Below are 57,671 nucleotides of genomic sequence, written 5' to 3'. Positions count from 1 at the left end.
CTGCTCGTCGGCGTCGATGGAGAACACCCAGTCGCCGCGGCACAGGTCGACGGCGCGGTTCTTCTGCACGCCGAAGCCAGGCCAGTCGGGCGTCTGCACCACCCGGGCGCCGAGCGACTGCGCAAGCGCCACGGTGCCATCGGTGCTGCCGTTGTCCACCACCACCACTTCGTCGGCAAAATCCACCGATGCCAGGCAGGCCGGCAGGCGGGCGGCCTCGTTGTAGGTGATCAGTGCAATCGACAGGCGCATTCGGGCGGTCCTCTCAATCGAGGATAATTTCGGGCTAACCTCGGATTATGAAGCCTCGCCCCATGCCCTTTTTCCCCGCGCCAGGCCGTACCGCAGCCCGCCACGTCACCGCCCCATGACCGGGATCGACTTCAAGGCGCTGCGCTGGCTGCTCCCCTACTTCGCGGCGACGCCCGGCCTGTGGATCGCGGCGGCGCTGGCCACCGTGGTGTCCTCGCTCACCGACCCGATGCTGCCGGCGCTGATGAAGCAGTTGCTCGACCGCGGCTTCGACACCAGCGGTTTCGCCATCTGGACCGTGCCCGCCGCCGTGCTAACCCTGTTCGCAGTGCGCGGCACGGCCGGCTTCCTGGCCGACCTGGCGCTGGCGCGCATCACCCAGGACGGCCTGCTGGCCATGCGCCGCGACATGTTCGCGCGCCTGCTCGATGCACGTTTCGGCCTGTTTCAGGAGCAGAACGCGACCACGCTGTCGAACACCGTGGTCTACGAGGTGCAGAACGGCGCCACCATGCTCACCAACGCGCTGATCGCGCTGTTGAAGGATGCGCTCACCGCCATGGCGCTGCTCGGCTACCTGATCTACCTGAACTGGAAGCTCACGCTCATCGTGTTCGTGATCGTGCCCGGCGTGGCCTTCATCATGCGCACGCTGTCCAAGCGCCTGTACCGCCTCGCGCGCAGCACGCAGACTTCCGTCAACGACCTGGCCTACGTGGTCGAGGAAAACGTGCTGGCCGTGCGCGTGGTGCGGCTGCACGGCGCGCAGGAGTCGCAGATGCAGCGCTTCACCGGCCTGAGCAGCATCCTGCGCCGGCTGTCGCTGAAGTCGGCCGCGGCCTCCGCCGCCATCACGCCGCTGACCCACATGCTGGCCGCGGCCGCGCTGTCGGCGGTGATCTGCATCGCGCTGTGGCAGAGCCAGGGCGCGGGCGGGCTCACGGTGGGCGGCTTTGCGGCCTTCATCTCGGCGCTGCTGATGCTGATCGCGCCGATCAAGAAGCTCTCCGAAGCGGCGAGCCCGATCGCGCGCGGCCTGGCCGCCGTGCAACGCGGCATCGACCTCATCGAAGGCACGCCGGCCGAAACCCAGGGCCGCCATGATCCGGGCCGCGCCAAGGGTCTGATCGAACTGAACGACGTGAGTGTGGTCTACGCCGAAGACAACGCGCCCGCGCTCGACCACCTGAGCCTCACCATCGAACCGGGCCAGATCGTGGCCCTGGTCGGCCCGTCGGGCTCGGGCAAGACCACGCTGGCCAACCTGCTGCCGCGCTTCGTGTTGCCGACCTCGGGCTCGGTGCGCATGGACGGCCACGACATCACCGACTGGAGCCTTCCCGCGTTGCGCCGGCAGTTCGCCCTGGTGAGCCAGGACGTGGTGATGTTCAACGACACGCTGGCCCACAACATCGCCATGGGCAGCCAACTCGACGACCAGCGTCTGGCCGCCTGCGTGGAAGCGGCCAACCTGCAGGACCTGGTGGCCAGCCTGCCGCAGGGCCTGGCCACCGTCACCGGCCACAACGCCACGGCCTTGTCCGGTGGCCAGCGCCAGCGCCTGGCCATCGCGCGTGCGCTGTACAAGGATGCGCCGGTGCTGATCCTCGACGAGGCCACCTCCGCCCTCGACACCGCGTCCGAGCGGCTGGTGCAGCAGGCGCTGCAGCGGCTCATGGCCGGGCGCACCACCCTCATCATCGCCCACCGGCTGTCGACCATCGAACATGCCGACCGCGTGGTGGTGCTGGACCACGGCCGCGTGGCCGAAAGCGGCGGCCATCGCGAACTGCTGGACCGTGGCGGCCTGTACGCGAAGCTGCACGCACTGCAGTTCGGAGGCACGTGAAGGTGCTGGCGGGTTGGCAGCAGGCGCCGCACGCGACGCGGTTGGCGCACGCCGGGCCGAAGCCCTGGCGCAGCTGGACGCCGATGGACTGGGCGCTTTCGCTCGCCCTGGCGCTGTTCGGCTTCTTCGCCACGGCTTCGGTGGCCGGGGTCTACATGGCGCAGGGCCTGATGCTGCTGCTGGCCGTGCCGCTCGCGCCGCGGATCGGCCGCCTCGCACCGTGGAAAAGTCCACCAATGGCCGCCGGGCTGCTGCTGCTGGCCTACATCATCCTGCACAGCCTGTGGTTTTCCGGCTTCACACCAGCCAGCTGGCACATGGTGAACAGCTACCAGGAGCTGATCCTGGCGCCGTTGCTGTTTGCGCTGCTGCAGCTCGCGCCCGACCGCCGGGTGTTCTCGCGCGCGCTGATCGCCGGCGCGGTGGTGTTCGCCTGCATCCACTGGGTGGGCTTCTGGCTGCCCCAGCCCAGGCTGGGTTCGTTCCTGGAGTCGCGGCGCATCTCGGCCGGTTTCGGTTTTGCGCTGTGCGCCTTCATGCTGTTGGTGCAGGCACGCACCCACGCACGGCCCTGGGCCCTGCGCGCGCTGGCTGCGTTTTTCGCGGTGACACTGCTGTTCGCGGCCGCCGGGCGCACCGGCTACCTGGTGCTGGTGCTGCTGGTCGGCGTGGCCGCCTGGCAGCACAGCCCACCGCGCTGGCGCTGGGTCGCGGGCCTTTTGCTGCCCATCGTCGTGCTCGGGCTGGCCTGGTCTTCCAGCGTGGTCCAGAAACGGGTGCATGAAACCGTCGAGAATGCCCAGCCCACCGGCCAGGTGAACACCACCTCCACCGGTATCCGCGTGCACATGCTGCAGATCGCGGAGCAGCTGGCGCATGCGCATCCGCTGCTCGGCGTGGGCTTTGCGAACTACGGCGAAGCCCACAGCGCGGTGGTCAGGCAGATGTATGCGAACGATCCCGAGGGCTACGCCCGGCTGCCGCAGACCTGGCGCTTCACCAGCAATCCGCACAGCGAATACCTCATGCAGTTGCTGGGCGGCGGCGTGCCGGCGTTGCTGCTTTTCGTCGGATGGCTCGGCATGACACTGAGGGAAGCCTGGCACACCAGAAACACCGTCAGCCATATGCTGTGCGGCTTCTGCCTGGCCTTCGCGCTGGGGTGCGTGTTCAATTCCCTGCTGCTCGACTTCGTCGAAGGCCATCTCTACATGGCACTGCTGGCCTGGCTGCTGGCCCGGCATGCATCGACACGCCCCATATGAAGCGCATCCTGGTCATCACCACGCGGCAGATCGGCGACGTGCTGCTGACCACGCCGCTGATCCGCGCGGCGCGGCAGCATTGGCCCCAGGCGCGCATCGAGGTGCTGGGCTTCCAGGGCACGCTGGGCATGCTGCGCGGCAATCCGCATGTGGACGCGCTCGTCGAAACACCGCCCCGCCTGGGGGCCAAGGGGTTCTGGCGCCTGCTGCGACAGCTCTGGCGCAGCTACGACCTGGCCCTGGTTGCGCAGTCCAGCGACCGCGCCCACCTCATGGGCTGGGTGGCCGCGCCCTTGCGCAGCGGCATCGTGCCGGGCGGGAGCAGCAGCGCATGGTGGAAAAAAGCGTTGCTGAGCCATGTGGTGGAAAGCCCGGGCGACCAGAGCGACATCCACGTCACGGCCGAAAAACTCGCGCTGATGGCGCCATGGTCCACCGAGGCCTACCCGGTGCCCGAGGTGGTTGCACCGCGACCGGCAGCGTTGCCAGCGGCGATTGCGGCGCAGCTGCAGGCCGGCGCGGTGGTGGTGCATGCGCCGTCGATGTGGACCTACAAGCAATGGCCGCTCGCCCACTTCGCCGTGCTGGTCGAAGCGCTGCTCGCGCAGGGCCGCCAGGTCGTGCTCACGGGCAGCGGCAGCGCGCGCGACCAGGAATGCGTGGCGGCATTGCGCGGGCTGGCATCGGCGCCGCAACTGCTGGATGTGTCGGGCCAGCTCGATTTCGCGCAGCTCACCGCCCTGTTCGCCCAGGCCGCGCTGTACATCGGACCGGACACCTCCATCTCCCATCTCGCCGCCGCGGCCGGGCTGCCGGTGATCGCCATCTTCGGCCCCACCAATCCGCAGCGCTGGGCACCGTGGCCGGCGCGCGCCACAACACAGGCGCTGTTCGCCCGCTCGGCCCTGGTCCAACAGGCCGGCAACGTGACCCTGCTGCAGGGCCGGCAGGCCTGCGTGCCCTGCTCCCATGCGGGTTGCGAAGACCATGTCGACAGCCGCAGCGACTGCCTGCACGACATCACGCCGGAGCGGGTGCTGGCGCAGGTGGAGCGACTGTCAAGGCCGGGCGCGGCGTCTCCGGCGTCTCCGGGGTTCAGGCCGGCTTGATCACGCCGCACAGCACGCGGGTGCCCGAATTGCCTGCGGGATCGGTCATGTAGTCGTCGGCATCGGCATGCACGACGAGGCTGCGGCCCATCACCGACTGCGGGCCGGCAGCGATCGTCACGTTGGGGTTGACGTAGCGGATGGCGCCCTTGCCCGAGGCGTCGACCACGATGTTGGGCAGGTCCCCGCCGTGGTTGTGGCTCAGCGCCTGACCGGGCTGGCCGTGCTTCTTCGAAGCGCCCGGATCGAAATGCCCGCCCGCGCCGCCGAAAGCCACCGTGCGGCCGGTCGCCGCGTCCATGGCCGAGGTGCACTCGCCATTGGTGTGGATGTGGAAGCCGTGGGTGCCCGGCGTCAGGCCGCTCACGTTGATCACGATCTCGGTGCCGGTGGGCAGCGAGAACAGCTGCGCATCACCGCCGGGCATGCCATTGGCATTGGCGAACTGCACCGTGGCGGCGGGCTCGGCAGCACCGCCGGCATTGCCGCGCAGGCGGCTCATCATCGGGCTGGAACAGGCGGCGGCCAGCGCGCCGACGGCGAGGACGCCGCCAAGCTTGAGGAAGATGTGCCGCGCGGGGCGGGCAGGTGATGCGGTGTTTTTCATAGGGTCTCGCGCCGTACGGCGCGCCAAGTTGGTAACCCCCCCAACTTATGCGTGTGTCGCCGGGACGTCAACCATCCCTTGCCCATTGCCGCGTCGGACGAGGATGACAAAAAAACATCGGGCCGCGGCCGTTGTGCTCGCGCGCCGGTATCCTCAATCGTGCACGAAGAAGACATGGCCGCGAAACTCGGCACCGAGCCACCAGTTGCGCCCGGCGCTGCCAAAACGTTTGTTCACGGCGCCAGCCTGGCTCTGCAGCGGCTGGTCCACGTTGCCGGCGGCGTCGCGCAGCGCGACATGCCCGTCCGCCTCCGGCACCACCACGGTGATGTGGCCGGGACGGCCAGGCGTCTCGCGGTCTGCACACACGATGCCGACGCCGCCACCGTTGGCGGCCGCTTGAAGCGCCGTCGCATCGGGCACACGGCGCCAGCCGAACATGGCGCCGAAATCGAGCAGCCATTGGTACAGATCATCCGCACGCATTTCCCGCACGGTGTCGCCGTAGGCGGCCTGCACCGCCTGGCCGGCTGCCAGCCTGGCGATGGCGGCACCCGTCCACCAGACGCGTGGCAGGTAGACCGCGGCCAGATAACAGTAGTCGGCGGCATAGACATTGCAAAAGGTGAGGCCGTCGCGCCGCGCATACCGCGCGCTGGCCTCCACATCCAGCCAGTCCGCCAATCTGGCAAGCTGCTGTAGTTGCGTTGCGGCTGGAGCGCTGGGGTTCCGGGTCGGCCGTCCCGGCTCTCCGATCGGAGATGCCAATGCGCCGGTGGACTGGCGCCTGGCGGCGGGATTGTTCTCCTTCCAGTGCACGGCGGGGATGGCCGGCACGGATGCGGGCACCGTCCTCGCGCTCGCCACCTCGAGAAAACTGGAGCGAACGTGGCCGATGTAAGTGGCCTCGCCAAGCACCACCCGCACGCGAGACCAACCTGGCGCCGATTCGCCAAGCACACGCAACGCGGTGCCGTGCGGTAGCGCCACGATCGGCGTGTTGCCTTCGGCCGACGGCACGAAACGCAGATTCAGCGCCGTCGCGGCGACATGCATCACGCGGCCCTCCTCCGCGCGGACCTCGAACCCGATGGGCTGGAACTGACCGAAGACCGGTTGCGCGGTGCAACGCTGCCAGCCATCTGCGATGTCGCACAGCGTCTGGTGGGTCACGAACTGCTTGATGTCCCAATCCGTGAACGTCTTCGATTCCGCCCAGCCCGTTGCCTCAGCCAACCAGGCCAGGTCGACCAGCCCGGCCTGCCGCAGCAACCGGCAGGTCAACCCGGAGCCGTAGACGCCGACCCGAAAATGCGAACTGCCACCGGAGGCCGCGTCCAGCGCCGCATGCACGCCCTTGAAATAGGGCAACACGACATCCCTGATCTGCTTGGCGCTGAAGTCGGTGTCCACGGCGAAGTAGATTGCGCTGCCGCTGGGTTGCCCCACCTGGCCAGCGCTGGCGAACGCACTGGCGCCATCCAGCCGGCCACGCGCCAGACCGAAGTCTTCCTCCTGTCGCGCCCGGTCCTGGTAGACGACCGCGATCTGCAAACCGGCCCGCGCCAGTTCCGCCGCTTCCTTGGGACGCAGCTGTTTCTGCGGTTGCGTCGTCGTGCGCGAGTAGTACCGGATCACGAACTGCTTTCCGGCGGCGACCAGACAGCCCGCGGAGCTCTCGCAAAGGCGGTTGGTGGAGATTCCTTCGAGCATATCGCCTCCTCATGCTGCGTGGTGTCCGGACCAGGCGAAGGACTCGCCCGGCCGTACACCATTCACTCTAGGCATGTGGAGGGTCGACGACAAGCGGGCCGAGGGCACAATTTCCTGGTCAGATTTCCCTGGACACGCCGCTGCGCAACGCCCTCACCCCGATATTCCGGGCACGCAAGACCGGAACTACAGCAGCACGATGTCGTACTGTTCCTGCGCCATCGCGGCCTCGCTCTGCAGCGAGATCGGCTTGCCGATGAAGTCGCTGAGGCCGGCCAGGTGCTGGCTTTCCTCGTCGAGGAACAGCTCGATCACCTTCGGCGAGGCCACCACGCGGAACTCGCGCGGGTTGAACTGGCGGGCTTCACGCAGGATCTCGCGCAGGATGTCGTAGGTCACGCTGCGCGCCGTCTTCACCGTGCCCTTGCCCGCGCACACCGGGCACGGTTCGCACAGCATGTGGGCCAGCGATTCGCGCGTGCGCTTGCGCGTCATTTCCACCAGGCCGAGCGCGGAGAAACCGCCGGCCGTGGTCTTCACCCGGTCGCGCGCGAGCTGCTTGCGGAATTCGGCCAGCACCATCTCGCGGTGGTCTTCACGCACCATGTCGATGAAGTCGACGATGACGATGCCGCCCAGGTTGCGCAGCCGCAATTGCCGCGCGATCGCCTGCGTGGCCTCGAGGTTGGTCTTGAAGATGGTGTCATCGAAATTGCGCGCGCCGACGAAGCCGCCGGTGTTCACGTCTACCGTGGTCAGGGCCTCGGTCTGGTCCACGATGAGGTAGCCGCCGGACTTGAGCTCCACGCGCTTGCCCAGCGCCTTCGCCACTTCCTCGTCGATGGCGAACAGGTCGAAGATCGGCCGCTCGCCCTTGTAGTGCTGCAGCTTGCCGACCGCGGCGGGCATGAATTCGCGGCCGAACACCTGCAGCGCCTCGAACTGCTCGCGCGAGTCGAGTCGGATGGTCTGGGTCTGCTCGCCCACCAGGTCGCGCAGCACGCGGCGCAGCAGGTCCAGGTCCTGGTGCAGCAAGGAGGTGGCCGGCAGCCGGGTGGCCGCGCTCTTGATGCGCGCCCAGGTCTTGCGCAGGTAGGCGATGTCTTCGGCGAGCTCGGTGTCGGTCGCGTCCTCGCCGTTGGTGCGCAGGATGAAGCCGCCGCCACCGCCCGTCGATGCCTCGCCGACCAGGGCCTGCAGCCGGCGGCGCAAATCGTCACGCTGGCTCGGCGGGATCTTCTGCGACACGCCGATGTGGTCGTCCTGCGGCAGGAACACCAGCAGCCGGCCGGCGATGCTGATCTGCGTGGACAGCCGCGCGCCCTTGGTGCCGATCGGGTCCTTGATCACCTGCACCATCAGCGACTGGCCTTCGAACACCTGTTTCTCGATGGGCACCTGCGGCGCGGCCGGCCGCGCGGCGCCGCTGGCATCCACCTCGGCATGCTTATGCCCCGCGAACGGCGCCATCAGGTCGGCGACGTGCAGGAAGGCCGCGCGCTCGAGGCCGATGTCGATGAAGGTGGACTGCATGCCCGGCAGCACGCGCACCACCTTGCCGAGATAGACGTTGCCGACCAGGCCGCGCTCGAGCGTGCGTTCGATGTGCAGCTCCTGGACCGATCCGTGCTCCACCACCGCCACGCGGGTTTCCTGGGGCGACCAGTTGATGAGAATGTCTTGCTGCATGGCTGTTGTTGTTGCTCGTGGCCCCGGATGATGCCAGAGTCACCACCATCGCGTGGCCGGGAATCGCCCCTATTTCGCCGCCCCACCGGCCAGCCGCATCGCCCGCGGCGCCCCGAGCGCCAGCAGCGCGGCGAAGCCGACCACCACGTACAGCGCGGCCGTGAGCGAACTCGCATGGGCGATGAAGCCGATCAGCGGCGGCCCGCACATGAAGCCCAGATAACCCATCGAAGCCACCGAGGCGATGCCCTGGGCCGCACTCACGCCCGGCACCTGGGCCGCGGCGCTGAACAGCACTGGCACCACATTGGCCAGGCCCACGCCGACCAGCGCGAATCCGGCCAGCGCCACCCAGGCATCGCCGGCCAGCAGCACCATGGCCATCGAGGCCGCCGCCAGCAGCGCGCTGGCGCGCAGCAGCCAGGCGCCGGAGAAACGCGCACGCATCCAGTCGCCGCCGAAACGCGTGAGCGCCATCGCCGCGGAAAAGCTCGCATAGGCGAGCGCGGCCACGTTCTGCGGGCTGCCGATCTCCTTGAACAGGTACAGCACGCTCCAGTCGTACACCGCGCCTTCGACGATGAAGCCCAGTGCCGCCATGGCGCCGAGCAGCAGCAGCACACCGCGCGGGACCATGAACTTCTCGCGCGCCACGCCGGCCTCGGGCCGCACATGCGGCAGCATCCGGGTGCAGGCCCAGGCAACGGCCAGCGCACCACCGGCGGCCACCGCCAGCACATGGGTCATCGGTGCCACGCCGGCATGCAGCAAGGCGCTGCCCAGGGCCGCGCCGGCCATGCCGCCCAGGCTGAACATGCCATGAAAGCCACTCATCAACGGCCGCGCCTCGCGCCGTTCGAGTTCGGAAGCCTCGGCGTTCATCGCCACGTCGAGCAGGCTGCTGCCGCAGCCGAAGACCAGCAGCAACACCAGCAGTCCGGCAAAGGACGGCATCACCAGCAGCAGCGCGATGGCGCCAGCCGATGCCAGCCCGCCCCACAGCGAGACCGGCCGCGCGCCGAAGCGCCCGATCAGCCCGCCCGCCTGCGACAGGCCCAGCAAGGCGCCGATGCCCGCGGCCAGCATGGCCACACCGAGCGCAGCCTCGTCCACGGCATAGACCTGCTTGACGGTGGGAATGTGCACACCCCAGGTGGCGAACAAGAACCCGGCGCAGAAGAACAAGGTGCGCGCGGCCCATCGCGTGATGGATTTGGTGGGGACTGCGCTGGAGGAGGCCGCGGCGGCCGCTTGGGAGGCGTGGGACATAAGGCAGGAAAGAATGGGTCACAGCGCCCGGTAAAGCCGGGGCGACTGGATGGCGCGCCGTGCACGGGCACGGGCACGGACAGCCCACTCTACCACCGCCAGAAAGCGCTCCTCCCGAGGTGAGCGGACCGGGCTAGGCGCACAGGCGCACGCGGCTCTGCCACGGTCGAGTCGCAAACCTGCAACAAAAATTGAACACAAATTTGTCTACTGTGAACTAGTTCCGGCCTACTGCACCGCAGGCGCCACCCGTCGGGCCTTCCTGAATTCCATCATTAGCATCCACCTGCCCCCTGTTTCTCCCGGTGCCTTGCACCATTCCTCAGAAAACCACCCATGTCCGTTTTGATGCGTGCCGTCCACCCCGGCTCGGCCATTCTGCTGGCGGCCTTGTTGACCTGCACCGTGGCACGTGCCCAGCCCGAGGACGCATTGCTCGCGCAGGCCAGGCTGCTGATGCAACAGCGCCAGCCTCGGCTGGCCTTCGAACTGCTCGCCCCGGAGGAAACCCGCCGTGCGGACGACGCGACATTCGACTACCTGATGGGCATCGCCGCGCTGGACGCGGGGCTGTTCACCCGCGCCATCTTCGCGCTGGAACGCGCCGTGGCCCTGCAGCCCGAAAACAACCTCGCACGCGCCGAATTGGCGCGCGCCCACCTGGCCGCGGGCGAACCGGCCGTCGCCCGCGAGGAGTTGATCCAGGCGCGCCGCGGGCGCATGCCGCCCGAAGCCGCGGCCGCCATCGACCGCGTGCTCGGATCGCTGGACCAGGGCATCCCGAAAGACGCGGCGCGCAGCAGCCCATGGCGCGGCTACCTCGAGGCTTCCGCCGGCCACGACAGCAACGTCAACAGTGCCACGGCGGCCGGACAGTTCGCCTTGCCCGCGTTCGGCGGCATCGTCTTCAACCTGGCTTCCGAAAGCCGGCAGCGCGGCGATGTCTTCGGTGCCGTCGCGGCAGGCGTCGGCTTGCGGCTGCCCCTGGCTTCAGGCTGGGAACTCGATGCCGCGCTGAACGCCCGCGGCGTGCACAACGAAAAGGCGCACGATGTCGACAACCGTCAGATCGACGGTAGCCTGGGCCTCGCCTACACCGCAGGCGCCCACACCGTCTCGGCTGCGGTACAGGCGAACACCTACGACATCGCCGATCATCGCTACCGCCGGGCCTCCGGTGCCACCGCCCAGTGGCAACACACGCTGGACGCGGTGTCGCAGCTGAGCGTGTTCAGCCAATGGAGCCGTCTGGCCTACGCCGCCGACGCCAGCCGCGACGCCGACCGCGGCGTTCTCGGCTTCGGTTATGCGCGTGCCTTCGAAGGTGGTGAACGGGTGGCGTATGCCAGCCTGTATCGGGCCCGCGAGAAGACGCGCCACGACGGTGTCGACAACTATGGCCACCGTGCCACTGGCGTGCGGCTGGGCGCCGAAGCCCGTGTCTCGGACGGTGCCACGGCTTTCGCCGCCGTGCAGTTCGAAACCCGCGCCTACGGCGGCAGCGAACCGTTCTTCGACACCAGTCGGCGCGACCGTCAGCTCGATCTCACGGCCGGGGTGCATTTCGTGCCGGCGCCGCACTGGCGCATCACACCGCAGTGGAGCCGCGTCCGGGCCGCCTCGAACGTGGTGCTGTACGACTACCGTCGCACGCTGTGGCAGATCGCCCTGCGCCGCGAATTCAATTAGAGCCATGACCTCATCCCCATTGATCGGAATCCCGATGCGACGAACCTCATCTCCGACACCAACGTCCCCCATGTTGCGGCTCACGGCCCTGGGTGCGCTGGTGGCGCTGTGCGCGGGTGGCGCCGCGGCCCAGACGCAGCCCGTCCCCTCCGCCACCGTCACCTTCGTCTCGGGCGAGGCCGTGATCGTTTCGGCGAGTGGCGAACGCCGCGCTGCAATGCGTGGGCAGTCCCTTTCCTCTGGCGACACCATCGAAACCGGCAAGGGACGCATGCAGTTGCACATGGTCGACGGCGGGATGATGTCGCTGCAGCCGGACACCACCCTGCGCCTGGACGACTACCACTTGCCCAAGGCAGGAGGCTCCGACGAAAAGGCGTACATGAGCCTGCTCAAGGGCGGGCTGCGCACCGTCAGTGGCCTCATCGGCAAGGCACGTCCCGACAACTACCGGCTCCAGACGCCCAGCGGCATGATCGGCATCCGGGGCACGGAATACACCGCCGTGCTGCGCGAAGGCTTGACGGTCGGGGTGATCGGCGGACGGGTCGCCGTGTGCAACGACACCGGCTGCCGGGACGTCTCGCGCGGCGAGTCGGCCTTCACCGCGGCCATGTCCGCCCGGCCGGTGATCTCGAAACTGGTCTCCACCCTGGTGCCTGCCACGGCGCAGGACAGCCCAGCCGACCAAGCCACCGCTGTCGCCGCGGCGGCCGGTGCTGCCGCGCCGTCTGCGATGCCGCCCGCGTCTGCACGCACATCCGGTGAGGAAGTACGCGGATACCTGCAAGCGCTGCTCACGCCGAGGACGATGGACCCTGCGGCGCCGACTACCGGCGATGAGGCGACCCAGACCACCCAGACCCAGACGACCGCGCCAGGCAGCTTTGCGCCGCCGGTGGCGACGCCCGCCCCCATCTCGGCACCTGCACCCGCGCCAGCCCCGATCACCGGTACCTCGCCTGCCCCCTCACCCGCCATCGACCCGGTCACCGGCGCTCCAGCGCCTGCGCCATCCCCAGTACCGGTTTCGGTTCCCGGCCCAGCGCCATCACCCGCCCCGATCGTCGAGCAAGCCCTGTCGTCCGGTTCAGGAAACGTGGTCATCGTGTCCACCAACAAGGAGGGCGTGACCCAGGGTGAGGCCGTGGCCGGCTACCGGCAATTCAGCGGTAGCGGACTGACCGAAGCGCGCGAGCGCGACGGCTCAGGCAAGAAGCTGCTCGAAAAGCCGATCCTGGCCGAAGCCCATTCCGATGGCAGCATCGCCTGGGGACGCTGGACTGACGGCAAACGCAACACCGATGGCGGCGGCGATGCCAATGGCGACCTCCGCGCCATGCACTACTTCACCTTCTCCGGCACGCCGATGCTGCCGGTGCTGCGCTCGTTCACCTCGTTCGGCTCGACCGCGACCACCGTCATGTCCGCCAGCGGCCAATTGAGCGCGCTGGGGGCGGAGAACGCGGCCGGCGGCAGCCTGCAGGTCACCTTTCCCAGCATCGCCGGCGGATTCGCGACCTATCAACTCAGCGTCCCGGTTGCCGGGCAGACTTTCTCGCTCACCGGAACGGCGTTGCAGACAGGCACCTACGGTTTTGCGGGGCCGGCGCTGATCGGCAGCACCGGCACGGCCTGCAACAGCGGCTGCGCCGGTGCGCTGGGCGGCAACAACGCGGTGCGCGGCATGGTGGGTGGCGCGGGCAGCTCACGCGCGGGCCTCGTCTACGGTTTCACCAGCGGCCTGGGCCAGATTTCCGGCGCCATGGTGTTCAAGCCCTGAACCGGGCTCCACGCACGCGGGCTATGCGACGGTCGGCATGGCGGAGGCCGCCGATTGTGGCGCCGTCGGCTCCGGCTCGACCTTGAATCCGGCCAGGCGCCAGCCCTCCAGGCCACCGGCTAACGGATGCACGCGCTGGAAGCCGTTGCCCTTCAGCGTACGTGCCACAACCACCGCCGAAGCTTCGTCCGGACAATCGCAATAGACGACGATGGTCTTGTCGCGGTGCGGGCTGCCCTCCACCGAACCCCACTCGGCCGCATCGAACACCAGCGAGCCAGGAATACGCTCGCGTTCCCACAGTCGTTTGGCGCGCACGTCGACCAGCACCACGTCGCGCCCACTTTGCTGCATCGTGGACAACTCGGGCAGCGTGAGCCGGCGCATGCGCAACTGCTTGCGGAAGTTGATGCGGCTCCAGGCCTTGCGCGCCAGGTAGACGGCCACGGCCAATGCAAGCAGCAGCAGGCCCCAGCGGCCCAGGCTCTGCAACGTGGTCAGCAGGGTCTCGACCGCGGGTGCGAACAGCCAGCCCAGCGCGAGCCCGAGGCCGCTCCACAGGGTGGCGCCGATCGCGTCGTAGGCCAGGAAAGCCCCCCGCCTGACCTTGGTGGCGCCCGCCATGGCCGTGGCCACCGAGGCGAAGCCCGGCACGAACTTGGCCAGGATCAGCGAACGCGGCCCCCAACGATCGAACACGGATTCGGTCTGGCTCACGCAACTGTCGGGCGTGAGCGAAAGCCGGCAGATCACGCGCAGGACGCGGCCGCCGTACTTGCCGCCGGCGGCATACCAGGCGCTGTCCGCAACGAGGCAGGCCAGCACGGACGTGACCAGCAGCAGCGGCATCGACAACTGGCCGGCCGCAGCCATCGAACCGGCGACCAGCAACACCGGATAACCCGGCACCGGAATGCCGGCCTGTTCAAGCAGCACCCAGGCGAAAACCAGGAAGACGCCGTATTGGCTGATGAGTTCAATAAGATAGGCCACGCGGACACTTTACGTGATCTGCCAAGAACTTATCTGCCCCAGGGCCAACCGAGCGCAAACCGATGCAATTCCAACCCATCCTCGAAGACATCGTCGCCACGCTCCAGCCGCAGCTCGGCGCCGCGGGCCGCGTGGCCGACTACATCCCGGCGCTGGCGCGCGTGCCGGCCGCGCAATTCGGCATCGCATTGCGCACCTGCGACGGCCAGGAGGCTGCGGCAGGCGACTGCCGCGTGCCATTCTCCATCCAGAGCATCTCCAAGCTGTTCGCGCTGACCATGGGCATGCGCGTGATGGGCGACGCGCTCTGGCAGCGCATCGGCCGCGAGCCATCGGGCAACCCGTTCAATTCGTTGGTGCAGCTCGAGGCCGAACAGGGCACGCCGCGCAACCCGTTCATCAACGCCGGCGCCATCGCCGTGACCGACCGGCTGGTCAGCCACGGCGACGCCAAGGCCGAGATGCTGACCCTGCTGTCCGGCCTGTGCAACGAGCCGGTGCACTTCGACGAGGAAGTTGCCGCATCGGAGGCGGCCACCGGCTTTCGCAACATCGCGCTGGGCAACTTCATGAAGAGTTTCGGCAAGATCGACAACGACGTGGCGACCGTGCTGGACGTGTATTTCCACCACTGCGCGCTGGCCATGAACTGCGTGCAACTGGCGCGCGCCACCGGTTACCTCTGCCGCGACGGCCTGCATCCCTACAACGGCCACCACCTGCTGACCGAACGCCAGACGCGCCGCGTCAACGCGCTGATGCTGACCTGCGGCACCTACGACGCGGCTGGCGAGTTCGCGTTCCTCATCGGCCTGCCGTGCAAGAGCGGCGTGGGCGGCGGCATCGTCGCCGTGGTGCCGGATCACCTGAGCCTGTGCGTCTGGTCGCCCGCGCTCGACGCCACCGGCAATTCGCTGCTCGGCATGAAGGCGCTCGAGCTGTTCACGGCGAAGACCGGCCTGTCGGTGTTCTGAATGACCCTCGAAGACATCCCCGGCCTGGGCGCGCTGAGCGCCGGCTACGAAAACCTGGTGCGGCAGTTCCCCGGCGGGCACGACGGCTTCGTCACCGCCCTCTCCGCGGCCTGGGGTGTGTACATCGCAGTGCTCGCGGTGTGGATCATCCTGGAAAAACGCGCCCCGGTCTCCACGCTGAGCTGGATCCTTTCGATGGCGCTGCTACCCATCCTCGGCTACGTCGTCTACTATTTCCTCGGCCCGCAGCGGCTGAAGAAGCACCGGCTCAAGCGGCTGCGCAGCCAGGCCGCACTGCATGGCGAGACCGACTTCGCGGGCCTGCGCGAACGGGCGTCGGATGCACCGCAGTCGCTGCGTCAGCTGGCACAGCTCGGCACCGCCGCGTGCGACCTGCCGATCGCCACCGCCACCCAGGTGGATCTGCTGGTGGACGGCGCCCAGGCCTTCGACGCAATCTTCGAGGCCATCCGTGCGGCGCGCCACCATGTGCACCTCGAGTACTACATCTTCGAGCCCGACCGCATCGGCACGGCGCTGCGCGATCTGCTGGTCGAAAAGGCCCGCGCCGGCGTCCAGGTGCGGCTGCTGGTGGACGCGCTCGGCTCCAAGAGGATCGGCCAGCGCTTCCTCGCGCCGCTGACCGAGGCCGGCGCCCAGGTGGGGCTGTTCCACCAGTCGCGCATCGGCCGGCGCTGGCGCCCGGTGATCAACTTCCGCACCCACCGCAAGATCGTGGTCTGCGACGGCGTCGTCGGCTTCACCGGCGGCATCAACATCACCGACGAGGAAGACCAGCGCACCCGTCCCGATGCCTACCACGACGTGCACCTGCGCATCGTCGGCAGCGCCGTGCGGCTGCTGCAGATGACCTTTCTCGAGGACTGGGTCTACACCACCGAAGAACGCCCGCGCGACATCGCGCAGCACCATGCGCAACTGCTGCCGCCAACCGAGCCGGGCAGCCACCCGGTGCAGATCCTGACCTCGGGGCCCGACAACCCGCGCGAAGGCATCCACCGCATGGTGGTGGCCGGGATCAACGCCGCCACCGAACGGGTGTGGCTCACCACGCCGTATTTCGTCCCCGGCGAGCCCGGCCTGATGGCGCTGACCAGCGCCGCGTTGCGCGGGGTCGACGTGCAGGTGCTGGTGCCGCGAAGGAGCGACTCGGCCATCGTGAGCGCGGCGGCGCGCTCCTACTTCGACGAACTCATCGCCGCCGGCGTGAAGGTCTGGGAATACCGCGCGGGCATGCTGCATTCGAAGACGCTGCTGATCGACGACAACTGCGCCTTCATCGGCACGGCCAACTTCGACAACCGCAGCTTCCGCCTGAACTTCGAAGTCTGCGCCGTGGTCTACGGGCCGGTGCTGGCCGAGCCGCTGGCGCGGCAGTTCACTGCCGACCTGCTGGCCGCCAAGCCCGTCGCGGCGATGCGGCGGCTGCCGTTCCTGCGCAAGCTCGGGGATGCGACGGCACGGCTTTTTTCGCCGGTGTTGTAGGTTCGCCGGCTTGGCGCGAACCCGACGGTGAACACGGACGAAACCGCACCGCCCCGCGGCCGGCTTTTGCCAACTCCTGCGGATCGACCCCATCCGTTGCTTCAGCCGCCCGGCAAGGCGTCGTGCCGCGAATCGGCCTGCGTGACATGGCCGCCGGGCGGTACGTCGTGCGTGAGCCAGACATTGCCGCCGATCTGCGCGCCGCGGCCGAGCGTCACGCGGCCGAGGATGGTGGCCCCGGCGTAGATGACCACGTCGTCTTCCACCACCGGGTGGCGCGGCAGGCCCTTCTGCAGGTTGCCTTGGGCGTCCACCGGGAACCGTTTGGCACCCAGCGTGACCGCCTGGTAGAGCCGCACGCGCTCGCCGATCACCGCCGTCTCGCCGATCACCACGCCGGTGCCGTGGTCGATGAAGAAACCCGCGCCGATCTGCGCGCCGGGATGGATGTCGATGCCGGTCTGCGCATGCGCGAGTTCGGCCGCGATGCGCGCCAGCAGCGGCAGGCCGAGCCGGTACAGCTGGTGCGCCAAGCGGTGGTGGATCATGGCCAGTACACCGGGGTAGCACAGCAGCACCTCGTCCACGCTGCGCGCGGCCGGGTCGCCCTGGTAGGCGGCAAGCACATCGCTGTCGAGCAGCATGCGGATGCCGGGCAAGGCCGCCGCAAAGGCGTGCACGGCCTGCTCGGCCTGGGCCTCGATCTCGGCATCGGGGCGCGGCCGCAGGCGGCTGTCGTATTTCAGTTCGAGCCGCACCTGGGCCAGCAAGGCGTGCAGCGCCGTGTCCAGCGTGTGACCGACATAGAAATCCTCGCTTTCGTGGCGCAGGTCGGTCGGGCCGAGGCGCATGGGGAACAGTGCGCCCTTGAGCGACTCGATCACGCCGGCGACCGCGTCGCGCGAGGGGAATTCGCGGCCGCCGGGCTCGCGCGATCGGCGCTGGGCTTCACGCCAGTCCTGGCGGATCTGGTTCAGCGACTGGACGATGGGGTTGACGTCGAATACGGCCACGGATGTCTCTTTTCTCGGAAAGCCGCGCCACGGGCGGCGGCACCCGATGTTAGCCAAGGCCGCAAGCCATCGCTCGCGGCCCGCGGCTTGCCCCTACGCGCGGCTCACAGCTTGGCGATCGAGACTTCGGTGGATTTCACCAGGGCCACGACTTCGCTGCCGACGGCGAGCGACAGGTCGTCCACCGAACGCGTGGTGATCACCGACGTGACGATGCCCCACGGGGTTTCCACATCGACCTCGGAGACCACGTCGCCGCGGATGATTTCTTTGACTTTGCCCTTGAACTGGTTGCGTACGTTGATGGCTTGGATGGACATGGAAGCTCCTGGTTGAAAAAACGAATGGGATGGGCCGCGCTTCAGACGCTGTGCCGCACCTGGGAAAAATGCACCGGCGCAAAGCCCGTGGCCGGCGCGAGCTTGAGCCCCTCGGCCACCAGCGTCGCCACCGAATCGTCGAGCCGCCCGGCGATGTCGGCGCTGATGGTGTGGGCGCCCTCGGGCGTCAACACCACCTGCGCGTCGGTCACGTAGACGCCGGGCAGGATGTGCCTTGCCGCGAGCGACTGCAGCACCGGCCGCAGCGCGTAGTCGAGCGCCAGCATGTGGTGCGGGCTGCCGCCGGTGGCCAGCGGCAGGATGGTCTTGCCCTGCAGCGCGTTTTGCGCCAGCAGGTCGAGGAACACCTTCAGCACGCCGCTGTAGGCCGCCTTGTAGACCGGCGTGGCGATCACCACCGCACGCGCTCGTTGCACCTGGTCGATGGCCTTGCGGATGCTGAGATGCGAGGTATCGGCCAGCAGGAGCGCCTGGGGCGACAGGTCGCGGATCAACAGCCGCTCCACCGTCGCGCCACGCGCCGTGAGGCGTTGGCTCACGGAATCGAGCAGGGCCGCGGAGCGCGAACGTTCGGAGGGGCTGCCGGCGATGAGGAGAACGGTCATGGGGTATCTAAATAGAGTGCTTCGACAGGCTCAGCACGAACGGTTGTTGTCCCCTTCCAGAGACACCGCAGAACCGGCTGTGCCGGGTTGCAGGTGTCGCCCCCTGCAAGCCTGTCCCGAGCTTGTCGAAGGAGAGGGAAGAGCGACATGCGTTACCGGCCCTCTCGGCCGATCCCGGGGAAGTGCGCGACTTGGGGGTGTGCCTATTTACTCGTATAGATCTGGTCGAACGACCCGCCATCCGCGAAATGCGCCTTGTCCGCCTTGGCCCAGCCGCCGAACGCGTCGTCGATGGTGAACAGGTTCAGCTTCGGAAACTGCGCCGCGTACTTGGCCTTGGCCTTCTCCGAGGTCGGGCGGTAGTAGTTGCGGCCGGCGATGTCCTGGCCCTCGTCGGAATAGAGGTGTTCGAGGTAGGCCGTGGCCACCGCGCGGGTGCCCTTGCGGTCCACGTTCTTGTCGACCACCGCCACCGAAGGCTCGGCCAGGATGCTGATGCTCGGCACCACGATCTGGAACTTGTCCTCGCCGAATTCCTTCTGCGCGAGGAAGGCCTCGTTCTCCCAGGCCAGCAACACGTCGCCGACGTTGCGCTGCACGAAGGTGATGGTGGAGCCACGCGCGCCGGTGTCCAGCACGGGCACGTTCTTGAACAGGTTGCCGATGAATTCCTTGGCCTTGGCGTCGCTGCCGCCGTTCTTGCGCTTGGCGAATTCCCACGCCGCCAGGTAGTTCCAGCGCGCGCCGCCGGAGGTCTTGGGGTTGGGTGTGATCACCGAGACGCCGGGCTTGGTCAGGTCGTCCCAGTCCTTGATGGCCTTGGGGTTGCCCTTGCGCACCAGGAACACGATGGTCGAGTTGTACGGCGCCGAGTTGTGCGGCAGGCGCTTGACCCAGTCCTTGGCGATGAGGTTGTTGCTGGCGGCCACGGCGTCCACGTCGCCACCCAGCGCCAGCGTCACCACGTCGGCCTCGATGCCGTCGATCACCGAGCGCGCCTGCTTGCCCGAACCGCCGTGCGACTGCTTGATGCTCACGTCCTGGCCGGTCTTGCCCTTCCAGTACGTGGCGAAGGCCTTGTTGTAGTCCACGTACAACTCGCGGGTGGGATCGTAGGAGACGTTGAGCAAGGTCACCGGGGCGGGCTGGGCCACGGCCACGAGCGCCGACCCTGCCAAGGCGAGGGCCAAACCGGCGCGGGTGGAAACATTGATAAAGTCGCGGCGTGTAGACATGGTTCTCTTTCGGGTCCAGATAAGTTGATGGACGGATTCTGGGAGGCGGCCATCAAAACTGGAACAACTTAGTTTTCAGTTCTAAATTACTTAAACATCCGAAGAGGCAGCCCCCACGGCGCGCCCCGGACCAACACGAAGGCAGCACAAAAATGGCACGCATGGTTCAATGCATCAAGCTCGGCAAGGAAGCCGAAGGTCTCGACTTCCCGCCCTACCCGGGCGAACTGGGCAAGCGCATCTGGGAAGGCGTGAGCAAGGAGGCCTGGGCCGCGTGGCTCAAGCACCAGACCATGCTGGTCAACGAAAACCGGCTGAACCTGGCCGATCTGCGCGCGCGCCAATACCTAGCCCGGCAGATGGAAAACCATTTCTTCGGCGGTGGCGCCGATGCGGCGCAAGGCTACGTGCCGCCCGTAGCTCAATAAGGATGGGCATGTGCTGGTTCCAGAACAACCGTGGAACCGGCTTTGCCGGGCCACTGGTTGTGCCCCCTGCAAGGGGGAGCTACACAAAGTGAGCGACTTGGGGGTGTGCCCGTAGCATGGCCGAACCCATCGAATGGATGGCCGACGGCACCCCGTACAGCCCGCGTTTCAACGACCGTTACCGCAGTGAACTCGGCGGCCTGAGCCAGGCGCGCGAAGTCTTTCTGCAGGGCTGCGGCCTGCCCGAGGCCTGGGCCGGCGCCCAGCGATGGTCCGTCCTGGAAACCGGTTTCGGCCTGGGTTTGAATTTTCTCGTCACCTGGGATGCCTGGCGACGTGATCCCGTACGCCCGCGCATCCTGCATTTCGTGTCCATCGAGGCCTGGCCGGCCAGCGCCGACGACCTGCTGCGCAGCTTCGCCGTCCATCCGGAACTGCGGCCCCTGGCCGAGCAATTGCACAGCCGGTGGTGGGGCCTGCTGCCGGGCTGGCACCGGCTGGTCTTCGAAGGCGGCCAGGTGGTGCTCACGCTGTGCATCGGGGATGTGCAGGCGATGCTGCGCGAGATGGCTTTCGAGGCCGATGCGGTCTACCTCGACGGCTTCAGTCCCGACGTGAATCCCGACATCTGGTCGGCCCACACCATGAAGGCCGTGGCGCGCTGCTGCCGGCGCGGCACGCGCGTGGCCAGCTGGACGGTGGCGCGCAGCGTGCGCGATGGCCTGAAACAGGCCGGGTTCGTCGTACGCAAGACGGCCGGCGTGCCGCCCAAACGCCACAACCTGCAGGCGGTCTACGACCCGCATTGGACGCCGAAACGGACAGCCGACCCGGCCCTCGCCGTCGAACCGTCGACCTGCATCGTCATCGGTGCCGGCATCGCGGGCGCGAGCGTCGCGCACAGCCTGGCGCGGCGCGGCTGGCGCGTGCGGCTGCTCGACGCCGCCGAGGCGCCCGCCACCGGCGCCTCGGGCCTGCCCGCCGGCCTGGTCGCGCCGCACGTGTCGGTGGGCGACAGCGTGTTGTCGCAACTCTCGCGCGCTGGTGTGCGCACGACCCTGCAACTCGCCGCGCCGCTGCTGCGCGCCGGGGTGGACTGGGCGCCCGACGGCGTGCTGCAGCGCCATCTCGGCAACCCGCCCAAGCTGCCGACCGACGCCACCGAATTCGGGCGCGATTGGAGCGCCCCGGCCACGCCCGAGCAGCTCGCCGAGGCCGGCCTGCCCGAGGATGCCGCGGCGCACTGGCATGCGCACGGCGGCTGGCTGCGGCCGAAGCGGCTGGTCGAAGCGCTGCTGTCGCACCCGGGCATCAGGTGGCAAGGCCGCGCGGCGGTGGATCGGCTGGAGCACGTGGAAGCAGGCTGGCGGGTCGTCGGCACGGAGGGCGAAACACTGGCGACGGCGCCCTTGGTCGTGGTGGCCGCGGGCATCGCCAGCAGCCGCATCGGCGCGACGGCAATGCCCTTGCAGCCCGTGCGCGGCCAGGTGGCCTGTGGCGCCAGCGCCGCGCCCCCGGGCGCATTTCCACGTTGGCCTGTCAACGGCCACGGCAGCTTCATCTCGGGTATGCCGTTGCCGGGGGGTGAGCGCCTGTGGGTCGCCGGTGCGAGCTTCGACCGGCACCAGGCCGATCCCAGCGTTCAGGCCGCCGACACGCAGGCCAACTTCGAACGCCTCGCCGGCCTGCTGCCTGCCGTGGCCGAAGCACTCGCGCCCGCATTCGAAACCGGGCAAGTGCAGGCCTGGGCCGGCATCCGCTGCGCATCACCCGACCGCCTGCCGATGGTCGGCCCGCTCGGCCCGCCTGGCCTCTGGGTGTGCACCGCCATGGGTTCGCGCGGCCTCACCATGGCGATGTTGTGCGGCGAACTGCTGGCAGCGCGGCTGCATGGCGAGCCCTTGCCATTGACGAGAAAGCTGGCGGCCGCGTTGGGAGTCGGCCGATACCTGCCGTCTTCCGAGCGATGAGAGAAGGGACCCGAACGCTCAAGGCGCCTTGTGCTGGCGCTCGTTTTCCGCGTGTTTCATCGTCATGTAGTCGGCCAGTTCCATCTCGTGCAGCTGCAGCGCGTACTGCTCGGAGGCGTCGAACCAGGTCTTCAGCCGCCGATCGAACTGCTCGCCCGGCGGCAGCCGCAGCGAACCCAGGTAGGCGTCGATGGCCAGGTAATAGCGCATGGTGTTGCGCTCGACCACGCCGCGCACGCCACCCACGTATTCGGGCTTGCCGTCGGCATCCTTGCCGGTCACGGTGAAGCCGACCTTCTCGCGCGCCACCGTGGCCAGGTAGGTCTGCATGGCCAGCCTTGCCGGCAGGCCGTAGGCATAGGCATAGGTCAGATGCACCAGGGTGCGCTCGGCCTTGCCGTCCTGCGGCGCCAGCGGTATGGCTTCGAGCACGATGCGGTAGTCGCGCGTGCCGACCGGGCCGGCGGGCGCGTTCAGCAGCACCTCGAAATATTCCGGCGCGTTTGCGGCCAGGCGGTAGGAGAAACGCAGCTTGTAGGCGTCTTCGAGCGGCTGGTCGTACTTGCGGCCCACGTACAGCACCAGGGCCGGGTTGGCGGCCTCTCCCTCGGCGCGGCACAGCTTGGTGTTGAGATGCAGGATCAACACGTCGCACCACACGTCCGGGTCCTTGAGCGAACTCTCGACCGTGGCGAACGGATGGTTCACGACGGCATAGATGTCGCCCTTGAGCTCGGACGACGATTCCGTCGATTCCAGGTGCAGCGCGCGTTTGAAGATGTTGTTGCGCAGTGTCGGCGCCAGGCTGTCGTATTTGGCGCGCAGCGCGTTCGCCGCCGTGTCGTCGGCGGCATGGGCGGTCGTGGCGGCAACGGCCGCACTGGCCACCGACAGGGCGACGAGCCAGCGTGCGAGGGTTGGAAATGAAATCATGGTCGCTACTCTATTGGTGGCCGTCGCCGGGGTCTGTAGGCAGGGGACGCGTTCGACGGCCGCTGCGGGAACAAGGAGAACGCAAAAACGCAAGCACGGGTCACGGTCCCGCCATGCGAAGCCCTTATGCTCGACAGTCCATCATCCACGGATCCAGCACCATCATGCAACTCATCGGCATGCTCGACTCGCCCTATGTGCGCCGCGTCGCCATCTCCCTGAACCTGCTCGGCCTGCGTTTCGAACACCGGTCGATCTCGGTGTTCTCCACCTTCGCGCAGTTCCAGCAGATCAACCCGGTGGTCAAGGCCCCCTCGCTGGTGTGCGACGACGGCACGGTGCTGATGGACTCCACGCTCATCCTGCAGTATGCCGAACACATCGCCGCGCGCAGCCTGCTGCCGTCTACCACGGCGGGCATCCAGCACGACCTGCGGCTCACCGGCCTGGCACTGGCCGCCTGCGAGAAGACGGTGCAGATCGTCTACGAGCATCAGTTGCGCCCGGCCGAGAAACGCCATGCGCCCTGGCTGGACCGGGTGCAAGGCCAACTCGCCGCGGCCTACGCCGAACTCGAACGCGAATTGGCCACGAAGCCGATGACCGCGACCGCCGAAAGCCTCACCCAGGGTGGCCTGACCAGTGCCGTCGCTTGGCAGTTCACCGGCATGCTGCTGCCGGGTCAGTTGGCGGCGCAAAACCATCCTGCGCTGCAGGCCTTCTCGAGCGCGGCCGAGGAACTCGAAGCCTTTCGCGCCGCGCCGCCGGCCTGAAACGCGGCCGAAAAAACGTCGAAAAAGGCGAATCGGATAGAGTGGGCGCGACCTCCGCCAGCCGCCCCATGCCTTGATGCCCCCGCCGCTCCCGATTCCCCGTTTCGATTCCGCCTCCGCGCCGTCGACCCGCACCTCGGCGCCCATGCCATGAAATCCCTGCGCGGCCAATTGCTGCTTTTCTGGGCCCTGCTGTTCAGCGTCTGCGCCACGCTGGCGGTGGTGATGATTGCGCTGTATCGCAGCAGCGCGGGCAGCCAGGTGGCGGCGGGCCAGGCCGTGGCCGAGCAGTCGTGCCGCGCGATCGCCGCGCGGTATGCCAAGTCGGTGCCCGATCCGGCGCCGGTCCAGCCCCAGATCGACCTGCTGCAGGTGCTGCTGCAACTGGTGCTGACCGAGGCGCCGCACGTCGAGGGCGGCGTCTGGCAACGCGATGGAGGGCTGCTGGCCTATGCCTATCCGACCTACGAGGGCAGCGGCGTCAAGCGCGACATCCCGCAGGCCGAACAGCCGCTGATCACCGAGATGGCCCAACTCGCGGCGCGCACGCAGGCGCCGCAGACCGATGTGGTGCGCGGCAGCCGCGAGGCGCTGATCGTCAGCGCTTGCCCGCTCGCGGCCCCGGGCAAGGACCTGGCGGCCTGGACCATGACCCGCACGCACGCCGGCGCATTGGCCGCGCAGAACAGCCTGCGCACCGGCCTGGGGGTGCTGATGGCCGCCGTGCTGGTGTCGGGCCTCTGGCTGGGCCTGATCCTGCGCCGCGGACTGCGCCACGTGGAGCGGCTGGAGACCCGGCTCGCCGAAGCCGAGGGCGATGCCGTGCCCGAACTGCCGCGCACCGGCGTGCGCGAACTCGACCGCATCGTCGACGGCTTCAACCGCTACCGCCTGCGCTTCGAGGAAGCGCGCGGCCATCTGCGCGAAGCGGCGCTGCAGCGCAGCCGCGACCAGCGCCTGGCCGCCCTCGGGCGCATGACCGGCGGCATCGCCCATGAAATTCGCAACCCGATTGCCGCCATGCGGCTGAAGGCCGAGAACGCGCTGGCCGCGGAACCCGCACGCCAGGCCGATGCGCTGCACGCCATCGTCGGCCAGATCGACCGGCTCGAAGGCCTGGTGCAGAGCCTCCTGGCGCTGGTGCAGCCGGTCACGCTGGCACCGCGCTGCGTCGATCTGCCGGCCTGGCTGGATGAACGCATCGCGGCCGTGGCGCAAAGGACAACGGACCAGGGTGTCCGGCTGCTGCTCGATCCGTCTGCGCCCGCCCAGGCGGTGTTCGATCCGGTGCACCTCGCACGCGCGGTGGACAACCTCCTCGACAACGCCGTGCGCCACGCACCCCATGGGGGCGAAGTGCACCTGGGCGCCGTGCCCGGCGAAGGCCGCTCGCTGCGGCTGCGGGTGGACGACAACGGCCCCGGCGTACCCGCATCGCTGCAGCCGCAGCTCTTCGAGCCCTTCGCCACCGGCCGCGCCGACGGCACCGGCCTGGGCCTGGCCCTGGCGCGCGAGGTGGCGCTGGCCCACGGCGGCGAATTGCGCCACGTCGCGCTGCAGCCCGGCACCCGCTTCGAACTGGAGATCCCATGGCGCGACTGCTGATCGTCGACGACGATGCGGCCTTCCGCGAAACCCTGGCCGAGACGCTGCACAGCCTCGGCCATGAGGTCCTGGCCTGCGCCAGCGGTGCAGAAGGGCTAGAGGCGCTGCAGCGCAATCGCTGCGACGCCGTCTTCCTCGACCACCGCATGCCCGGCATGGACGGGCTGCAGACGCTCGCGGCCATGCGTGCCCGGCTCAGCCGCCTGCCACCGGTGATCGTGCTCACCGCCTTCGCCAGCGGCGGCAACACCATCGAGGCCATGCGCCTGGGCGCCTTCGACCACCTGGCCAAGCCGATCAGCCGCCAGGCGGTGATCGACGTGCTGGCGCGCGCGCTGCGTGCCGAGACGCCGGCCGAGCGCGCCGCGCCGGCAGCCTCCGAAGCCGAAGACGACGCCACCGGCCTTATCGGCGTCAGCGACGCGATGCGCGAAGTGCACAAGCGCATCGGCCTGGCCGCCGCCAGCAGCGCGCCGGTGCTGGTGCTGGGGGAGACCGGCACCGGCAAGGAAATGGTGGCGCGCGCCCTGCACCGCCATTCGGCCCGGGCCGGCGCGCCCTTCGTCGCCATCAACTGCGCGGCGATCCCGAAGGATCTGCTGGAGAGCGAGCTCTTCGGCCATGTGCGCGGCGCGTTCAGCGGCGCCACCGCGGACCGCCCCGGCTGTTTCCGCGCGGCCGATGGCGGCGTGCTGCTGCTCGACGAGATCGGCGACATGGCGCCCGCCGTACAGGCCAAGATCCTGCGCGTGCTGCAGGAAGGCGAGGTCACGCCGCTGGGCAGCCACCGGACCGTGCGTGTCGACGTGCGGGTGATCGCCGCCACCCACCGCGACCTGGCCGCCGCCGTGCGCGACGGCCGCTTTCGTGAGGACCTGCTGTACCGGCTCGACGTGCTGACGATCCGGCTGCCGCCGCTGCGCGAGCGGCTGGCCGACATCCTGCCGCTGGCCGAACATTTCCTGCGCCGCGCTGCCGCCGACGACCACGACGCGCCGGCCAAGCTGCTCTCGAACGACGCCGCCCAATGGCTGCTGCGCCACCCCTGGCCCGGCAACGTGCGCGAACTGCGCAACCTGATGGCGCGCTGCCAGGCCCTGGTGCGGCACCGCGTCATCGGTGCGGAAGACCTGGGGCCCGCCATGGACCAGGCCGATCGAGCCCAGGCCGGCACGGCCCTGCCGGCCGACTGGCTCGATGGCGAACTGCCCGCCGCGGTGGAGCGGCTCGAACGCCTGCTCATCGCACACGCCCTGGCGCGCAGCCAGGGCAACCGCGCCGAGGCCGCACGCAGCCTCGGCATCCACCGCCAATTGCTCTACCGCAAGATGGCACAGTACCAGCTCGATTGAGCACTTGCTCCATGACCGATTCCCAAGCCACACCGCCCCCCTTCCCCGCTGCCTCCAAGGCCGACACGCCCGAGGATGCGCCCGGCGGCAACCACCTGTTGTGGGTGCTGGTGGCCGTGGCCATCGGCTTCGCCGTCTTCAATCCGCGCGCGCCGGCCGACTACCTGAAGCTGGTCGACTGGCAGACGGTCGGCGCGCTGGCCGGACTGCTGGCCATCACCCAGGGCGTGGAGCGCAGCGGCATGCTGCAGGCCACGGCCCAGAAACTGCTCGGCCGCATGACCGACCTGCGCGGTCTGGCCCTGCTGCTCACGGCCGCGGCGGCCCTGCTGTCGGCCCTGGTCACCAACGACGTGAGCCTGTTCCTGCTGGTGCCGCTGACCCGCGTGCTGGCCACGCAGGCGCACCTGCCGCTGGCCCGGCTGGTGGTGCTGGAGGCGCTGGCCGTGAACGCCGGCTCGGCCCTCACACCCATCGGCAATCCGCAGAATCTCTACCTCTGGCACCGCTCGGGCGACAGCTTCTTCGGCTTCATGGGCATGATGGCGCCGACCGTGGCGGTGATGCTGTTCTGGCTGTTCGTCGCCGTGTGGGTGCTGGTGCCGAAGACGGCCATCGCGCTCAAGCCCGCGCCCGACGCGGCCCCGGTGCAGCCGCGCCTGCTGACGCTGGCCGGCGTGCTGTTCGTCGCCTTCGTCATTGCACTCGACCGGCACTGGCTGCTGGCCGGGCTGGGCCTGGTGTTCGGCGCCTTCCTGCTGCTGTATCCGCGCGTGCTGCGCGGCGTGGACTGGGCGCTCCTGGCCATCATCGCGCTGATGTTCGTCGACCTGCGCCAGCTTGCCGAGCTGCCGGCCATCGCCGCGCTGCTCAAGCAGTGGCCCATCAATGAGGGCTGGCGCGCCTACCTCGCGGCCATTGCCGCCTCGCAGGTGATCAGCAACGTGCCGGCCGCCATCCTGCTCGACGGCACGGTGCGCGACCTGCCCGCGCTGGCTGCGGGCGTGAGCGTGGGCGGCTTCGGCTGCGTGCTGGGATCGCTGGCCAACCTGATCGCGCTGCGCCTGGCGAAACTGCCCAACGGCCTGCGCGAATTTCACCGCATCAGCCTGCCTTTCCTCCTGGTGTGCGCGGCTTCGGCCTTGCTTTTGCGTCTTTGAGGCAGGCGTCCGCCGGCCGGTCCCACGGCGGCTCGGGCGGGAAGCGCTCGGCCAGGAAGTCGAGCATGGCCCGCAAGGCGGCCGGCATGTTGCGGCGCGAGGAATACACGGCGTAGATGCCGAGCTCGCGCTGGCACACCGCGGGCAACACCGCCACCAGTTCGCCGCTGCGCAGCAGCGGCACCGCCATGAAGGTCGGCAACAGGGCCACGCCCAGCCCGGCCAGCGTGGCCTGCATGAGCGAGGTGGATTCGTTGGCGCTGAGGTTGCCGCCCACGGCCACCGAAGACGGCTCGCCATCCTGCTCGTAGTGCCACAGGGTCTTGCCGTAGTAGGAATGGGTCAGGCAGTTGTGCACGCCCAGATCGGCCATGCGGCGGATCGGCGGATGCACGGCCAGGTAGGCGGGCGCGGCGCACACCACCGAACGGCACACCGTGAGCCGGCGCGCGATGAGGTTGGGATCGAGTTCGGAGGCGATGCGCACCGCCAGGTCGATGCGTTCCTCCACGAGGTTCACCGCACGGTCCTGCATCACCAGGTCGACGCTCACGGCGGGATGCCGCTTGACGAAATCGGCCACGGCCGCGGCCAGCTGCATCTGCCCGAACGACGTGCTGACCGTGATCCGCAGCAGGCCCTGGGGCGTGGGGTCCGGCAGCGCCACGGCCGAGCGCATGTCGTCGCTCAGCGCCAGCACCTCGCGGCAACGCTGCAGGGTTTCGCCACCGGCCGGCGTCAGGCTCAGCTTGCGCGTGGTGCGGTGCAGGAGGCGGGCACCGGTCCAGGCTTCGAGCTCGGCCACGTAGCGCGACACCACGGGGCGTGAGAGGTCCAGCCGCTCGGCGGCGGCCGTCTGGCTGCCCGCGTCCGCCACGGCCACGAACACCTGCATGGCCTTCAACGTATCCATCCATTTCGATCGCGTGATTAGAGCGATTTCCAGCAACAAATTAGCGCGGATTCTAGGGTTTTTCAATTCATTTTTCACAACTAACATTCGGCCATCGCAACCCACCCATCCCGTCAAACCATGAACCACCTCGCCTCCACCACGCGCCGCGCGTTCGCTGCCATCGCCGCCGCCGCGCTCGTCGCCCCCGCCATGGCCGCCGGCCCGCTGCAACTCGACGTCTACAACCCCGGCCACGAAGCTGTGTTCCCGGTCTCCTCGGTGTTGGTCAGCGGCAAGCGCGAAGCGGTGCTCATCGACGCGCAGTTCGGCCAATCCCAGGCGCTCCAGCTGGTCGGGAAGATCCGCGCCAGCGGGAAGAAACTCACCACCGTCTACATCAGCCACGGCGACCCGGACTACTACTTCGGCCTGGAAACCATCCATGCCGCCTTCCCCGACGCGAAGATCGTGGCCACGCCGCAGACCGTGGCGCACATCCAGGAAACCGCCGCGGGCAAACTCGCGTTCTGGGGCCCGCAACTCAAGGCCGACGCGCCGGTCGCCACCATCGTGCCCGAGGTGCTGCAGGGCGACAGCCTTTCGATCGAAGGCCGGACGCTGGAGATCAAGGGACTCGACGGCGCGCAGCCCGAGCGCAGCTATGTGTGGATTCCTTCGCTGAAGGCCGTGGTCGGCGGCGTGGTGCTGGCCAACAACCTGCATGTGTGGATGGCCGACACGCAGACGCCGCAATCGCACGCCGATTGGCTCGCGACGCTGGCCGACATCCAGAAGCTGCGGCCGGCGGTGGTCGTGCCCGGCCATTACCTGCCGGGTGCGTCGAAGGCGCTGAACGCCGCCAGGTACACGGCCGACTACATCCGCAGCTTCGACCGCGAGGCCGCCAAGGCCGCCAATTCGCAAGCGCTGATCAAGGCGATGAAAAAGCAGTTTCCCAAGGCCGGCGAACCGGGTTCGCTGGAGATCAGCGCCAAGGTGGCGAAGGGCGAAATGAAATGGTGAGTCGCGGCTGAACGACAAACCGTCCCCGATGCGGACACCATGGTGTCCGCCGGTCATCCACATCGGCGCCCTCTCGCGCCGCAGGCCCTTGATTTATAAGGGATTTCGCACTGGCACGGGACTTGAGAAGCCAGAGGCACCTCATCCAACAGGAGCCTTGCCATGCGAACCCTTCGACGTTCCACCCTTTTCTCCGCGCTGACCCTCGCCGCTGTTGGCGCCTGGGCTCAGCCCGCGCCCCAACCCGCCGCCCCACTCGCGCCGCCCCCCCCGTTGGAGGCGCCGTCCGCGCCGTCCGCTGTCACCGGCCGCATCCAGCAGTGGCTTGTCAATCCGAACGGCGAAGTCGATGGGCTGATGCTCGCCGACGGCACGCAGGTCGGCTTCCCACCGCACCTGTCGACCACCATGCTGCAGAACTTCAAGCCCGGTGACACCGTGCAGGTGACGGGCTGGCGCACGCCGAACCTGCCAGTCGTGCGCGCCGCGAGCGTCGGCGCGGGCAACCGGCGCGTCGACATCCAGCCGCCCGCCACCGGCCTGCCCCCGCCACCGCCACGCGATCCCGCCGCGCTGACCGCGATGAGCGCCAGCGGCAAGGTGGCGCGGCTGCTCTATACCGACCGCGGCGACGCGAACGGCGTGCTGCTCGACAACGGCAGCATCGTGCGTTTCGCGCCGCACCTGGGCGCCGGCCTCGTGCCCGGCCTGCAGGTCGGCAGCAGCGTCTGGGCGCGCGGCTGGGGCAGCCGCACGCCCCAGGGCAGCGCACTGGAAGCCACCGCCATCGGCAGCTCGGCCGAGACCATGCGCGAACTGTTCGCCGGCCCCGGTCGCGAGCCCCCGGCGCCGGGCAGCCCGCGCGGGCCGGGTCGGGCCCATCCGCCGCGGCCCATGCCCGCGGGCGCGACCGCACCCGTCCCACCCGTGCCACCCGTCCCGCCGGCACCACCCGTGCCCGCATCCTGAACCATTTTTCCAACCGACCCTGAGGACCTCACCATGCCCAAACCACACCACCACGCCACCGAACTCTGGGCCATCGAAGGCCAGTTCACCCAACTCATCTACAGCCCCAAGGGCGGCATCGAAGGGCTGCTGATCGACACCGACGGCACGCCCACGCAGTTCGTGACCGATCCCCAGGACGCCAGCGTCGGCGAAATGCTGCGCGCGCTGCAACCGGGCCAGCAACTGCGCATCGAAGGCGCGGAGGAAGGCCCTTCACCCAAGGGCGAGTCCGCGCATTTCGTGTACCGTCTGGCCCGGGTGGCCGCCATCGATGGCGTCGAGCCCACGCCAGCCGTCGCGCATGCCAAAGCCAAGGGCCGCGTGCTGCGTTTCAACTATGCCAAGCACGGCGAGCCCAACGGCGTGGTGCTCGACAACGGCGATTTCGTGCACACCCGGCCCGATGGCCTGGCCGCGCTCGGCCTGCAGATCGGCGACCAGGTCGTGGCCGAGGGGCCGGCGCGGCCACTGGCCACGGGCGAAGGCCGCGTCATCGAAGCGCACAGCGTGAACGGCCAGCCGTTCGGCCCCGGACAAACGGCCTAGGAGGCGGCCATGCGCGGTCCATCGACGCTTCCGACCTCGCTGATCGCGCTCTCCTGGCTCGCGTTTTTCATGGCCGACGTGCGGGACGGCCTCGGGCCGTTCCTCGCGACGTACCTGCAGGAAAACAAGGTGCCGCAGGCCTGGATCGGCTACACCATGACCGCCGGGGGACTGGCGGCCGTGGCCATGACACCGCTGGCGGGCGCTTGGGTCGACCGCGCATCCGCCAAGCGCGCCATGACAGCGGTCTCGGCCGTGGCCATCATGGGCGCGAGCGCCCTGGCCTTCACCACGCTCGCGGGGCCGCTGCTGATGGCCTCGCAGATCGTCACCGGCGTTGCCGGCGCCCTGCTGGCCGCCGCCATGGCCGCGCTCACGCTCGGCCTGGCCAGATCCGCCGGATTCAAGCGCCAGACCGGCCGCAACGAGGCGTTCAGCCACGCGGGCAACATGGTGTCGGCCATCGGCGCCGGCCTGGCGGCGCACTGGTTCGGCGCGCCGTGGATGCTGGCGGTCATGGGCGCGATGGCCTGCGGCGCACTCCTGTCGATCCTGGCCATCCGGCCGGCCGACATCGACCATGAGGCCGCGCGCGGCAATGAGCCTCAGGACGCACCGCCCGCGGTGGTGGACGCCGAAGGCCACGCACCGGTGCGCGCCCTCTTTCGCAACCGGCCGCTGCTGCTGTTCGCCCTGGCCTGTGCGTTCTTCCACCTCGGCAATGCGGCCATGCTGCCCCTGCTGAACCAGCGTCTGGCCGCGACGGTGGCCGGCTCGGCCCCGCTGCTGTGGACGGGCATCGCCATCGTGGTCGCGCAGCTCACGATGATTCCGGTCGCGTTGTGGGTGTCGCGCAGCCGGCGTTTCGACGTGGCCTGGTTCTTCTATGCCGCCATCCTGGTGCTGCCGTTGCGCGGCGCGCTGGCCTATGCCTTCACCAGCGAGTGGAACAACATCCCGGTGCAGGTCCTGGATGGCCTGGCCGCTGGCGCGCTCGGCGTGGCCACGCCGCTGCTAGTGCAGCGCTACACCCGCGGCAGCGGGCGTTTTAATACCGCGCTCGGGCTGGTGATGACGCTGCAGGGCATCGGCGCGGCCATCAGCCCCGGCGCCGCGAACCTGATCGTCGGCGACGGCCAGCACTTCGGCATCGCCTTCGTGGCTTTGGCCGCGGCGGCCTTGTTGGCGGGGCCGGTGTTCTGGCTGGCGCAGCGGGACTTCGGCAAGGCGCCGCGGCCCCGCGAGGCCTTCGCCTGACAGCGGCACAGGCGCGACGCCGCTCAGTACCGCGCCGCCGAAAACGCGTTGCGTCCGGCCGCCTTCGCCGCATAGAGCTGTTCATCGGCCATCTGCAGCAAGGCCTTGCCACTGAGCCCGGTGCCGTCGTCGTAGGCGACCCCGACGCTGACCGTGACCGGGAGGGAAATGGTGCCCAATGACAAGGGCGTGCGAAATTGCGCCACCACCTTGGACGCCACGGCTTCGGATTCCTTCGGGCCACCGAGTTCCTCGAGCAGCAGGATGAATTCGTCGCCCGCCAGGCGAACCACCATGTCCGTCTCGCGCACGACCTGCCGGAGTCTCTTCGCCACCTTCTTGAGGACGTCGTCGCCGATGGCGTGCCCATGGGTGTCGTTGATGTGCTTGAACCTGTCGACGTCCAGGAACAGCAATGCGATCCCTTTGGAGGACCGCTTGGCCCTGGCCAGGGCCTGGGGCAGGAGCTCATTGAATCGAAGCCGGTTGTCCAGGCCGGTCAAGGTGTCCCGGTACAGCAGGTTGGAGAGCTCGGCCTCCGTCCGCTTGAAATCGGTGATGTCGAAGCTCAGCATGTAGATGCCCTGCACCAGGCCATCGGCATCCACGTCCGGCACATAGATGCTCTGCAGGGTGCGCAAGCCATCGACCGTTTCGCGGCTCGCGAGGAACTCCACGCGTTCGCCGCCCATGGCCCGGATCACATAGGGAATCCGCTCCTCCTGGACGGCCGGGCTCCAGTGTTCGAACAGTTTCTTGCCAACCGGCGTCTGCCACGTGGACCCGTACCAACGTCGGTGGGTCTCGTTGACGAACACGATGGTGCGATCGCGGTCGACATAGGAGATCAGCACGGGCACGTTGTTGGTGATCGCCAGCAGCTGACGCTCGTTGTGCTCCAGCGCCACCCGCTGCTCTCGCAGCAGTTCTTCCTTGGCGCGGGTCTGGGTGATGTCGCGCATGGTGATGGCAAGCCCGTCGCTGACGGGCACGACCTGCTGCACCACCCGCCGCACCTCGCCCTGCTTCGTGTGCCAAGAGAATTCCTCCTCCAGCGGCCCGCGCGTCAGCAGCACGGTTTCGTAGACCTCGCGCAGGTGAGGCCTCAGGTCCTTCGGAACCAGGCTCAAGGCGGATTGCCCCACCACCTGCGCTCGCTCGCGCGCGAGCCAGTGCAGCGCGGGAGGATTGGCATGTTCGCATACGAAGTCGCCGGGTGCGCCGCTTTCGGCGCGCTTCACGGAGAGCATGAAAAACGGATCGAGCTGCGCATCGGACGCCGCCTGGAAACGGTCCTCCGCCGCGGCGGCCCGCAGCCGCGACGCGTGCAGGCGCAGCACCAGCAACGTCAGGGCACCGGTCGCGAGAAGCACGACGCCCGTCGCGAAGACGAGGAATTCCCTGAGCCTGTCGCGGCGCGCTTCGTACTCGGCCAGAACCTCGTCCCTGGCCAGGCCGGTGTAGGCCACGACCCGGTAGGGCGAGATCACGCGATAGGCGATGAAGCGCGAGATTCCGTCCAGCCGGCTTTCGGCGAAGTAGTGTCCGGCCGGCGCGGTTTCGACACGCGGGGCGAGAGAAGCAGGGCCGGCACGGTCGCCGTACCAGACCCGTTCGCCCGATCGGCGCGCCCTGAGCGTCCAGTCCAACCCCGTGAGGCTGACCAGCCCTCGCTTGCCGAACTGTGCCTCGTTGTAGAAGTCGACCAGGAATCCCGGGTTGACCGTCGCCACCACCACGCCTGCGAAGGAGCCATCGGCCTTGAACCTGGCGCGACTGAGATGGATCACCCAGGATTTGCTGACACGTCCCAGCGTGGGCTCTCCGACGTAGAGTCCGCGCCACCGGGCCTCCTCGTGGACCTGGAAATAGGCGCGATCCTTCGCCGACCCGGTGGCGGTCGCCTTGCCGTCCCGAAGGGCGACGGCGACGATGTCGCCATGTTCGTTCGTGACATAGAGGCTGCTCAGGTTCGGCTGGTGCTGCAGGGCCTGCGCCAGCAGGCGCGTCAACGCCGCGTCCGAATCCGTCAGCGGGGCGTTTTCCGCAATGAAGCCCTCCAGCTGGTCGATCTGCTGGAGTGCGCGCAGGATGTAGGCCTCGTACGCCTGCGTCGATGCGTCCGAGCGACGGTAGGCCTCCGCCTCGGTACGCTCCTTGTCCTGCCGCATATTCGCAGTGCCCATGACCCACATGGCGACGAGGATCAACGCACCGAATCCAGGAATGCCCCAGCGCAACAGGCCCCAAATGGTGCGATTCGACATGGACGCGAAAGACAGCATCGGTGGCGTTGGAAATGAAGTGGAACGACATGTTTATCCACCCGAAGCCATCGCTCTGGCGAACGGGTTTGTACCAATGGCGTCGAAGACGCCGATGGCAGGGGCCGCGCTGCGCACGCGGTTTCCAGCGCATCGAATGCAAATGCCGTGCAAACGTAGGCGGTCCGAATCGATGCACAGACACACCAACAAGGTGCATGCCTGCACCAGATTGGATTAAACGTTTCATTATTTTTTTTATTGATTTATTTGATTCATTTTGGTATCTTTGCCCGTCCGCCCACCTATCCCGGTCGCCGCGGAAATTCAAAGCCCCACAGGAGCCACCCGCATGAATCGCATGAAACTCAAGACATTCGTCAGCCGGCTCGCGCTGACGTTGGCCGCCGCCACCACGCTGTCCGCCAATGCCGCCGACTGGACGGTGGGCGCGAACATCGGCAATGTGCCCTGGGAGTTCCAGGACGCTTCCGGCAAGTTCATCGGCTTCGAGATCGACATGGTCAACGAAGTCGCCAAGCGCGCGGGCAAGACCGTGGCCATCGAGAACATCCCGTTCAACGGCCTGTTCCCCGCCGTGCAGTCGGGCCGCATCCAGATGGCCATCTCCAGCATCACCATCACGCCCAAGCGCCTCGAATCGCTGGCCTTCGCGCAGCCGTACTACGACAGCGACCAGTCGCTGTCCGTGCTCAAGGCCACCAAGATCGACAAGCTCGAAGACCTTGCCGGCAAGACGGTGGGCGTGGACACGGCTTCGACCGGCGACATCTACGCGACCGAGAACACGGCCAAGCTGAAGATCGCGAAGATCACGCGTTACGAAGGCCTGGCGCCGGCCATGCTCGACCTGGCCGCGGGCCGCATCGACGGCTACATCAGCGACATCCCGGCCGTGGAGTACTACATCAAGGACAAGCCGCAGTACCGCATCGCCGCGCGCATTCCGACCAACGAACGTTATTCCTTCATGTTCGCCAAGACTTTCCCCGACGCGGCCAAGGTCAACGACATCCTGACGACGTTGAAGAAGGAAGGTTTCGTCTCGGCCACCCACAAGAAGTGGTTCGGCACCGTGCCGCCGGATACCTCATCGAGCGTCAAGGTGATGGACGTACCCAAGTAAACAAGAGCAGACTGAACCGACACCGCGCCCCGCATGGATCTGCTCGACACGTTTTTCAATTGGCCGGTGTTCCGCAGCGCATTGCCGATGCTGCTCGAAGGCCTGTGGATCACGATCGTGCTCGGCGCGGTGAGCATCGGCCTCGGCTTCGCCGGCGGCCTGCTGATGGCGCTGCTGCGGCTGTATGGTCCGTTGTGGCTGCGCGCCGTGGCGCGTGTCTACATCGATGTGTTCCGATCCATCCCCTTGCTGGTGTTGCTGGTGCTGGTGTATTACGCCCTGCCTTTCGTCGGCATCCGGCTCACCTCGTTCACCGCGGCAGCCACGGCGCTGTCGCTTGTCTCGTGTGCCTACACCGCCGAAATCTTGCGCGCCGGCATCGAGGCGATCCCGAAAGGCCAGTTCGAGGCCGCCGACGCCATCGGCCTGGGTTTCTTCAACCGCATGCGCGATGTGGTGTTGCCCCAGGCGCTGCGCATCGTGGTGCCGCCGCTGACCAGCAACTGCATCAACGTGCTGAAAGACACGGCACTGGCGTCGGTCGTCGCCATGCCCGATCTGCTCAAGCAAGCCACGCAAGCGCAAGCGCTCGCAGCCAACCCCACACCGCTGATCGGCGCGGCCCTGCTCTACCTGTTGCTGCTGCTGCCGCTGGTGCGGCTGGTCGGCTTCTTCGAAGGCCGGCACCGCGCTGCGACACGTTGATCGACGGCTGAACCCATGACCACACCGGCACAAATCCAGATCCGCGGCCTGCACAAGTTCTACGGCGCATTCGAGGCCCTGCACGGCATCGACCTCGACGTGAACGCGGGTGAGGTCGTGGTCATCATCGGCCCGTCCGGCTCGGGCAAATCGACTCTGATCCGCTGCATCAACCTGCTCGAGGACTACCAGCGCGGCGAGGTGCTCGTCGAAGGCGACAAGGTTGTGCGCGGCCGCGGCCTGGCCAAGATCCGCGCCGAGGTCGGCATGGTGTTCCAGAGCTTCAACCTGTTCCCGCATCTCACCGCGCTGGCGAATGTGGCGCTCGGCCCGGTGCGTGTGCGGCACATGGCCAGGCGCGAAGCCGAGGCTTGCGCGCTGGCGCTGCTCGACAAGGTCGGGCTGGCGCAACACGCCCACAAGTTGCCGGGCCAGCTTTCGGGCGGGCAGCAGCAACGCGTGGCGATTGCCCGCGCACTGGCCATGGAGCCCAAGGTGCTGCTGTTCGACGAACCCACGTCCGCGCTCGATCCCGAAATGGTCGGCGAGGTGCTCGACGTGATGCAGCAACTCGCGCGTACCGGCGTCACCATGGTCATCGTCACGCACGAGATGGGTTTTGCGCGCCGCGTGGCCGACCGCGTGATCTTCATGGAAGCCGGCCGCGTGATCGAACAGGCGCCGCCCGAAACCTTCTTCACCCAGCCTCGCGAAGAGCGCACGCGCGCGTTTCTGCAGGCGATCTACCAACATTGAAACCATGCAAAATTCGGCATCAAAACTCAATCTGGCGCACATCCGATCTGAGTTCCCCGCTATCAATAACGAAGTGGCCTACCTTGACAATGCTGGCGGCTCGCAGGTGCTGCGCCGTGTGGCCGACCGTGTGCGCGACTACCTGCTGACCAGCGCGGTGCAACTCGGCGCAAGTTATGCGCAGTCGCAGGACGCCGGCAGCAAGGTGCTGGCGGCGCGCCGCTCGGTGGCCGAACTCATCAACGCGCGGCATGACGACGAAGTGGTGATGGGCGGCTCGACCACCTCGCTGATGTTCCAGCTGACCAGTGCCATCCTGCCCACCGTGCAGCCCGGCGACGAGATCATCGTCACCAACACCGACCACGAGGCCAACATCGGCGGCTGGATGCGGCTGGCGTCTGCGGGCGCCGTGCTGAAGATCTGGGAAGTGAATCCCGAAACCCTGGAGCTCGACCTGGCAACACTCGACACCCTGCTCTCCCCGCGCACCAGATGGGTGGCCATGACCCACGCCTCCAACATCCTGGGCACGGTGAATCCGGTGGCCCTGGTGGCAGAACGCGTACATGCGGTCGGCGGCCGGCTCTGCGTCGATGCCGTGGCCTATGCGCCGCACCGACTGGTGGACGTGCAGGCCAGCGGCGCCGATCTGTACGTCTACAGCTTCTACAAGGTGTTCGGCCCGCACTATGCCGTGTTGTGGGGTCAACGCGATCTGCTGCTGTCGCTGCCGAGCCTGAACCACTATTTCATCGGCCCGGAAGTGCTGCCCTACAAGCTGCAGCCGGGCAACGTGAATTACGAACTTTCCTACGGCTGCATGGGCATCAGCGACTACCTGATCGACGTGGGGACGCAGTTGGGCAGCACCGGCACCGCGCGGCAGAAGATGCAGACCGCGTTCGATGCGTTCGAGCGGCATGAGGATGCGATCTGCGAACGCCTGCTGGCCTACCTGCGCGACAAGAAATCGGTGCGCATCATCGGCATGGATTCCGCAGCCATGGGCGGCCGCGTGCCGACCGTGAGCTTCATGGTCGCCGGCACCCATTCGGAATCCATCGTGCGCCACACCGACCGTTTCGGCATCGGCATTCGTTTCGGCGACTTCTATGCCAAGCGACTGGTCGATGGGCTCGGTCTACAGCCGCAGGGCGGCGTGGTGCGCGTGTCCATGGCGCACTACAACACCATGGAAGAGATCGACCGCCTGATCCGACACCTCGACGAAGTGATCCGCTGAACATGAGCTCGGACACCCTGATCCGCAACGGCCGCGTCATCACGGCCACCGACGACTACGTGGCCGACGTGCTGATGCGCGCCGGCGTCATCCACACCATCGGTCGCGGCATCGAGGTCGGCGAGGACGTGGCCGTGGTCGATGCCACCGGCCTTTACGTCTTGCCCGGCGGCGTGGACACGCATGTGCATCTGGAAAACGTGATCGGCCCGACGATCACCTGCGACACGTTTGCCAGCGGCACGCGCGCCGCGGCCTTCGGCGGCACCACCACCATCGTCGACTTCGCGCTGCAGACTGAAGCAGACTCCCCGCTGGGCGCGATCGCCCGCGCGCAGCGCAGCGCCGAATCGCAGGTGGCGGTGGACTACAGCGTGCACGTGATCATCACGCGCGTGGACGACCAGGTGCTGAAAGACGTACGCCATGCCATGCGCTTCGAAGGCGTGACCAGCTTCAAGATGTTCATGGCCTATCCCGGCGTGATGATGGCCGACGACGCATCGATCTTCCGCATGTTGCGCCAGGTGGGCGCGGACGGCGGCATGGTGGCGCTGCACGCCGAAAACGGCACGGTGATCGACCTGTTGATCAAGGAAGCGCTCGAAGCCGGCCACACCTCGCCGCGCTACCACGCGATGACACGCCCGGCCATCATGGAAGGCGAGGCCACGCACCGCGGCATCCGCCTGGCCGAACTCGCCGAGGCGCCGATCTATTTCGTGCACGTGTCGAGCAACGAGGCGCTGAAACACATCGTGACCGCGCGCGCCGAGGGCATTCCGGTGTTCGCCGAGACCTGCCCGCACTACCTGCTGTTCGACGACTCGGTCTACGCCACAGACGACCTGGAAATCGCCAAATACGTGATGACACCGCCGCTGCGCAAGCCAAACGACCAGAAACACCTGTGGCGCGCGCTGCGTTACGACGACCTGCAGGTCATCGCCACCGACCACTGCCCGTTCTGCATGAAGGAAGGCCACCTCGGCTACCGGCTGCAGAAGATGCGCGGCAAGGACGACTTCTCGCTGATCCCCAACGGCGCGCCCGGCATCGAGACCCGTCTCGTGAGCCTGTTCGACATCGGCGTGATGCAGGGCAAACTCTCGCTGAACCGCTTCGTCGAACTCACCTCCACGACCCCGGCCAAGCTGTTCGGCCTGTTCCCCAAGAAGGGCACGATCGCCGTGGGCAGCGACGCCGACGTGGTGCTGTTCGACCCGGCCGCGAGCCAGACCATCTACGCCAGGGATCTGCACGGCAACTGCGACTACACCCTGCTGGAAGGCCGCACGCTGCAGGGCAAGGTGGAGAAGGTGTTCCTGCGCGGCCAGTTGATCGTGGACGGCGCGCAATGGCAGGGACGCGAGGGCATGGGCCAATTCGTTCCGCGCGGCGAAGTAAAAGCTTTCTGAACCCGATCGGGCAACGCGACAATGGTGGACATGACTGCAGCAACCGCGCCACCCTCTTCCACCGCACTGCCCACCGGCCTCGACGGCCTGCGCGAACTCATCGAGCGCGAGAGCGAACGCCTCACGCCGCGCATGCGCGACGCGGCGCGTTACGCCATCGAACATCCGAACGACATTGCGCTCAATCCGGTGGCCACGGTGGCCGAGATGGCCGACATCGCACCGGCGGCCTTCATCCGCATGGCCAAGGCGCTCGGCTTCGGCGGTTATTCGGAGTTGCAGCGCCTGCTGCGCGAGCCGCTGCAGCACGCCACCAAACCCACGTTTCGCGAACGCATCCGCCACTACGGTGGCGAACAGACGCTCGAGCATCCCGACGATCCGGCCGAGGTGCTGCGCGCCTTCAGCCGCGCCAACATCGTGTCGCTGGAGCATTTGCAGGACGACGCCGCCAGCCTGCCGCTGGCCGAGGCGATCACCCTCATCGAGAATGCGCGCATCGTGCACGTGCTCGGCCTGCGCCGCTCGTATGCGGTGGCCGCCTACCTGGCTTACGCGCTGAACCGCGTGGGACGGCCGGCCGTGCAGATCACCGGCCTGGGCGGCGCCATTGCCGAGCAGGCCAGCACGGCCGGCCCCGACGACCTGCTGATTGCCATCAGCTTTCCCCCGTATGCGGCCGACACCCTGCAGGTCTGCGAACAGGTGCGCGCCGCCGGCGCCAAGCGCCTGGCCATCACCGACGCATTCCTGAGCCCGGTGGCCAGGGACGCCGACCTGGTGCTGGAAGTGAACGACGCCAAGCTGCTCGGTTTTCGTTCGCTGACCTCGGCCATGTCGCTAGCGCAGACCCTGGCCGTGGGTCTGGCGTTCAGCAAACGGAAGAACCGCAAGCAGCGCGGCAAACATGCGGGCCCGCCATCTTTCATCACCGACCTGCTCGAAGTCGATTGCTGAGAGCCAACATGACCGACACCAACCCCGCGCTGGTCATCGAGCCGCTCACGGCAGAGTCCTTCCGCTCCTTCGGCGACGTGATCGAGGCCAGCCACGACGCGCGCCACTTCACGATCAACGAAGGTTTTGCCGAGCGTTACCATGACCTCGCGCAGGTCGACGTGGCGACCGGCGGCGGCCGTGCCATCGTCAGCATCTTCAAAGCCAAACCGCGCACGCTGCCGATGCGGTTGCTGCTGCTGGAGCGCCATCCGCTGGGCAGCCAGGCCTTCGTGCCGATGTCGCAACGCGCCTACCTCGTGGTCGTGGCGCCGGCCACGCCGCACGCGGCCACGCCCGACGTCGGTGCGATGCGCTGCTTCCGCGCCGAGCCCGGCCAGGGCGTGAACTACGCGTCCGGCACCTGGCACCATCCGCTGATCGCACTCGACGCGCCCAGTGACTTTCTTGTCGTCGACCGCGGTGGCGCACCCGGCGATCACAACTGCGATGAATACCCGCTCGGGCCGCGCGCGGCCTGGATCGGCTAGGCCGGGAAGCGTTCGTCCATCGCCCCGGCAATCCTGCCCGGCGTGGTGAACCAGATGTCGTCGCGGTGCGCCGCAATGTGCTGCAGCGCCCGCCGCAGATGCCGCAGCCGGTAAGGCTGGCCGACGATGTAGGGATGCAGCGCAATGCCCATCACCAGCGATTGGCCAAGCGACTGCACCAGCATCTCGTCGAAGTTGTCGACGATCATCTGCGCGAAATCCTTCATGTCCATCTGCCGGCCCATGATCATGGGGATGTCGTTGAGCTCCTGCGGATAGGGGATGGACCAGAGCCGGCCAGCGCGCGTATGCATCGCCACGGGCTGGTCGTCGTGGCACCAGTTGAGGCTGTAGCGGTAGCCGGTCTCGGCCAGCAGGTCCGGCGTGAGCGGGCTCTCCGCGATCCAGGGCGACAGCCAGCCCGTGGGGGCCGTGCCACTGTGCTGCAGGATGCGTTCGCGGCAATCGATCAGCAATTCGCGTTCGACCTCTTCGGGCATGCTGCCCTGCCGTTCGGCATTGGTGTGGCCATGGCCGATGATTTCATCGCCGCGCGCAACGAAGGCTGCAATCACGTCGGGGCAATGCTCGTACAGCGCGGTGTTGACCAGGGTGCCGGCGGGCAACCCGAGCGCATCGAACAGCTCCAGGCAGCGCCACACGCCGACACGGTTGCCATATTCGCGCCAGGTGTAGTTGAGCACGTCCGGGTGCGGCGACACCGGCCCGAGGTTGGCGCCCAGGCCTTCGCCGAAGGCGAAATGTTCGATGTTGAAGCCGAGGTAGACGGCCAGGCGCTTGCCGTCCGGCCAGCGGAAGTCGGGCCGCTGGTGGATGGCCGAGTAGCCGAAGCGTCCGTGGTGCGGCAGCGTGTTGTAGCGAGGGCTCGACATGTAGGCTCGGGGCGCGAGGTCTGGAAATACTGAAAAACGGGGCTGCCGCTATAGTGGAACGATGCGTTGCACCACACGACTTTTCAGCCGCGCCTTGATGGTGATGGGCTTCTGCCTTGCGATCTTCGTGCCAGCCCTGGCGCATGCCCAGGAGGGCGAACTCAAGGTCGGTTCGAAACGCTTCACCGAATCCTACATCCTGGCCGAGGTGATTGCCCAGACCGCGCAGGCCGCGGGCGGCAAGACCCGCGTGCTGCAGGGCCTGGGCAACACCGCCATCGTCTTCGAGGCGCTGCGTTCGGGGCAGATCGACGTGTACGGTGAATACACCGGCACCATCGCGCTCGAGATCGTCAAGGGCGACGCCACCATGAACCTGGCCGCCATCAACCAGGCCCTGGTGCCGCTCGGCCTGGGCGCGGCCGTGCCGCTGGGCTTCAACGACGGCTACGCCCTGGCCATGCGCCGGGCGCAAGCCGATGAACTCGGCATCAAGACGCTGAGCGACCTGGCCAAACACCCCACGCTCAAGCTCGGCCTGTCCAACGAATTCATCGGCCGTGCCGATGGCTGGAAGGGCCTGGCCGCGCGCTACCAGCTCGGCGGCCAGCCCATCGGACTGGACCACGGCCTGGCCTACGACGCCATCGCGCAGAAGCAGATCGACGTGATGGACATCTACACCACGGACGCGAAGATCGACCATCTCGGCCTCCTGGTGCTGCAGGACGACCAGGCCTACTTCCCCCGGTATGACGCAGTGCTGCTGTACCGGCTCGACCTGCCGCAGAAACATCCCGCCGCCTGGGCCGCACTGCAGAAGCTCGAGGGCCGCATCAACGAGGCGACCATGATCGCGATGAACGCCCAGGCCGAGCTCGCCAGCCAGCCGTTCGACGCGATCGCCCGCCAGTTCCTGGTGCAGAACACCGCGCAGGCGCTCGCCGGCGGCCAACAGGCCACGCTGCAGAAGGTCGGCAAGACCAGCCAGTCGTTCGGCGCCCAGCTGTGGCAGCGGCTCATCGGCGACGACCTCTGGCGCCTCACCTGGCAACACCTGGTGCTGGTGCTGGTCTCGGTGGGCGTGGCCACGCTGCTGGCCGTGCCGCTGGGCGTGCTGCTGTTCCCGCATCCCAAGCTGCGCGCCCTGGCGCTCGGCACGGCCGGGGTGCTGCAGACCATTCCTTCGCTGGCGCTGCTGGCCGTGCTGATCGCCGTGCTGGGCGTGATCGGCCGTTGGCCCGCCCTCCTGGCCCTGATGGTCTACTCCGTGTTGCCGATCCTGAGCAATACCGTGGCCGGTCTGTCCGAGGTACCGCCCGGCCTGCGCAATGCCGCATTGGCGCTGGGCATGACGCCGGGCCAGCGCATGGGCGCCATCGAGTTGCCCATCGCGTTGCCGACGGTCATGGCGGGCATCCGCACCGCCAGCGCGATCGCCATCGGCACGGCCACCATCGCCGCCTTCATCGGCGCCGGCGGCCTGGGCGAACGCATCGTCACCGGCCTGGCCCTGAACGACAGTGCGCTGATGCTTGCCGGCGCGCTGCCCGCGGCCGGCCTGGCGCTGTGCAGCGAACTGTTCTTCGAAGCCGTCGACCGTTACCTGCGGCGTTCGAAGAGGATCTGACCCCGGGCCGGTTGTCATCGGCCGCTGATGGCGGCCTATGATGGCCGGCCCATGGCTGATCCCCCATGGGTTGCTCGGACAATCGCCGCCCTCGGACCACGCCGCGGGCGTATCGCCCATGATGCGCGCGGCACCTTCGAAACTCGAACAAGGAGAAAACCATGACCCGCATGACCGCGAAAGATTTCCCCCAGGAGATTCTGGAACTCTACGACTACTACGTCCACGGCAAGATCGCTCGGCGGGAGTTCCTCGACCGTGCCGCGAAATACGCCGTGGGCGGGCTTACCGCCGCCGGCATGCTGGCCGCGCTGAGCCCCAACTACGCGCTGGCGCAGCAGGTGGCCTTCACCGATCCCGAGATCGTGGCCGACTACGTCACCTACCCATCGCCCAACGGCCATGGCCAGGTGCGCGGCTATCTCGTGCGGCCGGCCAAGGCCACGGGCAAGGTGCCGGGCGTGGTCGTGGTGCACGAAAACCGAGGCCTGAACCCCTACATCGAGGACGTGGCGCGGCGCACGGCCAAGGCCGGCTTCATTGCGCTCGCACCCGATGGGTTGAGTTCTGTCGGCGGCTATCCGGGCAACGACCCGAAAGGCCTGGCGCTGCAGGCGCAGGTCGACCCGACCAAGCTGATGAACGACTTCTTCGCGGCCATCGAGTTCCTGATGAAGCACGACGCCACCACCGGCAAGGTCGGCATCACCGGCTTCTGCTACGGCGGCGGCGTGGCCAATGCGGCGGCCGTGGCCTATCCCGAGCTCGGCGCGGCCGTACCCTTCTATGGGCGCCAGCCGAAGGCGGAGGACGTGGCCCGGATCAAGGCGCCGCTGCTGTTGCACTATGCCGAACTCGACACCGGCATCAACCAGGGCTGGCCGGCCTACGAGGCGGCGCTCAAGGCCAACAACAAGACCTACGAGGCCTACATCTACAAGGGCGTCAACCATGGCTTCCACAACGATTCCACCCCACGCTACGACGAGGCCGCGGCCAAGCTGGCCTGGGAGCGCACCGTGGCCTGGTTCAAGAAATACCTTTCTTGACCGGGAAGCGGGATCGAGATGACGCCAAGCCCGTCGCCCACGCAACGCATGCCAGCCGTGTACATCCCGCACGGCGGCGGGCCGTCGTTTTTCATGACCGGCGAACGCAAGCAGCGCTACCAGGCGACCGAGGATTTCCTGCGTGGCCTGCACCGCCTCCTGCCCACGAAGCCATCGGCCATCCTGATCATCACCGCGCACTGGGAGACGGCCGTGCCGAGCTTCACCGGCGCGGAGCAGCCCGGGCTGATTTACGACTACTACGGCTTTCCGCCGGAAACCTACGAAATCACCTACGACGCGCCTGGCCTGCCCGCACTGGCCGAACGCGCCGCCACCCGGCTGCTGCAAGCGGGCTTTCCCGCCGTGGTGGACCGGGGTTACGGCTGGGACCACGGTGTTTTCATCCCGCTGAAAGTGATGTTCCCCGATGCGGACGTGCCGGTGGTGGCGATGTCGTTGCAGCTCGGCCTCGACCCGGCGTTGCATTGCCGCCTGGGCGCCGCGCTGCAGGGCTTGCGTGACGAGGGCGTGCTGATCGTCGGGGCCGGCATGAGCTACCACAACCTGCGCGACTTCGCGGCCAACGCCGCCGCGTCCTATGCCTTCCACGATTGGCTGGACCAGACACTGGCCGGCGACCGCGACCAACGCGCCCACGGCCTCGCGCAGTGGAGCCGCGCACCGGGCGGCCGTGCGTCCCATCCGCGCGAGGAACACCTGCTGCCGCTGATGGTGGCCAGCGGCGCCGGCTCGGACCTGCCCGCACGCCGGCTCTGGCGCGGCGCGGTCGGCCCGACCTGTCTCGCAGCCTGGGCGTTCGACTAGCGGCTGGCGCTGCGCGGTCGGTCGCCCCATCGCCGGGCTTTGCCGGCCGACGCGAAGGACATTCGGTCCAGCGCGGGCTTCCGCTCGGCGGCGAAGCGAAAATCCGGACGCGCCCGCGCCCCGAAGAGCGCTGCGCCCTTCCTACAACATGCTTCTCACAACACGCAAGGAATCCTGATGCTGCAATCCATCGAAGCCCGCACCGGCCAACCCGTCGGTGCGGCCTGGCCCGAATCGACGCTCGCCGACATCGACGCCGCGGCGGCGGCCGCCGAAGCCGTGGCCGGTGATTTCGCCGCCACCTCGGCGGCCGTGCGCGGCGCGCTGCTGCGTGCGCTGGCCGCCGCGCTCGAGGCCGACCGTGAGAAACTCGTCGCGCTGGCCGACCGGGAAACCGGCCTCGGCCTGCCCCGCCTCAACGGCGAACTGGACCGCACGATCTTCCAGCTCAACGGCTTCGCGGATGTGCTGGCCGCCGGCACCATCCATGCCGTGGTGGACGACGCCGCCATTGCCGGCACGCCACCCGTGGGCCGGCCGCACCTCACGCGCACCCGGGTGCCGCTCGGCCCGGTGGCAATGTTCTCGGCGAGCAACTTTCCGTTCGCGTTCTCCGTGCTCGGCGGTGACTCCGCTGCGGCACTTGCCGCGGGTTGCCCGGTCGTGGTGAAGGGCCATCCGGCCCACCCCGAGCTCTCGCGCATGACCGCGGCGCTGGCACATCGGGTGGTGGACGCCGCCGGATTGCCGGCGGGCGTCTTTCAGTTCGTCGAGGGTGGCTCGATCGAAGTCGGCGTGGCGCTGGTGAACGCGCCAGCGATTGCGGCCGTGGCCTTCACCGGTTCGTTCAAGGGCGGCACGGCGCTGGCCAAGGTGGCGGCGGAGCGGCCGCGGCCGATCCCGTTCTACGGCGAACTCGGCTCCATCAATCCGCTGCTGGTGCTGCCCGCCGCTCTCGAGAAGAGCGCCGAGCTCGCCACGACGCTGGCCGGCTCGATCTGCCTCGGCGCGGGCCAGTTCTGCACCAGCCCCGGCGTGATCGTCGTGCCCGCCGGCGCGGACGGCGACGCCTTCGTGCAGAACCTGGCCAAGGCGCTGCAGGCGCAGCAGCCGCACGCGATGCTGTCGGCCGGCATCCGTGCCACCTTCGACCGTGGCGTGGCACGCTGGCGCGCGTCGAGCGTGCTCAAGCCCCTGGTGCAGGACGCGTCTGCGGCCGGCAGCCTCGCGCCGCGACCCTACCTCGCCGAGGTGACGGCAGCCGACTTCATCCAGCACCACGAACTGCAGGAAGAAGTGTTCGGCTCCGCGGCGCTGGTGGTGCGCACCTTGTCGATCGACGACGCCGTGGCCGTGCTGCAGACCGTGGGCGGCTCGCTCACCGTGACTTTGTGGGGTGCCGAGGCGGATACGCCGGAGCATCGCCGCCTCGTGCGGGCGGCCTCGCAGGTGGCGGGCCGGGTGTTGTTCAGCGGCGTGCCCACCGGCGTGGCCGTGGCCGCGGCGCAGCAGCACGGCGGCCCCTATCCGGCCTCGACCCAGCCATTCGGCACTTCGGTCGGTTATGCGGCGGTCGACCGTTTCCTTCGCCCCGTGGCGCTCCAGGACGCGCCAGCCTGGGTTCTCGAACGCAAGGGACAACCCTGCTGAGCCAGGCCGCCGTCGCGGCGCCTCAGCCTGCGACGGACCGCTCGGGCTGCCGGCCGTCGTGGACGGAGAAACGGTTCTTGCCACCGCGCTTGGCGACATACATTGCCTGGTCCGCCAGCCGGATCAGGCTCTCGGCCTCGGAGCCATGTTCGGGATGGATGCTCACGCCGATACTGGCGCCCACGCAGGCCTGCGTGCCATCGCCCAGCCCCAGCGGCAGGCCCAGCGCCTCCAGCAGACGGCGCAGAGCGATGTGCAGCTGCTCGATGCCATCGAGATCGCTCAACACGATGACGAACTCGTCTCCGCCGATCCGCGCGACCAGGTCGTTCGCGCGCACACAAGCAACCATGCGCCGCGCCATCTCGATGAGGACCCGGTCACCCGCCTCGTGGCCATGAAGGTCGTTGATGGCCTTGAAACCGTCGAGATCGAGGTAACACACGGCGAGACCCCGGCTGTTGCGTTCCGCATCGCGTAAGGCGTAGCCGAGGTCCTGCGCCAGGTAGGCGCGGTTGGCCAGCCCGGTGAGCGGATCGTGCATCGCCATGTGCCGCGCCTGTGTCTCGCCATCCTTGACCGCGGTGATGTCCACCATCATCCACAGGGATTCGCCGTTCGTCAGCGGAGAACCGCTGAGGTCTACCCAGATCAGGCGCCCATCCTTGCGCGCCATCTGCAATTGCATGCGGTATTGGCAACCCTCGGACAATTGTTTGTAGGCCAGGCCCACCTTCTGGTAAGAAGCTTCATCCGGATAGAGCATCCGTATGGGCTGGCCCAGCAGTTCGCCGGCGCCATATCCGAAGGTATCGCCGAGCGCCTGGTTGTGCCACAGCACCGTGCGGTCCTTCAGCTTGGCCATCGCCACGATGCCGCTCTGCAGCAAGGCCTCGCGTTCGCCCGCAAGCCGCGTGAGCTCCCGCTGGTTGCGCAGTTGAAGTGCATGGCGCTGGTAGAGAAACGCCGACAGGCTCACCACCAGAAACGCCAGCGCGGCGGCCAAGCTCACCAGTTCGGCGGCCTGCCGGCGCCAGGGCGCATAGAAGTCGTCGGTCCCCAGTCCGACCAGCAGCAGCAATGGATAGCCGGGCACCCGTTGGTAGGCCGATGCGCGCTCGATCCCGTCGAGCGCGGTGTGCGAAACGAAAAAACCTTCCTGCGGATGGGCCGCAAGCGCGCCACTCAACTCGGCAGAGACGTTCACCGTTCCGAAACCTGACTGCGGCGCGGGATCGCCAGCCGAAAACCGGGCGATGAGCCTGAGCGATGCCGAGCGCAGGGTCACGGCCCCTTGCGAACCCAGCGCGTAGTCATCGAATCCGTCCACGAAATGCGCGCTGGACATGGTGGCGTACACCACGCCCTTGAAGCTTCCGTCGGCCGCCACCCGGGCGCGCGCCAGCACAATCCCCCACCTTTTGCTCGTTCGCCCCTCGATCGGCTCGGAGATTACCAGCCGGTCCGGTCGTTCGCGGGCCTGCCTGAAATAGTCCCGGTCGCCCACGAAAATCGCCGCCGCCCCCTGCGCGCCGAGCACGAAGCCACGCTCATCGGTCAGCCGCAGCGCATCCACCTGGGGGACCTGGGCCTTCAGCTCGTCGACGATCTGCTGCGTCAATACCGGATCGACCCGCCAGAGAGCATCCAGCCTGTTGAGTTGCTGAACAGCGGACAACAGCGCATTGTCGACCTGCCTGACTTCCGCGCTGACGCCGAGGCTCAACGTGCCCGCCAGATTCTGCACCGTGTGCCGGACGCGCAGAAAATAGGCTTCGTGGCTGCTCAGCAAGGCGCTGGTGACCGTCAGTACCAGCAACGCCAGGATGGCCATATTGCCCACGACCAGGATCTGCGCGAACCGGCGTAGCTTTTTCGAAATCAACATGGCACGAATGCGGAACCCTGGGGCGGCCATTCTAGGGCGCAAGACCACGGCGCAGGCCGGGTGAGTCCCCTTGCATGGGCCGGCGCAGCCCGGCTGTCGCCAACCGGGCCGGTCTCCGTCAGATCGTCTCGGGCGCCTGTACCGCCACCAGCACCGTCTGAGCCTGGCCGTCGCGTTCGCGCTGGCGCAGCCACCAGACGGCGCCCTTCTTCACGGCGAAGTTGGGGTCGTCCAGGCCGAGCAATTGGGCGATGGTGTGGCCCAGCGTGGGCTGGTGGCCGACGATCAGCACGGCGGCCTTGCTGTCGGGCCATTGGGCGGCCTCGAGCAACTGGGCTGGCGTGGCGCCGGGTGCCAGCTCGGGCCTGAGCTTGTACTTGCGGCCGAGCGCGTGCACGGTCTGCTCGGTGCGCCGGGCCGGGCTGGCCAGCACACGCGTGCTTTCCGGGAGTTGCCGGTCGAGCCAGGCGGCCATGCGGCTGGCCTGCTTCTGGCCTTTGGCCGTGAGGCTGCGGTCCATGTCCGACAGACCTTCGCGCTCGTCTTCCGCTTCGGCATGACGCCACAAGATCAGGTCCATGGGCTTTCCTCTTTTCCTGTCAGCTTTCATCGCCGCGCCGCTTGCTCGCGTAACGGGTGGCCAGGGCCTGCTGGGCGCCATGCGCTGCGTCGCCGCCATCCACCCGAATGTAGCGCCCCGTGGCGTCCATGTCCCAGGCATCGCGGCCGTCGAGCAGGTAGGGTACCAAGGCTTCGTCGATGATGCGCTGGCGCATGCGCGCATCGGTGACGGGCCAGGCCAGTTCGATACGGCGCAACATGTTGCGGTTCATCCAGTCGGCGCTCGACAGGTACAGGTCTTCCTGCGCACCGGCGCGGCAATAGATGATGCGCGAATGCTCGAGGAAGCGGCCCACCACCGAACGCACGCGAATGTTGTCGGTGAAACCCGGCACACGGGCCGGCAGCATGCAGGCGCCACGGATGATGAGGTCGATCTTCGTACCCTTGCGGCCGGCGTCGATCAGCGCCTGGATGATGGCTTCGTCGGTCAGCGCGTTCATCTTGGCCACGATGCGCGCCGACTCGCCGCGCGCCGCGGCCTCACCCACCAGGGCGATCTTCTCGAGGGTGCGCTTGTGCAGGTGGAACGGCGCGAGCCACATGCGCGAGAGTCTGGGCAGCTTGCTCTGGCCCGCGATGTGCACGAACACGTGTTCCATGTCCGCCGTCATCGCCGGATCGGCCGTGAGGTGGCTCAGGTCCGTATAGAGACGCGCGGTGCGCGGGTTGTAGTTGCCGGTGGACAGGTGGCCGTATTGCCGCAGATGGCTGCCCTCGCGGCGGGTCACGAGCAGCATCTTGGCATGCGTCTTCAGGCCGACCACGCCGTACACCACCTGGGCGCCGATCGACTCCAGCATCTCCGCCCAGTTGATGTTGGCTTCCTCGTCGAAACGCGCCTTGAGCTCCACCACCACGGTGACCTCCTTGCCGCGGCGCACGCCTTCGCGCAGCAGCGCCATGAGTTCGGAATCGGCCCCGGTGCGGTAGATGGTCTGCTTGATGGCCAGCACCTGCGGGTCGTTCACCGCCTCGCGCAGAAAGGCCAGCACCGCGTCGAAGCGTTCGAACGGCTGGTGGATCAGCACGTCGCCATGTTTGAGTCGCTCGAAGAAAGACTCGCCGGGCGTGAGTTCGAGCGGCCAGCTCGGCACGAAGGACGGAAACAGCAGCTTGGGCGCCTTGGCCTTGTCCACCTCGCCGATGAGGTCGATCAGTTGCGTGAGCCGCACGAGGTTCACTGGGCCGTGCACGCGGTACAGCGCCTCCGCCGGCAGGTTGAACTGTCGCAGCAGGAAGGAAGCCAGGTGTTCGGAGCAGCCCGCGGCCACCTCCAGACGCACCGCCTGGCCGTAATGGCGGATCTCCAGGCCCTGGCGCAGCGCGGTGCGCAGGTTGCGCACGTCGTCCTCGTCCACCGCCAGGTCCGAATGCCGCGTGACGCGGAATTGCGAGAACTGCCCGACCACGCGTCCGGGAAACATTTCGTGCAGGTGCGCGCGGATCACGCTGGACACCGACACGAAGGCCGCCTGCTTGCCCGCCACCTTGGCTGGCAGGCGGATCAGCCGCGGCAGCACGCGCGGCACCTTGAGGATGGTGATGTCGTTTTCCCGGCCGAACGCGTCGTGGCCGCTGAGCTGCACGATGAAGTTCAGCGACTTGTTGGCCACCTGCGGGAAGGGATGCGAGGGGTCGAGCCCGACAGGCACGAGCAACGGGCGCACCTGGCGCTCGAAATACTCCTTCACCCATTGCCGTTGCGCCTGGTTGCGTTCGCCGTGCGACAGGATGCGGATGCCCTGCTCGGCAAAAGCCGGCAGCAGCTGGTCGTTGTAGAGCGAATACTGCCGCTCGACCAGCTTGTGCGCGGCAGCCGCGAGTTCGACGAAGGAGCGCGCCGAATACGCGCCCTTGCCCTCGATGTGGTGCACGGCGTCCAGGTGCGGCGCGGCGCGCACTTCGAAGAATTCGTCGAGGTTGGACGACACGATGCACAGGAAACGCAGCCGCTCCAGCAAGGGAACATCGTCGCGCACGGCCCAGTCGAGCACGCGCGCGTTGAAGCCGAGGATGGCATGGTCGCGGTCGAGCAGGCTCGCGGGCTTGTCCGGTGCCTGCACCGAGGGTGGAGACGCGGCCGCGGGGCCGGCCTCCGATGGTGTGTCTGAAGAAGAAGAACTGGGAATGGAAGGATCGATCTGGGGCCGCATGTTGCCAGCAGTGTGAACCTTTTTGATGTCAGTTTAATGACATGGGTGTGTCACGCCGATGACTCCGCGCACGCGGCGGCATCAGGCCTCGTACACGATCTCCGCCCGCCCCGTGCCGATCTGCCAGCTGGCCAACGCCTCATCGGTCGGAAAGAACCGCGCCTCCTCGCCGAGCTGGAGTTCCGCGCCCGCCGCGCCGCGGTCCGTGCGGCGCTGCACCTGCAGCCGCACCATCAGGCCGCGCAGGATGTCGCCGTGGTCGGACATCTCCCGCTTCGGCGGGAATTCCTTGACCACGCGCGCGATGTCGGGCGCCGCAGCCTTCTCGCCGGGCGCCACCGTCACGCGCAGGAACTTGCCGAACCGGCAGCGCGCCGTCGCCAGGTCCCAGGCCTCGACCACGGTGAGCTGCAGCCCGCCGCCGCCGAAGCGGTCGACCTGCACCTTGCCCATGACGATGATCAGCTCGTCCTCCCTGAACAGGTTCTTGTTGGCGTTCATGACCGCCTCGGACACGCGGGCGTCGAGCATGCCGGTGCCGTCGTCGAAGCGGAACAGGCCGAGCTTGCCGCGTTGCCCGTTGATCACGCGCAGTTCGCTGACGATGCCGGCCAGCAGCACCGGGTCGCGCCCGTCCACCACGTCGGCCACCTGCCGCTTGGCGAACTGCCGCACCTCGGCCTTCACTTCATCGAACAGATGGCCCGACAGGTAGAAGCCGACCGCGGTCTTCTCCAGCGTCAGCTGCTCCTTCACGCCCCACGGCGTGGTCTCGACCAGGCCTGGCTCCTCGGTGCTTGATCCGTGGCCATCGTCCATCATGTCGAACAGTCCGCCCTGCCCCGCGTTGGCCGCCGCGGCGGCGGCAAAGGCGAACGCGCGGTCGATCGAGGCCACGAGTTCGGCGCGGTTCAGATGCAGCGCGTCGAAGGCGCCGGCCTTGATCAGGGCTTCCACCGTGCGCTTGTTGAGCCTGGCGCGGTCCACCCGCAGGCAGAAGTCGAACAGGCTCTTGAAAGGCCCGCCCTCTTCCCGCGCGGCGACGATGGCATCGATGGCCTGCTGGCCCGTGCCCTTGACCGCGCCCAGCCCGTAGCGGATCACCTTGTCGGTCACCGGCTCGAAGCGGTAGCGGCCGCGGTTCACGTCGGGTGGCTCGAACGTCAGTCCCATCTTCACCGCGTCTTCATAGAGCAGCTTGAGCTTGTCGGTGTTGTCCATTTCCACCGTCATGTTGGCGCAGTAGAACTCGGCGGCGTAGTGCACCTTGAGCCAGCCGGTGTGGTAGGCCAGGAGCGAATAGGCGGCGGCGTGCGACTTGTTGAAGCCGTAGCCCGCGAACTTCTCCATCAGGTCGAAAATCTCGTCGGCCTTGGCCTGTTCGATGCCATGCGTGGCCAGGGCGCCGGCGCGGAACTTCTCGCGGTGCTCGGCCATCTCCTCGGCCTTCTTCTTGCCCATGGCGCGGCGCAGCAGGTCGGCGCCGCCCAGGCTGTAGCCGCCCAGGATCTGCGCGGTCTGCATCACCTGCTCCTGGTAGACCATGATGCCGTAGGTCTCGCTCAGCATCTCGGCCACCGCCGGGTGCGGATACTCCACCTCCTCGCGGCCGTGCTTGCGCGCCACGAAGCTCGGGATCAGGTCCATCGGCCCCGGACGGTACAGGGCGTTGAGCGCGATCAGGTCCTCCAGCCGCGTGGGCTTGGCGTCCTTCAGCATGCCCTGCATGCCGCGGCTTTCGAACTGGAACACGGCTTCGGTCTTGCCTTCCTGGAACAGCCGGTAGGTCGGCTTGTCGTCCAGCGGGATGTTCTCGAACGCGAAGTTCTCCTGGCCCTTGTGCCGCTTGACGATGAACTCCTTGGCGATCTCGAGGATGGTCAGCGTGGCCAGGCCCAGAAAGTCGAACTTCACCAGGCCGATGGCCTCCACGTCGTCCTTGTCGTACTGGCTCACCGCCGATTCGCTGCCGGGCTGCTGGTACAGCGGACAGAAGTCGGTGAGCTTGCCCGGCGCGATCAGCACGCCGCCGGCATGCATGCCGATGTTGCGCGTCATGCCTTCGAGCTTCTGCGCCATTTCGATGACGGTGCGCACATCCTCCTCGGCGCGCACGCGTTCGTAGAGCAGGGGCTCGAGCTCGAGCGCGTAGTTGTTCTTGTCGCCGTCCTTCTTCACCTCGGGCGGATAGGCCAGCGTGTACGACATCCCAGGCTTGCCGGGCACCAGCTTGGAGATGCCGTCGCAGAAGGTGTAGCTCATGTCCATCACGCGGCCCACGTCGCGGATCGCGGCCTTGGCGGCCATGGTGCCGAAGGTGGCGATCTGGCTCACGGCGTTCTTGCCGTATTTGTCCTTCACGTAGTCGATCACGCGGTCGCGGTTGCCCTGGCAGAAGTCGATGTCGAAGTCGGGCATCGACACACGCTCCGGATTTAGGAAACGTTCGAACAGCAGCTTGTACTGCAGCGGGTCGAGGTCGGTGATCTTCAGCGCATAGGCCACCAGCGAGCCGGCGCCCGAGCCGCGGCCCGGGCCTACCGGGCAACCGTTGTTCTTGGCCCAGTTGATGAAGTCGCCCACGATCAGGAAGTAGCCGGGGAAACCCATCTTCAGGATGGTGCCGATCTCGAACTCCAGCCGCTCCACGTAGCGCGGGCGCTGTGCCTCGCGTTCGGCCTCATCGGGATAGAGGTGGAGCAGCCGCTCCTTCAGCCCCTCGTGCGAGGCGTAGCGGAAGTAGTTCTCCGGCGTCATGCGCTCGCCGTTGACCTCGGGCGTCGGGAAGTCGGGCAGCTGCGGCTTGCCCAGCACCAGCGTCAGGCTGCAGCGCTTGGCGATCTCGGCGGTGTTGGCGATGGCCGAGGGCACGTCGGCGAACAAGGCCTCCATCTGCGCGGCCGACTTGAAGTACTGCTCGCGCGTGAAGCGACGCACGCGCCGCGGATTGCCGAGGATCTCGCCTTCGGAGATGCACACGCGCGCCTCGTGGGCCTCGTAGTCCGCCTCCTCCGTGAACTGCACGGGGTGCGTGGCGACCACAGGCAGCTTGAGCCGGGCCGCGAGCTGCACGGCGCCGGCCACCTGGGTCTCGTCGTCGGGCCGGCCCGCGCGCTGCAGCTCCAGGTAGAAGCGGTGCGGAAACACCGAGGCCAGCTGCAGCGCCACGTCGGCGGCCCGCGCCTCGTCGCCCTGCACCAGCGCCTGGCCCACCGGCCCGGCCTGTGCGCCGGACAGGCAGATCAGCCCGTCGCCGAGTTCTTGCAGCCACACCAGCTTGATGACCGCCTGCGCCTTGACCACGTTCTGCGTGAAGCCGCGCGCCAGCAACTCGGACAGGTTCAGGTAGCCCTGCTTGTTCTGCACCAGCACCACCACCCGCGACAGGGCGCCGGCCTCCTTGCCCAGGCCCTCGAGAAAGATTTCCGCGCCGATGACCGGCTTGATGCCCTTGCCGCGCGCTTCCTTGTAGAACTTGATGGCGCCGAACAGGTTGCTGAGGTCGGTGATGGCCAGCGCGGGCTGCTGGTCCCGCTTGGCGGCTTGAATGACGTCGTCGATGCGGTTGGTGCCGTCGACGACGGAAAACTCGGTGTGGAGGCGAAGGTGAACGAACATCGGACCATTTTAGGACGCGCCCGTCCCGCGACCGCCCGGCGTGGCGCGCGGCTGCCGGCGACAGGTTTGAAACAATCTGCTTAAATAGCCATAACAATGTTTCCGGAAAGAGCCGCCATGTTCCGCTCCCTTCGCAGTTCCACCCTTTGCCTTGCCGCGGTCGGCATCCTGGCCGCCCTGCTGGTGGCCGGGCAGTCCTATTGGGGTCTGAAGCGGCTCAACGAGATCGCCACCCAGACCTTCGTCGCCAAGGACGTGGTGGCCGACATCCTGCCGCCGCCGATGTACCTGATCGAGATGCGACTGGTGCTGTCGCAGGGGGTGGAGGGCAGCATGCCCGTGGCCGAGGTCCGGCGCCAGTTCGACAGGCTCGAATCCGAGTACCGCCAGCGCGCCGACTTCTGGCAGAAAAACCCGCCCTTCGGCCTGGAGAAGCAACTGCTCGGCCGCCAGCACGAAGGCGCGCAGCGCTTCATCGCCGCGGCCCGCCGCGACCTGCTCGCGCCACTGGCCGCCGGTGACCTGGAGACCGCGCGCAGGAACATGCCGGCGGTGCACGCGCTCTACATGGAACACCGTGCCGGCGTGGACGAGACGGCGCAGGCCGGCAACCGCTTCGCCGATCAAACGATCGCATCGTTCGGCGAGACCAGCGCCAAGATCGGTGCGGTCTCGGCCTGGTGCATCGGCGCCGCGCTGCTGATGGTGCTGCTGGTCGCCAGGCCGGTGCTGCAGAGCCTGCGTACGCCCATCGCCTACTGCACCCGCCTGGCCCAGCAGGTCGCCGAAGGCAACCTGCTGGTGACCATCCAGAGGACACGCAAGGACGAGATCGGCGAACTCCAGGCCGCCCTGGGTGCCATGCAGACCGCACTGCGCGGCATGGTGGGCGCGGTGCGCGAGTCCTCCGAAGGCATCCGCATCGCCAGTGCCGAGGTGGCCAGCGGCGGCATGGACCTGAGCCACCGCACCGAGAACACGGCATCCAGCCTGCAGCAGGCCGCAGCCGCCATGGAGCAGCTCTCGGCCACCGTAACCCACAACGCCGACTCGGCGAGCCATGCCAACCAGTTGGCCTTGTCGGCCGCGAACGTGGCGGCGCGCGGCGGCAACATCGTCGGCCAGGTGGTCAGCACGATGGACGGGATCAACACCAGTTCGCGCCAGATCGTGGACATCATCGGCGTGATCAACGGCATCGCCTTCCAGACCAACATCCTCGCCCTCAACGCCGCGGTGGAAGCCGCGCGCGCGGGCGAACAGGGCCGCGGCTTCGCGGTGGTGGCCAGCGAAGTGCGCCAGCTCGCCCAGCGCAGTGCCGAGGCGGCCAAGGAAATCAAGGCCCTGATCGACGCCAGTGTGGACCGCGTCGCAGCCGGCAGCCAGTTGGTGCAGCAGGCCGGCTCCACGATGACCGAGATCGTGGCCAGCGTGCAGAACCTCAACAGCATCATCGGCGAGATCACGGCC

Annotated in this window: 47 protein-coding genes (2 of these 47 running past the window's edge); 29 read left to right on the top strand and 18 right to left on the bottom strand. The window is 67.9% G+C overall.

Annotation, left to right across the window (positions count from 1 at the left end):
* On the bottom strand, window positions 1–252 hold the start of the coding sequence (locus RD110_RS12940) for a glycosyltransferase family 2 protein (RefSeq protein WP_076199867.1). It extends 498 nt beyond the left edge of the window; only the first 252 of its 750 coding nucleotides appear in the window; the start codon lies at window positions 250–252; its stop codon lies off the left edge, out of view.
* Window positions 253–367: 115 nt separating this feature from the next.
* Between RD110_RS12940 and msbA the strand changes: the two genes are divergently transcribed.
* The 3 genes from msbA to RD110_RS12925 are packed head-to-tail and all read left to right on the top strand — an operon-like array spanning window position 368 to window position 4,475.
* Entirely contained in the window at window positions 368–2,101 is a 1,734-nt protein-coding gene (gene msbA / locus RD110_RS12935; protein ID WP_076199866.1) for a lipid A export permease/ATP-binding protein MsbA, read from the top strand.
* Window positions 2,098–3,366 carry an O-antigen ligase family protein gene (locus RD110_RS12930; RefSeq protein ID WP_076199865.1) on the top strand — a complete coding sequence of 423 codons (1,269 nt, stop codon included), beginning with the start codon at window positions 2,098–2,100 and terminating at the stop codon, window positions 3,364–3,366. The genes msbA and RD110_RS12930 overlap by 4 nt, the downstream gene beginning before the upstream one ends.
* The gene (locus RD110_RS12925) at window positions 3,363–4,475 is read left to right on the top strand and encodes a glycosyltransferase family 9 protein (RefSeq protein WP_076199864.1); all 1,113 of its coding nucleotides are present in this window, start codon (window positions 3,363–3,365) and stop codon (window positions 4,473–4,475) included. Before RD110_RS12930 ends, RD110_RS12925 begins: the two co-directional genes overlap by 4 nt.
* Here RD110_RS12925 and RD110_RS12920 read toward each other — a convergent pair.
* The 4 genes from RD110_RS12920 to RD110_RS12905 form a co-directional block, all read right to left on the bottom strand.
* A complete protein-coding gene (locus RD110_RS12920; protein WP_076199863.1) occupies window positions 4,462–5,082 on the bottom strand; it encodes a superoxide dismutase family protein in 621 nt (206 codons plus the stop codon). The genes RD110_RS12925 and RD110_RS12920 overlap by 14 nt on opposite strands.
* Before the next feature lie 153 nt (window positions 5,083–5,235).
* Window positions 5,236–6,795 (bottom strand): glycoside hydrolase domain-containing protein, encoded by a 1,560-nt coding sequence (locus tag RD110_RS12915; protein ID WP_076199862.1) that lies wholly within the window; start codon window positions 6,793–6,795, stop codon window positions 5,236–5,238.
* Between the two features lie 186 nt (window positions 6,796–6,981).
* Window positions 6,982–8,484, bottom strand: a complete 1,503-nt coding sequence (gene rng / locus RD110_RS12910) for a ribonuclease G (RefSeq protein WP_076199861.1) — start codon at window positions 8,482–8,484, stop codon at window positions 6,982–6,984.
* 69 nt (window positions 8,485–8,553) lie between these two features.
* Complete coding sequence (locus RD110_RS12905) at window positions 8,554–9,753, bottom strand: MFS transporter (protein WP_076199860.1); 1,200 nt, start codon at window positions 9,751–9,753, stop codon at window positions 8,554–8,556.
* Between the two features lie 336 nt (window positions 9,754–10,089).
* Between RD110_RS12905 and RD110_RS12900 the strand changes: the two genes are divergently transcribed.
* Both RD110_RS12900 and RD110_RS28850 read left to right on the top strand, forming a co-directional pair.
* Window positions 10,090–11,442, top strand: coding sequence for a surface lipoprotein assembly modifier (locus RD110_RS12900; RefSeq protein ID WP_083686248.1), 1,353 nt, complete (start codon window positions 10,090–10,092; stop codon window positions 11,440–11,442).
* A gap of 70 nt (window positions 11,443–11,512) precedes the next feature.
* Window positions 11,513–13,225, top strand: a complete 1,713-nt coding sequence (locus RD110_RS28850; RefSeq protein WP_076199858.1) for a FecR family protein — start codon at window positions 11,513–11,515, stop codon at window positions 13,223–13,225.
* A gap of 21 nt (window positions 13,226–13,246) precedes the next feature.
* On the opposite strand, the gene RD110_RS12890 is transcribed toward RD110_RS28850, so the two are convergent.
* Window positions 13,247–14,218, bottom strand: coding sequence for a rhodanese-like domain-containing protein (locus RD110_RS12890; RefSeq protein WP_076199857.1), 972 nt, complete (start codon window positions 14,216–14,218; stop codon window positions 13,247–13,249).
* 62 nt (window positions 14,219–14,280) lie between these two features.
* Here RD110_RS12890 and RD110_RS12885 point away from each other — a divergent pair, with 62 nt between their 5' ends.
* Both RD110_RS12885 and cls read left to right on the top strand, forming a co-directional pair.
* The gene (locus RD110_RS12885; RefSeq protein WP_076199856.1) at window positions 14,281–15,192 is read left to right on the top strand and encodes a glutaminase; all 912 of its coding nucleotides are present in this window, start codon (window positions 14,281–14,283) and stop codon (window positions 15,190–15,192) included.
* The gene (gene cls / locus RD110_RS12880; RefSeq protein WP_083686246.1) at window positions 15,193–16,698 is read left to right on the top strand and encodes a cardiolipin synthase; all 1,506 of its coding nucleotides are present in this window, start codon (window positions 15,193–15,195) and stop codon (window positions 16,696–16,698) included.
* 101 nt (window positions 16,699–16,799) lie between these two features.
* On the opposite strand, the gene epsC is transcribed toward cls, so the two are convergent.
* The 4 genes from epsC to RD110_RS12860 form a co-directional block, all read right to left on the bottom strand.
* Window positions 16,800–17,711: a serine O-acetyltransferase EpsC gene (gene epsC / locus RD110_RS12875; protein WP_076199855.1), complete on the bottom strand. Its 912-nt coding sequence runs from the start codon at window positions 17,709–17,711 to the stop codon at window positions 16,800–16,802.
* Window positions 17,712–17,815: 104 nt separating this feature from the next.
* Window positions 17,816–18,031: a TOBE domain-containing protein gene (locus RD110_RS12870; RefSeq protein WP_076199854.1), complete on the bottom strand. Its 216-nt coding sequence runs from the start codon at window positions 18,029–18,031 to the stop codon at window positions 17,816–17,818.
* A gap of 41 nt (window positions 18,032–18,072) precedes the next feature.
* Entirely contained in the window at window positions 18,073–18,657 is a 585-nt protein-coding gene (gene ssuE, locus RD110_RS12865; RefSeq protein ID WP_076199853.1) for an NADPH-dependent FMN reductase, read from the bottom strand.
* A 203-nt stretch (window positions 18,658–18,860) separates the two neighbouring features.
* Window positions 18,861–19,892 carry a sulfate ABC transporter substrate-binding protein gene (locus RD110_RS12860; RefSeq protein WP_076199852.1) on the bottom strand — a complete coding sequence of 344 codons (1,032 nt, stop codon included), beginning with the start codon at window positions 19,890–19,892 and terminating at the stop codon, window positions 18,861–18,863.
* Window positions 19,893–20,044: 152 nt separating this feature from the next.
* Between RD110_RS12860 and RD110_RS12855 the strand changes: the two genes are divergently transcribed.
* The gene (locus tag RD110_RS12855; RefSeq protein WP_076199851.1) at window positions 20,045–20,320 is read left to right on the top strand and encodes an oxidative damage protection protein; all 276 of its coding nucleotides are present in this window, start codon (window positions 20,045–20,047) and stop codon (window positions 20,318–20,320) included.
* A 116-nt stretch (window positions 20,321–20,436) separates the two neighbouring features.
* Window positions 20,437–22,290: a bifunctional tRNA (5-methylaminomethyl-2-thiouridine)(34)-methyltransferase MnmC2/FAD-dependent 5-carboxymethylaminomethyl-2-thiouridine(34) oxidoreductase MnmC1 gene (gene mnmC, locus RD110_RS12850; RefSeq protein WP_076199850.1), complete on the top strand. Its 1,854-nt coding sequence runs from the start codon at window positions 20,437–20,439 to the stop codon at window positions 22,288–22,290.
* 18 nt (window positions 22,291–22,308) lie between these two features.
* Here the strand turns inward: mnmC and RD110_RS12845 are convergent, their stop codons facing one another.
* Window positions 22,309–23,223, bottom strand: a complete 915-nt coding sequence (locus tag RD110_RS12845; RefSeq protein WP_076199849.1) for a hypothetical protein — start codon at window positions 23,221–23,223, stop codon at window positions 22,309–22,311.
* A 164-nt stretch (window positions 23,224–23,387) separates the two neighbouring features.
* Between RD110_RS12845 and RD110_RS12840 the strand changes: the two genes are divergently transcribed.
* The 4 genes from RD110_RS12840 (at window position 23,388) to RD110_RS12825 (ending at window position 28,113) form a co-directional block, all read left to right on the top strand.
* Window positions 23,388–23,996: a glutathione S-transferase gene (locus RD110_RS12840; protein ID WP_076199848.1), complete on the top strand. Its 609-nt coding sequence runs from the start codon at window positions 23,388–23,390 to the stop codon at window positions 23,994–23,996.
* Window positions 23,997–24,146: 150 nt separating this feature from the next.
* The gene (locus RD110_RS12835; RefSeq protein ID WP_076199847.1) at window positions 24,147–25,601 is read left to right on the top strand and encodes a sensor histidine kinase; all 1,455 of its coding nucleotides are present in this window, start codon (window positions 24,147–24,149) and stop codon (window positions 25,599–25,601) included.
* Window positions 25,586–26,953, top strand: coding sequence for a sigma-54-dependent transcriptional regulator (locus tag RD110_RS12830; protein ID WP_076199846.1), 1,368 nt, complete (start codon window positions 25,586–25,588; stop codon window positions 26,951–26,953). Before RD110_RS12835 ends, RD110_RS12830 begins: the two co-directional genes overlap by 16 nt.
* A gap of 11 nt (window positions 26,954–26,964) precedes the next feature.
* Window positions 26,965–28,113, top strand: coding sequence for an SLC13 family permease (locus RD110_RS12825; protein ID WP_076199845.1), 1,149 nt, complete (start codon window positions 26,965–26,967; stop codon window positions 28,111–28,113).
* Here RD110_RS12825 and RD110_RS12820 read toward each other — a convergent pair.
* Window positions 28,058–29,026, bottom strand: coding sequence for a LysR family transcriptional regulator (locus RD110_RS12820; protein WP_076199844.1), 969 nt, complete (start codon window positions 29,024–29,026; stop codon window positions 28,058–28,060). The two genes, RD110_RS12825 and RD110_RS12820, sit on opposite strands and share 56 nt — an antisense overlap.
* A gap of 120 nt (window positions 29,027–29,146) precedes the next feature.
* On the opposite strand from RD110_RS12820, the gene RD110_RS12815 reads away from it, so the two are divergent.
* The 4 genes from RD110_RS12815 (at window position 29,147) to RD110_RS12800 (ending at window position 32,845) form a co-directional block, all read left to right on the top strand.
* On the top strand, window positions 29,147–30,031 hold the full coding sequence (locus RD110_RS12815) for an MBL fold metallo-hydrolase (protein ID WP_076199843.1): 885 nt from the start codon (window positions 29,147–29,149) through the stop codon (window positions 30,029–30,031).
* Between the two features lie 162 nt (window positions 30,032–30,193).
* Window positions 30,194–31,000: a hypothetical protein gene (locus RD110_RS27545; RefSeq protein WP_204250061.1), complete on the top strand. Its 807-nt coding sequence runs from the start codon at window positions 30,194–30,196 to the stop codon at window positions 30,998–31,000.
* Between the two features lie 33 nt (window positions 31,001–31,033).
* Window positions 31,034–31,588 (top strand): hypothetical protein, encoded by a 555-nt coding sequence (locus RD110_RS12805; RefSeq protein ID WP_076199841.1) that lies wholly within the window; start codon window positions 31,034–31,036, stop codon window positions 31,586–31,588.
* 9 nt (window positions 31,589–31,597) lie between these two features.
* Window positions 31,598–32,845: an MFS transporter gene (locus tag RD110_RS12800; protein ID WP_076199840.1), complete on the top strand. Its 1,248-nt coding sequence runs from the start codon at window positions 31,598–31,600 to the stop codon at window positions 32,843–32,845.
* A 23-nt stretch (window positions 32,846–32,868) separates the two neighbouring features.
* On the opposite strand, the gene RD110_RS12795 is transcribed toward RD110_RS12800, so the two are convergent.
* Complete coding sequence (locus RD110_RS12795; protein WP_162277359.1) at window positions 32,869–35,112, bottom strand: bifunctional diguanylate cyclase/phosphodiesterase; 2,244 nt, start codon at window positions 35,110–35,112, stop codon at window positions 32,869–32,871.
* A gap of 349 nt (window positions 35,113–35,461) precedes the next feature.
* Between RD110_RS12795 and RD110_RS12790 the strand changes: the two genes are divergently transcribed.
* The 7 genes from RD110_RS12790 to RD110_RS12760 all read left to right on the top strand — a co-directional run bounded on the left by RD110_RS12790 (window position 35,462) and on the right by RD110_RS12760 (window position 41,868).
* Window positions 35,462–36,256, top strand: a complete 795-nt coding sequence (locus tag RD110_RS12790) for a transporter substrate-binding domain-containing protein (RefSeq protein ID WP_076199838.1) — start codon at window positions 35,462–35,464, stop codon at window positions 36,254–36,256.
* 33 nt (window positions 36,257–36,289) lie between these two features.
* Window positions 36,290–36,961: an amino acid ABC transporter permease gene (locus tag RD110_RS12785; RefSeq protein ID WP_076199837.1), complete on the top strand. Its 672-nt coding sequence runs from the start codon at window positions 36,290–36,292 to the stop codon at window positions 36,959–36,961.
* Between the two features lie 15 nt (window positions 36,962–36,976).
* Window positions 36,977–37,717 (top strand): amino acid ABC transporter ATP-binding protein, encoded by a 741-nt coding sequence (locus tag RD110_RS12780; protein ID WP_076199836.1) that lies wholly within the window; start codon window positions 36,977–36,979, stop codon window positions 37,715–37,717.
* A gap of 73 nt (window positions 37,718–37,790) precedes the next feature.
* Window positions 37,791–38,963, top strand: coding sequence for a cysteine desulfurase-like protein (locus RD110_RS12775; protein ID WP_239467229.1), 1,173 nt, complete (start codon window positions 37,791–37,793; stop codon window positions 38,961–38,963).
* Window positions 38,964–38,965: 2 nt separating this feature from the next.
* Window positions 38,966–40,381 (top strand): dihydropyrimidinase, encoded by a 1,416-nt coding sequence (gene hydA, locus RD110_RS12770; RefSeq protein ID WP_076199834.1) that lies wholly within the window; start codon window positions 38,966–38,968, stop codon window positions 40,379–40,381.
* 30 nt (window positions 40,382–40,411) lie between these two features.
* Window positions 40,412–41,338: a MurR/RpiR family transcriptional regulator gene (locus RD110_RS12765; RefSeq protein WP_083686669.1), complete on the top strand. Its 927-nt coding sequence runs from the start codon at window positions 40,412–40,414 to the stop codon at window positions 41,336–41,338.
* An 8-nt stretch (window positions 41,339–41,346) separates the two neighbouring features.
* Window positions 41,347–41,868 (top strand): ureidoglycolate lyase, encoded by a 522-nt coding sequence (locus RD110_RS12760; RefSeq protein ID WP_076199832.1) that lies wholly within the window; start codon window positions 41,347–41,349, stop codon window positions 41,866–41,868.
* Here RD110_RS12760 and RD110_RS12755 read toward each other — a convergent pair.
* Window positions 41,865–42,761 carry a polysaccharide deacetylase family protein gene (locus RD110_RS12755; RefSeq protein ID WP_076199831.1) on the bottom strand — a complete coding sequence of 299 codons (897 nt, stop codon included), beginning with the start codon at window positions 42,759–42,761 and terminating at the stop codon, window positions 41,865–41,867. The two genes, RD110_RS12760 and RD110_RS12755, sit on opposite strands and share 4 nt — an antisense overlap.
* Before the next feature lie 61 nt (window positions 42,762–42,822).
* Here RD110_RS12755 and RD110_RS12750 point away from each other — a divergent pair, with 61 nt between their 5' ends.
* From RD110_RS12750 to RD110_RS12735, 4 genes are all read left to right on the top strand, one after another.
* Window positions 42,823–44,391: an ABC transporter permease/substrate-binding protein gene (locus tag RD110_RS12750; RefSeq protein ID WP_076199830.1), complete on the top strand. Its 1,569-nt coding sequence runs from the start codon at window positions 42,823–42,825 to the stop codon at window positions 44,389–44,391.
* A gap of 161 nt (window positions 44,392–44,552) precedes the next feature.
* Complete coding sequence (yghX, locus tag RD110_RS12745) at window positions 44,553–45,440, top strand: YghX family hydrolase (RefSeq protein ID WP_076199829.1); 888 nt, start codon at window positions 44,553–44,555, stop codon at window positions 45,438–45,440.
* Between the two features lie 18 nt (window positions 45,441–45,458).
* The gene (locus RD110_RS12740; RefSeq protein WP_076199828.1) at window positions 45,459–46,268 is read left to right on the top strand and encodes a DODA-type extradiol aromatic ring-opening family dioxygenase; all 810 of its coding nucleotides are present in this window, start codon (window positions 45,459–45,461) and stop codon (window positions 46,266–46,268) included.
* A 177-nt stretch (window positions 46,269–46,445) separates the two neighbouring features.
* On the top strand, window positions 46,446–47,918 hold the full coding sequence (locus RD110_RS12735; RefSeq protein WP_076199827.1) for an aldehyde dehydrogenase (NADP(+)): 1,473 nt from the start codon (window positions 46,446–46,448) through the stop codon (window positions 47,916–47,918).
* A 22-nt stretch (window positions 47,919–47,940) separates the two neighbouring features.
* On the opposite strand, the gene RD110_RS12730 is transcribed toward RD110_RS12735, so the two are convergent.
* The 4 genes from RD110_RS12730 to dnaE form a co-directional block, all read right to left on the bottom strand.
* A complete protein-coding gene (locus RD110_RS12730; protein ID WP_162277358.1) occupies window positions 47,941–49,806 on the bottom strand; it encodes a sensor domain-containing diguanylate cyclase in 1,866 nt (621 codons plus the stop codon).
* A 118-nt stretch (window positions 49,807–49,924) separates the two neighbouring features.
* A complete protein-coding gene (sixA, locus tag RD110_RS12725) occupies window positions 49,925–50,386 on the bottom strand; it encodes a phosphohistidine phosphatase SixA (RefSeq protein WP_076199826.1) in 462 nt (153 codons plus the stop codon).
* A gap of 19 nt (window positions 50,387–50,405) precedes the next feature.
* Entirely contained in the window at window positions 50,406–52,583 is a 2,178-nt protein-coding gene (gene ppk1 / locus RD110_RS12720; protein WP_083686244.1) for a polyphosphate kinase 1, read from the bottom strand.
* Between the two features lie 81 nt (window positions 52,584–52,664).
* Window positions 52,665–56,201, bottom strand: coding sequence for a DNA polymerase III subunit alpha (dnaE, locus tag RD110_RS12715; protein ID WP_076199824.1), 3,537 nt, complete (start codon window positions 56,199–56,201; stop codon window positions 52,665–52,667).
* Window positions 56,202–56,318: 117 nt separating this feature from the next.
* Here dnaE and RD110_RS28845 point away from each other — a divergent pair, with 117 nt between their 5' ends.
* On the top strand, window positions 56,319–57,671 hold the 5' portion of the coding sequence (locus RD110_RS28845) for a methyl-accepting chemotaxis protein (RefSeq protein ID WP_076199823.1). The gene runs 198 nt beyond the window's last position; 1,353 of the gene's 1,551 nt are visible here — the first part of the coding sequence; the start codon lies at window positions 56,319–56,321; the stop codon falls past the right edge of the window.

Source organism: Rhodoferax koreense, assembly GCF_001955695.1.
GTDB lineage: Bacteria > Pseudomonadota > Gammaproteobacteria > Burkholderiales > Burkholderiaceae_C > Rhodoferax_B > Rhodoferax_B koreensis.
The sequence above is the reverse complement of the archived record's forward strand: the minus strand, read 5'-3'. Positions and strand labels throughout refer to the sequence as shown.

Excerpts from the sequence above, each read along its gene's own strand:
- msbA (WP_076199866.1), top strand. The coding sequence starts at position 368 with ATGACCGGGATCGACTTCAAGGCGCTGCGCTGGCTGCTCCCCTACTTC.
- RD110_RS12925 (WP_076199864.1), top strand. The coding sequence starts at position 3,363 with ATGAAGCGCATCCTGGTCATCACCACGCGGCAGATCGGCGACGTGCTG.
- RD110_RS12920 (WP_076199863.1), bottom strand. The coding sequence starts at position 5,082 with ATGAAAAACACCGCATCACCTGCCCGCCCCGCGCGGCACATCTTCCTC.
- RD110_RS12915 (WP_076199862.1), bottom strand. The coding sequence starts at position 6,795 with ATGCTCGAAGGAATCTCCACCAACCGCCTTTGCGAGAGCTCCGCGGGC.
- rng (WP_076199861.1), bottom strand. The coding sequence starts at position 8,484 with ATGCAGCAAGACATTCTCATCAACTGGTCGCCCCAGGAAACCCGCGTG.
- RD110_RS12905 (WP_076199860.1), bottom strand. The coding sequence starts at position 9,753 with ATGTCCCACGCCTCCCAAGCGGCCGCCGCGGCCTCCTCCAGCGCAGTC.
- RD110_RS12900 (WP_083686248.1), top strand. The coding sequence starts at position 10,090 with ATGTCCGTTTTGATGCGTGCCGTCCACCCCGGCTCGGCCATTCTGCTG.
- RD110_RS28850 (WP_076199858.1), top strand. The coding sequence starts at position 11,513 with ATGTTGCGGCTCACGGCCCTGGGTGCGCTGGTGGCGCTGTGCGCGGGT.
- RD110_RS12885 (WP_076199856.1), top strand. The coding sequence starts at position 14,281 with ATGCAATTCCAACCCATCCTCGAAGACATCGTCGCCACGCTCCAGCCG.
- cls (WP_083686246.1), top strand. The coding sequence starts at position 15,193 with ATGACCCTCGAAGACATCCCCGGCCTGGGCGCGCTGAGCGCCGGCTAC.
- RD110_RS12870 (WP_076199854.1), bottom strand. The coding sequence starts at position 18,031 with ATGTCCATCCAAGCCATCAACGTACGCAACCAGTTCAAGGGCAAAGTC.
- ssuE (WP_076199853.1), bottom strand. The coding sequence starts at position 18,657 with ATGACCGTTCTCCTCATCGCCGGCAGCCCCTCCGAACGTTCGCGCTCC.
- RD110_RS12860 (WP_076199852.1), bottom strand. The coding sequence starts at position 19,892 with ATGTCTACACGCCGCGACTTTATCAATGTTTCCACCCGCGCCGGTTTG.
- RD110_RS12855 (WP_076199851.1), top strand. The coding sequence starts at position 20,045 with ATGGCACGCATGGTTCAATGCATCAAGCTCGGCAAGGAAGCCGAAGGT.
- mnmC (WP_076199850.1), top strand. The coding sequence starts at position 20,437 with ATGGCCGAACCCATCGAATGGATGGCCGACGGCACCCCGTACAGCCCG.
- RD110_RS12845 (WP_076199849.1), bottom strand. The coding sequence starts at position 23,223 with ATGATTTCATTTCCAACCCTCGCACGCTGGCTCGTCGCCCTGTCGGTG.
- RD110_RS12840 (WP_076199848.1), top strand. The coding sequence starts at position 23,388 with ATGCAACTCATCGGCATGCTCGACTCGCCCTATGTGCGCCGCGTCGCC.
- RD110_RS12835 (WP_076199847.1), top strand. The coding sequence starts at position 24,147 with ATGAAATCCCTGCGCGGCCAATTGCTGCTTTTCTGGGCCCTGCTGTTC.
- RD110_RS12830 (WP_076199846.1), top strand. The coding sequence starts at position 25,586 with ATGGCGCGACTGCTGATCGTCGACGACGATGCGGCCTTCCGCGAAACC.
- RD110_RS12825 (WP_076199845.1), top strand. The coding sequence starts at position 26,965 with ATGACCGATTCCCAAGCCACACCGCCCCCCTTCCCCGCTGCCTCCAAG.
- RD110_RS12820 (WP_076199844.1), bottom strand. The coding sequence starts at position 29,026 with ATGGATACGTTGAAGGCCATGCAGGTGTTCGTGGCCGTGGCGGACGCG.
- RD110_RS12815 (WP_076199843.1), top strand. The coding sequence starts at position 29,147 with ATGAACCACCTCGCCTCCACCACGCGCCGCGCGTTCGCTGCCATCGCC.
- RD110_RS27545 (WP_204250061.1), top strand. The coding sequence starts at position 30,194 with ATGCGAACCCTTCGACGTTCCACCCTTTTCTCCGCGCTGACCCTCGCC.
- RD110_RS12805 (WP_076199841.1), top strand. The coding sequence starts at position 31,034 with ATGCCCAAACCACACCACCACGCCACCGAACTCTGGGCCATCGAAGGC.
- RD110_RS12800 (WP_076199840.1), top strand. The coding sequence starts at position 31,598 with ATGCGCGGTCCATCGACGCTTCCGACCTCGCTGATCGCGCTCTCCTGG.
- RD110_RS12795 (WP_162277359.1), bottom strand. The coding sequence starts at position 35,112 with ATGTCGAATCGCACCATTTGGGGCCTGTTGCGCTGGGGCATTCCTGGA.
- RD110_RS12790 (WP_076199838.1), top strand. The coding sequence starts at position 35,462 with ATGAATCGCATGAAACTCAAGACATTCGTCAGCCGGCTCGCGCTGACG.
- RD110_RS12785 (WP_076199837.1), top strand. The coding sequence starts at position 36,290 with ATGGATCTGCTCGACACGTTTTTCAATTGGCCGGTGTTCCGCAGCGCA.
- RD110_RS12780 (WP_076199836.1), top strand. The coding sequence starts at position 36,977 with ATGACCACACCGGCACAAATCCAGATCCGCGGCCTGCACAAGTTCTAC.
- hydA (WP_076199834.1), top strand. The coding sequence starts at position 38,966 with ATGAGCTCGGACACCCTGATCCGCAACGGCCGCGTCATCACGGCCACC.
- RD110_RS12765 (WP_083686669.1), top strand. The coding sequence starts at position 40,412 with ATGACTGCAGCAACCGCGCCACCCTCTTCCACCGCACTGCCCACCGGC.
- RD110_RS12760 (WP_076199832.1), top strand. The coding sequence starts at position 41,347 with ATGACCGACACCAACCCCGCGCTGGTCATCGAGCCGCTCACGGCAGAG.
- RD110_RS12755 (WP_076199831.1), bottom strand. The coding sequence starts at position 42,761 with ATGTCGAGCCCTCGCTACAACACGCTGCCGCACCACGGACGCTTCGGC.
- RD110_RS12750 (WP_076199830.1), top strand. The coding sequence starts at position 42,823 with ATGCGTTGCACCACACGACTTTTCAGCCGCGCCTTGATGGTGATGGGC.
- yghX (WP_076199829.1), top strand. The coding sequence starts at position 44,553 with ATGACCCGCATGACCGCGAAAGATTTCCCCCAGGAGATTCTGGAACTC.
- RD110_RS12740 (WP_076199828.1), top strand. The coding sequence starts at position 45,459 with ATGACGCCAAGCCCGTCGCCCACGCAACGCATGCCAGCCGTGTACATC.
- RD110_RS12735 (WP_076199827.1), top strand. The coding sequence starts at position 46,446 with ATGCTGCAATCCATCGAAGCCCGCACCGGCCAACCCGTCGGTGCGGCC.
- RD110_RS12730 (WP_162277358.1), bottom strand. The coding sequence starts at position 49,806 with ATGTTGATTTCGAAAAAGCTACGCCGGTTCGCGCAGATCCTGGTCGTG.
- sixA (WP_076199826.1), bottom strand. The coding sequence starts at position 50,386 with ATGGACCTGATCTTGTGGCGTCATGCCGAAGCGGAAGACGAGCGCGAA.
- ppk1 (WP_083686244.1), bottom strand. The coding sequence starts at position 52,583 with ATGCGGCCCCAGATCGATCCTTCCATTCCCAGTTCTTCTTCTTCAGAC.
- dnaE (WP_076199824.1), bottom strand. The coding sequence starts at position 56,201 with ATGTTCGTTCACCTTCGCCTCCACACCGAGTTTTCCGTCGTCGACGGC.